This window comes from Sulfuricurvum sp., from assembly GCF_041651515.1.
Taxonomy (GTDB): domain Bacteria; phylum Campylobacterota; class Campylobacteria; order Campylobacterales; family Sulfurimonadaceae; genus Sulfuricurvum.
The window spans coordinates 1-57,671 of record NZ_JBAZJF010000006.1 but is presented as its reverse complement, the minus strand read 5'-3'; the positions used below and the strand labels follow the sequence as shown (position 1 = coordinate 57,671).

Genomic DNA, 57,671 nt, shown 5'->3' with positions numbered 1-57,671 from the left:
CTTGCGAGAGGGTTCTAACGTGTTTGGTGTATTGCTCCGGTCCCGTACCGCAGTTGAATCCAAGGCTGATAATATCGAACGGCTCCAAAATCGTCGCGATGGTTGCCGCATCGGTACCGATGAGCATGCTTCCCGCCAGTTCGATCGTAACAGAGACCATAATAGGCAGAGTCGCTCCACGCTCTTTGTTTGCCGCTTCGCAGGCGTGGAGTGCCGCTTTGATTTGAAGGGGGTCTTGGCAGGTCTCTAGGAGGAAAATATCGCATCCGCCATCAATCAATCCAAGCGCACACTCTAAATATCCTGTGAACATTTCGTCATAGTGGATATGTCCCAGAGAGGGGAGTTTGGTTCCCGGTCCGATAGAACCGAGGACATAACGGGGATGCTCAGGGGTGGAAAACTTTTCGCACTCTGCCTTACAAACTGCCGCTCCTGCGCGGGAGAGCTCGTATGAGCGGTGTCCGATCCCGTATTCATCCAATACCCAGCTAAAAGAACCGAAAGTATTGGTGGTGATGAGGTCGGCTCCTGCAGTGAGGTAGGCATGAAAAATATCGCTCATAACTTCAGGGCAGGTTACATTGAGAAGCTCATTACACCCCTCCAACCCTTCCCATGCACTCATCGGTATTTTGTCATTACGCTCTTGAAGTTGTGTTCCCATTGCACCATCGATAATGAGGGGGCGTTTTTGGAGTGTTTCAAGAAGAGCATTTTTGACCGACATAGCAGAGACCTTGGGGTATAAATAATGCGCGATTTTACCCAATACTACCCTAAAGGGCTATAAGTATGAAAATATAATTGTTTGGATACACTTTAAAGATGAAAAAGATAGTTATTTTACTGATGCTTCTTAGCACTTTTGTATGGTCCAAAGAGTCTGTAACCCTCCAATTGCCATGGCTCCATCAATTCCAATTTGCAGGGTATTATGTCGCCAAAGAAAAAGGGTATTACTCGGACGCCGGGTTAGAGGTGACGATTAATGATGTTCAAAATAAACGTGTCCCCCTTAATGCAGTTTTAGATGGTCAAGCACAGTACGGTGTTGGGCGTTCCTCCTTGGTTATGGACTATATGAAAGGGCTTCCGATTGTCTTGATGGCAGCTATTTATCAGTCCTCGCCTATGATGCTTTTGACCCGTAAAGATTCCAATATCCATACCGCCAAAGATCTTAAAAACAAACGGGTGATGCTCACCGATGATACGGCTGATGGCGCAGAGATACAGGCAATGTTTCATACCGTAGGTTTGAGTGTTTCCGATTTTCGATTGCAACCCCATACGTATGATCCCGCCTCTCTTGCGCGACATGAAACGGATGCAATGGTTGCGTATCTCTCGAATGAACCTTTTATTCTTCAAAAAATGGGGGTTGAAACTCGTGCCATTCATCCAAAAGACTACGGCTTTGATTTTTACAGCGATCTTTTGTTCACGACCCAAGATGAGATAACGCAGCATCCGCAACGTGCCGATGCTTTTTACGATGCCTCAATGCGCGGATGGCAATGGGCATTTGATCATATTGAAGAGACGGCAGATCTGATCTACCATCGCTATAATCCCCAACACAAATCTCTTGAAGCCTTGGTGTATGAAGGGCGTGCCCTTAAAGAGCTTGCCTTTCGTCCTAATATTGCATTCGGATCCATCGACCCTAGCCGGTTAGAGATGATTGCTCAGGGGTATAGATTGATGGGGGGGATAGATTCGACCGTATCGTTTGATTCCATGATTTACAAACATGGAGTACTCCATCTCACCCGCACCGAAAAAGCATGGTTAAAGGAGCATCCGGTCATTCGGGTAGGGATTGATCACAATCGTCCTCCCATTGAATTCTTGGATGAAAACGGGAAAGAGTTTGGGGTCAGCGCATCGTATCTTAGATTACTCGAAAAACGGTTGGGTATCCGCATTGAGATCGATTACAGTCGGAGATTATGGAGTGATTCGATGCAGGCGGTGCGTAATAAAGAGCTGGATATGCTCTCATGTGCAGCAATTACCGAGAATCGGAAAGATACCCTTGTTTTTAGTCGAGCTTATATGAAACAATCCATGGTGATTGTAGCTAATTCAGATGTCGGATATGTGAATGACTTAGGTGATTTGAACGGTAAAAAGGTGGCGGTCGTCCGATCGTATGCAAGTGAAGAGTTTGTGCGTACCCGTTATCCGCAAATTATTCCTATAACCTTTGATACCTCTTTAGAAGCTCTGCAAGCGGTTGTATCGGGTGATGCCTATGCGTGCGTAGAGGGACTTAACGTCGTCAGTTACTTGATTGAAAAGAATAATCTCAAACATCTCAAAGTGGTGGGAGAAACCCCTTTTCACTATGAACTTGCATTTGCTTTCCGAAATGACTGGGGGATGATGGCCTCTATCAGTGATAAGGTGCTTGCCTCTCTAACCCCTGCTGAATACCAAGAGATTCATGGTAAATGGCTGGTGATGGCACCGGCAGAAAAGATCGATTATCGCTTAATTTGGGGAATACTGACGGTAATTGCTGTAATCTTTTTACTGGTCGTCTATAAAAATCGACGTCTCGATGTCTTAGTCCGTCGGCGAACCGATGAACTGGAGATGTTTAATCAACGGCTTAAAGATGAGATCGAAAAAGCAGTTGAGAAAAATCGTACCCAAGAAAAATTGCTGATGCAGCAAGCCAAAATGGCTGAAATCGGTTCCATGCTTGAATCGATAGCGCATCAATGGCGCCAGCCGCTTAATATTTTGGGTCTCTCGATGACGCGATTGAATTTGAGTTGTACGTTTGGAAAAAATGAGGACACCTCAAAGGTGATTGAGATTGCGGAAGCACAGATCGGATATATGTCTCAAACCATTGACGACTTTCGGAATTTCTTTAAACAAGATCGGGTGCGTGTTGCGGTCAATATCGGAGTATTGGTAGGGGAAGTTGAATCTTTGCTTGGTCCTTTACTGGTCCGAAAGAAAATTATTGTTGAACGGCATATTCCTCCGGAAATTGAAGTTTTGGTTTATCCCAATGAGCTGAAACAGGTTTTGATTAATATTGTCAATAATGCGCGTGAAGCGATTGAACATCATAAAGGGGATGAACGTCTCATTATTATTTCATGCGAAAGTGATAACGCTCATTGTACGATCTCCATCGAAGATACCGGAGGGGGAATTCCCCCCTCCATCATCGATAAAATATTTGACCCTTATTTTACGACTAAATTTGAGTCCCAGGGGACAGGAATAGGGCTTTATATGGTTAAGACAATTATTGAAAAACACTTTTTGGGTAAACTCAGTGTGTATAACACATCCAAGGGTGCTTGTTTTGAAATTCGTCTTAACCGTTTTGAAAATGAACAGAAAAGTGATGCTCACCCGAATGAAACTGATGGGTTAGACGCAGAGAATGGGCGTCCAAAATTGACTTGATAATATAGAGACCCAATCCGAAGCCCTGTTGCGAGGTTTGGTTTTGTGAAAAAGGTGCGGTTAAAAATTCTAATGTGCGTTCAGCGGGCCACGGGTCACCGCGATTAATGAAAGTAATAACCCCTTTTTCGTGGAGAATTCGGACTTTATGGTCAGGACTGTATTTAAGTCCGTTATCAATGAAGTTTTTAAAAACGGTGACGAAAACATCACAATCCACTTCAATTATCCCGCCATCACTGCTAATATCCAATGTATCGATTTCGATAAAGAGCAACCCTGCCGCTTTATGGATCAAGGCGATTGGATCACACTCTTTGGGGGAAGGGGAGATCATTCCTGATGTGATCTGCTCGACACGAACCAATTCTTGAATCAGGTGTTCCATCCGAAAAAAAGCCCGCTCTAAAATCGATTTTTCTTCCCCTTTCTTCAAAAAGGGTAAGGAGAGTTTTCCAACCGTAATAGGGGTTTTGAGCTCATGCATGATATTGCGTAAAAAGAGGCGTCGTGCTTCCAACAGAGATTGATTTTTGTGCATTGCGCCGTCTAGGGCATTGGCAACCAGCGATAGTTCATCTTTTTTTGCCGTATGAATCGGAGTATATACCCCCTTTTCGCCATAATAGTTGATCGTACGAATAAGCTTTTTTAGGGGGAAAATCGTCCCTATAATCAGCACATAAAAGAGTAAAAGGGCAAACATAAGGATAAAGAGGATCAGCTCTGGCCAGAGCGGTTTTTGTGCAACGCTCTCTTTGATGACCAGTAGCGGAGGGGTTGCTTTTGTCAAATAGATATACAGATTGCGTTGATCCTTTAATATCTGTATACGCCCCTCTTTCATGGAGTCTTGTATCTCAATGGGGTAGTTCTTTGGGATAGTAGCAAAAGCATTTTTGAGCGTTTTTATTAGATTGGGAACGGGCTTGGAAATTGTGTAACCGTGTTCGACTAAAAACGTTTCGCGCATAGGTGCGGGGAGTGGGACACTTTGGCGAAGCAGCAGTAGCAGATTATCGGCTTCACTTTGTAGCTTTTCTTCATGATCACGAGAGAGTTCATTATGAATGGCATTAAATCCAAAGCCCATGGCAATAAAGGTGACGAGAAAAAAAAGGGTTATTTTAAGAAAAATACTGTGCCACATACTCTATCCTGAAAACCGATAGCCACTTCCGCGTATGGAGTGAATAAAGCGGGGATTTTTCGGATCATTTTCGATTTTCTGCCGAAGCCGGCTGATGATAACGTCAATAGTACGAACGGAACTTTCCTCGGAGATGGCCTTTGAATGGTTAGCGAGGAAGTCTCTGCTCAGTGTTTGGCTTGGATTGAGTAGAAACAGTGCAAGGATATCATATTCAGCGCGTGTTAGGGAGAGGGGTTTATCATTATACAAGATAACTTGTTCGGCTTGATTTAGGATAAAGGGTTTCTTCTTTGTGGCTACTGAAGGGCGGTAGCGGCGTAAGACACTTTTGATCCGTGCAATAAGTTCCCGTGGTTCATAGGGTTTTGGAAGATAATCATCTGCACCGTATTCGAGCCCGATGACTTTATCGTTGATATCGCTGCGCGCACTGGAAATGATAATTGGAATATCCGTTTTGGCACGAATGTGCTTGCACAGCTCTAGTCCATCCATCTGTGGGAGGGTCAAATCCAAGATAATCAGATTAAACTCATTGCTATCCAGCAGTGCCAGCCCCGCGGCAGGGGTAGATACGGCGCTAAGAATAATGTCATATTTTTTAAGATAATTGACGAGGAGGGTTGTAATATCCGGATCATCCTCGACCATCAGTGTATAGAGCATGAAAACCCTTTATTCTTTTTATCACAGTATGCCGCAGGGATGTTAATGAAGGGCAAAGCTACAGTCCGGGAAGTCTTGGAATACGACCCAATTTAGAAAATTTATAATAGTGCCCCCAGAGTTGTTTCAGCCAGTGCCCAATAAATGGCATGGGGATAAGAAATGCTTTGGTTTCATCCCGATAGACGAATCCGGCCCCATTGCCCATGTTCATAACACATAAGATAGTGAGGTGTTCATGATAGGTTTGTTTATCCTCTTCTTTACCGAGAAAATCAACAGCGAGGTTATGTGCCGTAATTCGTCCCATTATTTCGGCAATATGCCCTTGCTTGGCTTTCCAATCCGGTCCCTCTAATGCCGCTGAGTCTCCGATGGCATACCATGAGGATGTCCCCTGAATACAGCACGTTGAATCAATGCGGATAAATCCGGCTTCATTTTTCGGCAGATCGGAATCGATAATAAAAGGGTGCCCTGCGCCTGCGGGGATAAACATAATCAAATCACCCTCTAAGAGTGAATCATCTTCAAAAATCACTGTATTCGCTTCAAATCCTTTGATTTTTTTACCGAAACGGGTGTGAAAATCGTTTAGATTAAAGAGGGAACTGAGCATTTTAAGAGCCTTTTCTCCCATCCGTGCACCGGGTTGAGGCATTGGGGCAAAAAAAGTCATCTTAAAGTTCTTGCGCAGACCCAATGTTTTAAGACGATGGTGGAGATTAAAAAAGAGCTCAAATCCGGGCCCGCCGCGTACGGCACTCATATCTTTAGGATTGCCGCCGAATCCAAAGGCAATGCTTCCAGATCCTTTTGCAATCAAACGATCAATAGCTTTTTTAAGTTCCAACGATTGCTCAGGCTCTCCGCAAATACTAAGGGTATGCTCCAATCCCGCATGTTTCATCTTGCTCGCACCAAGGGCAATAATCAGAATCTCTTCCTGACGAACTCCGCCATGAAGCAAGGTGATTTGTTTTTCAGCTGCATTAAGGGCGCACACACGATCGATTGTTAAAGAAAAGCCGTGTTTGGTTGCCAAAGAAGAGAGGGGAAGGGTTGCTTTATCAAAGGAGAGAGTCGAGACGGGAATCCAAATACTGATAGGGTAGATAAAGAGATAATCACGTTCACTGATAAGTTCTACGTCAAAACCTGCTTTACGGCAAAAAATAGCCGCTTCAACACCGGCGATACCGCCTCCTAGAATAACCACTTTTTTCATACGGGAACCTTCTATATAAGGAGAAGTTTTAAATGCAATTAATAGGGATTATAGTCAAAATAGGTTTAGAAAGTCAAATAAACAAAGGAAACGGGGGTTGAATTGAGGATTGCTCAGGTGAGCAAAGCAGAGTTAGTCTACCATCCAGCTGGCACGTTTGGAAAGGCGTAATTTTTTGATCAGCATTTTTTCCAATGGAGTAATTTTTTCCATCTGTATCTCCTTTTCTAGTATTTCAGCAGTATTCTATCGGGTAAAGGTAACCGTATGATAACAGTGGAGGGTAGATTAGATTTAAACTTTGGATTAGATGAGAGGCCTCAAGGATTCAACAGCTCAATAAGTCAATAATCAGCCCCAAAAAGAGGTCATTATGAGAACAATGCAAAAAGCTCTTGTCGGCGGTGGATGTTTTTGGTGTGTTGAGGGGGTATTTAACCGTGTTATAGGGGTTGAATCTGCCATAAGCGGCTACGCAGGAGGGGCACGCAAGAATCCGAGTTATGAGCAGGTTTGTACGGGAGTCAGCGGACATGCAGAAGTTGTTGAGATAACGTTTGATCCGAAGATACTGAGTTATGAAGAAATTTTAGAGATATTTTTCGAGATTCATAATCCGACTACCCTTAATGCACAAGGGGCTGATCGTGGGACACAGTACCGATCGGTGATTTACTATTATGATGACGATCAAAAAGAGAAAGCTCTTCTCTCGATGGCCAAGGCTCAAGAAGTGTGGAACGAGCCGATTGTGACCGAGCTTGCTATGGCTCCTGAATTTTTTCCTGCGGAGGAGTATCATCAAAATTATTACAGCGAACATCCGACCCAAGGGTATTGTTATGCGGTTATTGCGCCGAAGATTGATAAATTTATGAAGAGATTTGGAAGTAAAGTTAAAAAGTAGAGAAAGCTTTCCCGCAAGTGCGGGAGAAGATAGAAGGAAGGCTTAGCTTATTTGCAAAGATCCACGTCAATACGACGGTTTTCAGCACGGCCTGCTTTTGTTTTATTGGAAGCTATCGGCATTTTCTCCCCCTCGCCTTTTGCGCTGAGACGATCTGCCGCAACCCCTTGTTCGATAAGCATAGATTTTACTTTTTCTGCCCGTTTTTCGGAAAGTTTTTGATTATACGCATCCGATGCAGTACTATCGGTATGACCTACGATCGTTGCTTTATAAGCGCTGCTCTCTTTCAAAAATGCAGCAAAAGCGTTGACTTTGACCGCTCCTTCAGCATCAACTTTATTCGAGTCGGTTGAAAAGTTCAAATGAAGTGTCGCTTTCAGCGGACATCCATCGGCATCGACTTTGAATCCTGCCGGAGTGCCTGGGCATTTATCAGCCGAATCCAATACACCGTCTTTATCGCTGTCTTGAGGTGCTGCAACTACCGGAGCCGGTTTAGCCACTACCGGAGCAGGTTTGGGAGTAACGACCTCGGCAACTACGGGAGCAGCAACTGGAGCCGGAGCAGCAGGTTGTACTTTTTCTCCGAATGCGATGTTTAAGCCCGCAAGCGCCGCGATGTTGTGAACTTCACCATTACTGCCGTCTCTGCCAGCATTACTGTTCATTTTGTACATGTACAACCCTTCAAGCTTAAGGGCAATATTTTTTGTCAAGCCAATTTTGGTTCCAAGACCCGCATCGACCAAAAGACCGTCATAATCATTGGTGTGGTTGTTGGTGTACATTTCATATCCAACCCCTGCTTTTGCAAACGGAGTAAAGACGCTGCTGTTTTCAAACTCATAAACACCGTTAAGCATAGCGCTCCAAACACCTGTAGCATCGGTAGCACCGTTCACACGATTGCGACCGTGCAGGATAGACAGCTCAGGTTTGATGAGATCAGAAATTGCATTGGATTGAAGTTCAACACCGTACACGGAATGATCTTGGACTCCACCCGTGGCTCCGCCATTTTGTGAATTGACTTGATTAGAAGTACTGTTCCAAAGATAACCCATTACCGGGGTAACTTCGTAGTTAAAATCACTTGCACCGAGTAAGGTTGCAGCAAGCAGTGCCGAAAAAGCGAATTTTTTCATAATATAAATCTCCTTGTGACATGTGTAATACGAATAGTATCGCTTAATTGTGATTAAATTATTGTCAAAAATACGAATTAGTTTACGGAGCAGTTCTTTTGATGGTTTCGAATTCATTTTGCATAGTTTTAAGCAGAGCGTTAATTTCATCATTGAGTTGAGCTTGCGCCGCATCAATTTTTTCTAAATGGGAGTTTTTGAGCCCTTCGAGCCGCTGGAGAGTAGTTTGAAATAAGTGCTTATCCGCCGTGAGCAAAATAATTTCTTCTTTGGGGGCCCATTTACGTTTAACGACACCGTCGTGCTGAAATTCAAATATAATGTTTACAGAATTTTCAGAACTGATATATCTGGGCACTGTGTAGGCAAGATAATGTTTTTTTGGGTCACCTTGATGACGCTGGATAACATAGTACATAAAAAGAATAATAACATAAATCAAATTTTATCGCTCTTATGCTAGAGTGTTTTACTTTATCGTTGGAGAGCGTGAATGAATAATGATTACGAATTGGCCATTATAGGGGCCGGCCCTGCAGGGATAGCGACAGCTATTGAGAGCTATGTGTTGGGGATGCGTAATATTGTTGTATTAGAAAAAGATGAAAATCACAATGCAACCATTCGTAAATTTTACAAAGATAACAAACGGGTAGATAAAGATTGGAAAGGGCAAAAAGTCGAGTTGGACGGAACCCTCTATTTTATGGATGGAACCAAAGAGAGTACGCTCGATTTTTTTGATCAACTTCTTGATCATAAATCGCTGGAATTACGTACCCACAGCGAAGTGCAGAAGATTGTGAAAAACGAAGAGGGGTTTGAAGTTTTTATTGCCGGCGGGAGTATCCGTGCAAAGTATGTAGTGGTAACGATCGGGCGGATGGGTAAACCCAATAAACCGGATTATAAATTTCCGCCATCGATTAAGAATCAAATTCACTTTACCCTCGATGGGTGCAGTTCCAATGAGAAAATTATGGTGGTCGGTGGAGGAGATTCGGCGATTGAATATGCGGTGGATTTGTGCAGTAAAAACGAAGTGAGTATTTGTTACCGACGCGGTACTTTTCGTCGTGCGAATCCCACTAATCAGATCGATATTGAAAAAGCGGTGACGAGCGGATGTGTCAGAGCATTACTCAACACCGAAATTGTTGAATTGGAAAGTGAAGCCGGAAAAGTGAAGGTAATATTTTCTGACGGCTCTTCAGAGCTGTTTGATCGACTTGTCTATGCGATCGGGGGGACAACACCGAGCGGCTTTTTATCAAGTAGCGGTATTCGTGAAGAGGAGGGCAAGCCGGTACATGATGAGAATTATCAGTCCAATATTCCAGGCCTTTTTGTCGCGGGCGATATTACACAAGAATCGGGCGGCTCAATCGCCTTGGGGCTTAATCACGGGTTTGCCATTGCCAACTACATTAGGTCTTTATGAAACACGCTTGCGTGTTTGGGCTTCCCGCCGAGGGAAACTTAGCGTTAGCGTAGCAAATCGGAACTTTGTTCCGATGGCGTTTTCAAGGAATAATAGGGCCGTCTTTATGGCTAAGCGGTCCCTCTGCGCTGTAAATAATCAATTCGACGGATGTGCTTAGGTATTCGGATGTGGTAAGCGGGGTAAATGCCCTATCCTGAAATGCCGCCATTTTGGCATTGTAGATAATATCGTCTAAAAGAGGACGGACGGCCGATTCGCTTTTTGATCTGCCTCGTACTTTATCCCCTATGTAAAGGGTGATCTGGCTCCCCATGGGTTCTTGTAAAATAGGGTATTGTTCAAAAAGGGCATTACGATCAATGGAGTTTTCGGCTTGCAAAACCTCTTCTATTGATTTACGGGCAACGCGTAGCAATACGGATTGAGACATCGTAACGTTCCCTCTCTTTTTAGCTTTCCTGTTATTATAGCTTACTTATCTTCGGGTGATGCCGCGATTTCAAATCCGAGTTCTTTGAGCATCATTAAATCAGTATGAGCATCACGCCCGGCAGTGGTGAGGTAATTTCCGATGACAATGCTGTTGGCTCCGGCTTCGAAAATTTCATGTTGACGATCTTTGAAGGTAATTTCCCGACCTCCGGCAATCATAATACGGTCAGCTTTATCCAAGATCTTCCGTGCAAGGGTGATGAGGTTGAGCGATTCATCAATAGTGAGCGGATTGGGATTCAATGGGAGTGCCGGGTTATGGTGATAAAAATTGAGCGGTACGGAAACAGGATTCAGTGCTTTGAGGGAGTGGAGCATGCTCGTCCGATCTTCCATTGTTTCCCCCATTCCAAAAATTCCTCCGCTGATCAGCTTGAGACCTACGGTGTTGACATTTTCACAGGTACTGTAGCGTTCATCCCACGGATGCGTTGTACACACCTGAGGATAAAATTCACGGCTTGTCTCTAGATTATGATTATAGGCGCTCACTCCGGCACGTTTCAGCTCTTGAAGCTGCTCCACGGTTGCGGTTCCGTTACAGGCGATGAGACGGAGACGGGGGACTTCACGCTTAAGGGTTGAAGCGACGCTACAGACAAAGTCGAGCGTTTTATCATCCAGCCCTTTTTGGGCGGTTACGAGGCAAAACCCCAATGCTCCAAGGGCTTCAAGACGTCGGGCTTCTTCTAAAATTTGCTCGATCGGTTTTTGTTTGTAGCGCTCAATATCGGCTTTAAATTTGACACTTTGAGAGCAGAACTTGCAATCTTCATTGCACGTACCGCTGTTAATGTTACAGATAGAACAGAGAAAAATTTTTTGGGACATATTAGGATCTTTCAAAAGAGTAATGACGCTCATCGAATATATCGGTTCCCACCGCGCGTAAATAGTGGGTTACCGTGAAAGTATTATCGGTGATATCGAGCATAGCACAGCTCGAAAAAGGTTTGTCCCGCGCACAGGCTTCCCCAGGATTGAGAAATAGGGTATTGTTTTTAAAATCACACTCAAAAACATGGGTGTGGCCAAAGAGGATCACTTCCGCATCGGCATTTAAATAAAAGGGTAGATGCATCAGTTTGAAATTGACACCGCCCAGTTTAAAATAGTGGGGTTCTTGTACAAGATTGTATTTTTCGTGGTATTCATGCAGCGCGGCATCGTTATTGCCATAGACGGCAATATAACGCAAGCCACTTGCTTTGAGCTGTTGCAGCATTTCGGGTTTAACAATATCTCCGGCATGAATCAAAAATTCAGCACCTTCTGCTGCTAAATGATCGATTATTTTTTGTGAACGCCCCTTCTTAGAGTGAGTGTCGGACAAAAGACCGATTTTCATTCACTCGCTTCCTCTCTCGGCGTACGGTCTTTACATTTGACACATTCATACACTTCTTTGTTACGGTAGGTTCGCGGAGCGAGTGCCCCGCCGCACCCTTCGACTTCGCATTTTTTATCGCTAGGCTCAAATTTGGAGATGAATTTACATTTAGGATAGTGTTCACATCCCCAAAATGCACCACGACGGGATTGACGCCATAGCAGTTTTCCGCCGCATTCAGGACAGGGGATTTCTGACGTTTTTTGCTCGGCTAATGTTTTAGTGTTTTTGCATTTTGGATAGCCGCTGCACGCGAGAAATTTCCCGTTTCGACCATTTTTTACCACCATCGGGCTGCCGCATTTTTCGCACATCTCTTCGCTTACTTCATCGGGCGTTGCGGGATTCTCTTTTTGGTTCTCTTCGGTTTGCTCGGTGTATTTGCATTTCGGGAAACCGCTGCAGGCGATAAATTCCCCGAACCGTCCTGAACGCAATAGCAATTCACTGCCGCACTGCGGACAGTTTCGTCCGAGAGGTTTAGCCATTTTAAGGCTTTCGATAGAGGTTTTACCCTCATCTACCTTTGCGATGAAGGGGTAATAGAAATCGAGCAAAATTTTATGCCATGAAGCACCGCTCTCAGATATCTCGTCAAGAGTCTCTTCCATTGTAGCGGTGAAAGAAGCATCGACGATTTCTTCAAAATGTTTTTCAAGCATTTCGGTTACGGTAAAGGCGATTTCCGTCGGAACAATAGCCCGTTTGTCGATTTCAATGTAATTGCGTGCTTGCAGCGTCGAGATGGTCGGAGCATAGGTCGATGGTCGTCCTATCCCCTCTCCTTCGAGTTTTTTGATAAGGCTGGCTTCGGAGTAACGTGAAGGTGGCTCCGTAAAGTGCTGTTCGGTACTGATACTTTGAAGATCAATAGAATCTCCCGTTGTAAGTGACGGTAAAAGTTTGTCTTTGTCATCACTACCCATTACGCGGTAAAAACCGTCAAAAAGAAGTTTGCGTCCGGTGGCGCGGAACTGTGCTTTAGGCGATTCAAACGTGATGCTTTGTTGTTCAAATCGTGCATCGTTCATTTGACAGGCTAAAAAGCGATTGTAAATCAAACGGTAGAGTTTGATTTCATCGGGTTTGAGATAGGTAGCCGCTACTTCGGGAGTAAAGGCGAGCATGGTCGGGCGGATCGCTTCGTGTGCCTCTTGTGCCCCTTTGGATTTTTTCAAATAGACTTTAGGCTTTTCAGGAAGATACGCTTTGCCATAACGGCTTTCGATGAGTTCGCGTGCCCCTTCTACCGCTTCGGCGGCAAGGTTTAATGAGTCGGTACGCATATAGGTTATAACCCCGGATGTCCCCTCCGGTGTTTTTACCCCTTCATAGAGTGCTTGGGCAACCATCATCGTCTTTTTCGGCGAAAAGCCCAATTGTGACGAGGCACTTTGCTGTAACGTAGAGGTCATAAAAGGGGGAGGAGTAGAAGATTTACGCTCTTTAGTTTCGATTTCACCGACTTTATAGGCTTCGTTTTTGAGGGTTTCTACGATGTTTTTGGCATCATCTCCGGTTTTGATGGTGAGTTTGTCGATTTTTTCACCCATATACATTGATAAAGAGGCTTCTATATCGGGCTTGAAGAGGGTATCGATAGTCCAGTACTCTTCTGGGATGAAGGCACGGATTTCCCGCTCACGATCGATGACGATTTTCAGTGTGGAGGATTGAACCCGTCCGGCAGAAAGCCCTTTCTGGATCTTACTTGCCAAAAGCGGTGAGAGTTTATACCCTACGATACGATCCAATAAACGGCGTGCTTGCTGTGCATTGACCCGATCCATGTCAATAACACGTGGAGTTTCAAGCGCATGGATAATCGCATTTTTGGTGATCTCATGGAACACGATACGCGGCAGCGATTCCGGGTCTTTGCCGATGGCGTGAGCGATATGCCAGCCGATCGCCTCTCCCTCGCGGTCTTCGTCGGTCGCGATATAGATGGTATCGCTTTTTTTAGCGAGATCCTGTATCTGTTTGACGGTTGCGGCACTGTCTTCACTGACACGGTATTCAGGAACAATCGTTTCATTTTCGATTTTTATCCCGAAGCGGTTTTTCGGTAGATCACGAATATGCCCTTTGGAGGCAATGACTTCATAATCTTTAGAGAGGAAGTTTTTAATGGTCTTGGCTTTGGCCGGAGACTCAACAATAATTAATTTCAAAGGGGCGTATCCTATATATATGGATGAATTTCGAAAGTGTAACAAAAAAATTGTCAAAACCGCTAAAGTTTCTTTTTTATTCACCGATATAGGTTGTAACAGCAAGGATGCTGAAATAAACTGAGAGTGAAAGCTCTCGCGATAAAAGGATTTATCATGAGTTTTACAATTAACACAAACATCGCGGCGATGAATGCGCATAACAATGCGTTAATGAACAATCGTAATGTGGATAGTGCACTATCTAAACTCTCTTCAGGTCTTCGTATCAACAGTGCGGCGGATGATGCTTCAGGGATGGCAATTGCCGATTCTCTTCGTTCACAAGCTTCGTCATTGGGACAAGCGATTTCCAATGCGAATGACGGTGTCAGTATCATTCAAACGGCTGACAAAGCGATGGATGAGCAGATCAAAATTCTTGATACGATCAAAACCAAAGCGACCCAAGCGGCTCAAGACGGTCAAACGGCCGATTCACGTCAAGCACTGCAAAAAGACATTGCAAAATTGATGGAAAACTTGAACAATATTGCGTCTCAAACCTCGTTTAATGGTCAAAATCTCCTTAACGGCGGATTTATGAATAAAGCGTTTCAGGTAGGTGCGTTTTCTAATGAGACGGTTAAAGTCAATATCGGTACAACAAACTCAAATCAAATCGGACAGATCCGTACAGAGACCGGGGCTGCGGTAACCAAGGGCGGTTCTGTCAGTATGAAAATTGACGGAGTTAGCTTTCAAAGTGTTGTTGTCAGTACGGGTGCAGGTACCGGATTGGGTGCATTGGCGAGTATGATCAATGCAAATCAAGACACGTTGGGTGTTCGTGCTGTAGCAAATGTTTCCAAACAAATCGGTGCTGGTGCAATTGCTGCTGGTAACGTTGTTAGTTTGACTATTAACGGTGTTAAAATCGGTACTATTAGTGGAATATTAGCCAATGACAGTGATGGCCGTTTGGTCAATGCGATCAATGCTCAAAAAGTATTGACCGGTGTTACTGCGACGACGGACAAAGACGGTCACTTGATTCTGACATCAGATGGGCGCGGTGTAAAAATCTCTAAAGGGACCGGTATTATTACGACTACTGAGTTCTATGGCCGATTAACCTTAACCAAACTTAATGCCGGAGATATTATCGTTTCGAGTGCGGTTGCCGGAAGCGGTTTCTCTACTGCTGCGACGGTAGCTGCTAAAAATCTACGTTTGACCGATGTTATCGGTAAATTTGATGCGGATACTGCCAGTGCGGCAGGGGCAAACATCAAAGGTGCTACGGTATTAACCGGTTTAGGAACAGGGGTAAGTACTCTCAAAGGTGCTATGCTTGTTATGAGCATTGCTGATGCAGCTCAAAAAAATCTGGATAGTATCCGTTCAGACCTTGGTTCGACACAAAATCAATTGATCTCAACGATCAACAATATTTCGGTCACGCAAGTTAACGTAAAAGCGGCAGAGTCACAAATTCGTGATGTTGACTTCGCATCAGAATCGGCAAACTTCTCTAAATTCAATATCCTTGCTCAGTCTGGCTCTTATGCTATGTCTCAAGCAAATGCGGTACAACAAAATGTACTAAGACTTCTACAGTAGTTTTTCTTCGATGCCCGTTTTCGCGGGCATCTTTTCTCCTCTCCTTGTTTCTTTCATTGGTAGCATTATTTTTTGGAACTCTTTTTGCTTTAGTTTGGTCTGACAAGCGCATGGACGCAAAACTACGAGTAAGGAATTATCATGAGTTTTACAATTAACACAAACATCGCGGCGATGAATGCGCATAACAATGCGTTAATGAACAATCGTAATGTGGATAGTGCACTATCTAAACTCTCTTCAGGTCTTCGTATCAACAGTGCGGCGGATGATGCTTCAGGGATGGCAATTGCCGATTCTCTTCGTTCACAAGCTTCGTCATTGGGACAAGCGATTTCCAATGCGAATGACGGTGTCAGTATCATTCAAACGGCTGACAAAGCGATGGATGAGCAGATCAAAATTCTTGATACGATCAAAACCAAAGCGACCCAAGCGGCTCAAGACGGTCAAACGGCCGATTCACGTCAAGCACTGCAAAAAGACATTGCAAAATTGATGGAAAACTTGAACAATATTGCGTCTCAAACCTCGTTTAATGGTCAAAATCTCCTTAACGGCGGATTTATGAATAAAGCGTTTCAGGTAGGTGCGTTTTCTAATGAGACGGTTAAAGTCAATATCGGTACAACAAACTCAAATCAAATCGGACAGATCCGTACAGAGACCGGGGCTGCGGTAACCAAGGGCGGTTCTGTCAGTATGAAAATTGACGGAGTTAGCTTTCAAAGTGTTGTTGTCAGTACGGGTGCAGGTACCGGATTGGGTGCATTGGCGAGTATGATCAATGCAAATCAAGACACGTTGGGTGTTCGTGCTGTAGCAAATGTTTCCAAACAAATCGGTGCTGGTGCAATTGCTGCTGGTAACGTTGTTAGTTTGACTATTAACGGTGTTAAAATCGGTACTATTAGTGGAATATTAGCCAATGACAGTGATGGCCGTTTGGTCAATGCGATCAATGCTCAAAAAGTATTGACCGGTGTTACTGCGACGACGGACAAAGACGGTCACTTGATTCTGACATCAGATGGGCGCGGTGTAAAAATCTCTAAAGGGACCGGTATTATTACGACTACTGAGTTCTATGGCCGATTAACCTTAACCAAACTTAATGCCGGAGATATTGTTGTGTCGAGTGCAGTTGTAGGAAGCGGTTTCTCTACGGGTGCGACGGTAGCTTCTAAAAATCTACGTTTGACGGATGTTGTTGGTAAATTTGATGCGGATACTGCCAGTGCGGCAGGGGCAAACATCAAAGGTGCTACGGTATTAACCGGTTTAGGAACAGGGGTAAGTACTCTCAAAGGTGCTATGCTTGTTATGAGTATTGCACAAGCGGCTCAAAAAAGCCTGGATAGTATCCGTGCAGACCTTGGTTCGTCACAAAATCAGTTGATCTCAACGATCAACAATATTTCGGTCACGCAAGTTAACGTAAAAGCGGCAGAATCACAAATTCGTGACGTTGACTTCGCGGCAGAGTCTGCGAACTTCTCTAAATACAACATTCTTGCTCAGTCTGGCTCTTATGCTATGTCTCAAGCGAATGCGGTACAACAGAACGTTCTAAAACTTCTACAGTAGTCTCTTCGTTACCTATTATTCAGAGATAGCTCCTTAGCGAGTTATCTCTTTTTTTAACTATTCTTACCCCCCCTCCCGTTCCATATTATTGGAATAGTATATGCTTTAATTAAGGTATTATTACCACTGAAAGAAGAGAATGGAAACGCTGCACAACAATCTTAATGCACTCAGAACCATAAATCCGGATTTGGCGGAACGCCTTAGTAAAATTGAATCAAATACAATCTATGCAGTATATACCGACAGTGACCCGGTAAATATTAATCTGATAGATACGAGGGATAATACACCGCTTTACCGTTCGACTCCAAGTGCTGAAACATTGAAAAAAATAGATGAGCTTACGGTATATCAACAATACCCTTATCTTTATTTTTTCGGATTGGGCAATGGTGTCGTTTATAAACTTTTGCTCCAAAATGAGACGCACTTGCGAATTGTGGTGATAGAACCTGAAATTGAAATGATTTATATTGTTTTGAATTTGGTTGATTTTTCACAGGATTTGGCTAGTGGAAGATTGGTGCTGCTCGATGTTGATAGCATCACCTATAATACAATATTCTCTTTGATGGATAATGACTCAAAAGTATATGTGAAGGTCTACGATCTCTTTATATTGACACCGTATTATGAAAAATATTATACAAAATTGGTAGAAGTTAACAGTATAGTGACTCGTGTGATAGAGCAATTGATTTATATATTCGGAAATGATGTAGAAGATTCATTGATCGGAATTGAACAATTTGTAGCCAATCTTCCAAAACTTATTCGTACTCCAAAGGTGAAAGAATTTCTTAAAAAAGTGAAGAATTCGGATACTGCAATTATTGTTTCGACAGGCCCTTCATTGATGAAACAGTTGCCGATATTAAAAGAAATGCAGAATTATGTAACGATTATATCGATTGATGCGAGTTTTCCGATTTTATACAAATACGGGATCAAGCCGGATGTGGTAGTATCAATGGAGCGGGTGGCGCTGACTTCTACGTTTTATAAGAATACACCGGATGACTTTCATAAGGATATTGTATTCGCCATCTCAAGTATTGCCCATAAGGAGTTGTTGGAGAGTATCCATGGGGGAGAGTTGGTGCTAATCTCTCGTCCGTTTGGATATAAATTCTTTTTGGAATTGGAAGATTGGGGCTATATGGGACGAGGAATGAGTGCTGCAAATTTGGCTTATGAAATTGCAGCGCTTGCTTTATTTAAAAATATTGTCTTTATCGGTCAGGATTTATCGTATGGCAAAAATGGGAACAGTCATGCGGCTGATCATGTCTTGGGCAAAGATGAAGTAAAAAATGATAAATCTATCGGTAGTATTGAGGCATACGGCGGGGACGGTATGGTAGAAACAACGACCATATGGAAATTATTTTTGAATTTTTTTGAACTTGATGTAGGAGAAGTAATTCAGGCCGGAGTTTCGCGATCGATTAATGCAACAGAAGGAGGAGCAAGAATCCATGGGATGGAAGAGATCCCATTTCAACAGGTAGCGGATACGTTAGTAAATCGAAATCAAATAAAAGAAAAAATTATTTTAGATCTTCCGGATAAGGAAGAGATACAAAATAATGAAAAGAAAATAAAAGAGAAAATAAAACAAGCGTTACGTGTTGGAAAAGATGTCAAAAAAAGCACTGAAAAAGTCTTTTTAGAAGTGACTAAATTTTTAGAAAAGGTTGAAGCACTTAATAAAGAGTCAAAATTGGATTTAATCGATTATAAAAAAGCGGAAGAATTGGTGTATAAAATCGATAAAATAAAAGAAAAAGTCGATAATGACACTTTTAGTAAAGTGTTTTTTGATGTAATGCAATCCTATATCATTCATCAAGAGCTTGAACTTGCCAAGGTTCAGGTACGATATGCGCCGGATGATGAAGGTAAAAAAACCAAATTGATAGAATGGCTTTATGCACACAAAGGGTGGCTATTTAGTGTCGCTGGAATGATTAATGCCGTACTGGTAGCGATTGAAAGAGGAAAAGATACACACGCTGTTAGTAAATAGAGAAAATTAAGAGGGAAACGGTCCGCATAGAAGAAAAATGAATACTACCGATTTTGAGAAATTATTATTTTACATTGATAGCGCTTCGACAGAAAACGAATTTTCGTTAAGCATTGATACTGCCCTCAATTTAGCTGAAAACTTAAATCAAGAGAGATGCGAGGAACTATTTTTAGCCATTAGAGGGCAGCTTATTATTTTCATTATAGAGAAAGGAATATTGCCCCCGTTTACCCTCTTTCAACTTTTTCCGATATTCAGTAAATATATCACATCTGTCGCCGGCGATACTAGGATAGAGAATCATTTAACACTGCTTAAAAAGCATTTATCAGGTATTGAAAGAAGCTCGTATGAATATTTTTTATTTGTCGCCTTGATTTTTATTTTGGAGATATTCAATACTGAATTTGAAAAGGGATTTAATAATTACCTTAATTATATAATTAAAAGTAATATATTTGAAGCCTATAAATATCCCGAAGCGTATGAACAATTCAAAAGTATCTTGGGGCATTGCGGAGTTTCGGCAGAAGATATGACTGAGTATGTAAGGCAAATTTTAATGCCGGATTCTTTTTTTCAGAATGATTCAGAAGCGCAATCCTCAATACTCCTTTGGATTATGACCGTTATTTATACTGAGCCGCGATATGTGGCCTCTCCTGCTTTTTTTAAACTTGAAAAACCATTGGCAAATATTATGCTTCAGACATTAGAATCGGATATGCTGGCTATGGCAATGCAAATATATAATGTGGCGCATCATATTTTGGGTAACTTATTTCAAACACAAAAAGAGATGGCTCTCTTCAATGAACAATTTACAAAACCGATAAGCCTCTATTATATACAGTTCAGCGGATCATTACCGAAGTCAATATCGGAGCAGAAAAATAAAAAAAAGATTGCGATTATTCGAGACAGATTGGTCAATAACTCACCCCATATGGTCGAGTACAGTTTAGTAAAAATGTTGATGGAAGAGAGCGAATTTACGGATAGGTATGATTTGTATATTTATTCAGTGGGTTATATTGAAAAAGAGCTTGATAATGAAAAAATTATCAGTGCTTATCAGCAATTGGGTGTTACGGTGAAAGTCATTCCCAATGAATGGTATGCGAAGGGATATTATTACAATCACCTTGAAAAAGCAATGCTTATTCGCAACGATATAATCCAAGAGGGTATCGATATTATGATCGGTACAGTCTCCAATAATAATATTATAGACTTTTTGTTTGCTACTCGAAGTGCAGTACATCAAATTTATTGGAGTCATGGAAATTTTGAATATGATCTCCCCAATATTGATTATAAAATCACCCATTATGTCGTACCAAAAGAGAAAAGTTTGGAATACCACTCTTTTCTCATTTCTCAAGCAAAAGAATTTTACAATCCTGTCATAGACCCGGATAGTGTTAAAAAGGAACGTGCTCTTTATCCAGCTGATGCTCTAGTTCTAGGTACGATTGGGCGATTGGTTAAAATGAACAGTGATGATTATCTGGAAACCATAGCGGACATAATGCATAAAAACGTGCATACTATTTATTTGGCGTGTGGTTCTGGAGATAGTGATACACTGAAACAAAAAGTGAAAATACTAGGGCTTGAAGATCGTTTTTATTTTCCCGGCTTTGTTGATCCACATCTCTATGGGCATATCATAGATCTGTATCTCGATACCTTTCCACTACCCTCAGGCGAGTCGCTTGCAGAGTATGCCGGGAAAGGCAAGCCGTATGTGTTGATGATGAATTATGATGCGTTAACTGAGAATTTACAAATATTACATGATGAATTTATCGAATTACATGGAAAAGCTAGACCCTTCGCATTTTCGAAAAAAGATTATATCGATGTAGTAAATCATTTACTTAGCAACAGTGAGGCTCTTAAGAAAGTAACAAACTATATTATAGCAGAGCATGTTATTAAAAAACCGGGAAGTGCAGCTTATTATAGAGAAGGAATGGAAAATTACGGAGCCAAAGGATTTTTCAATATCCTTGAGTTGTTATCAAATGAAAAATAGCACAATAACGTATCACAAATGCTGAAAAAACAAGAAGAGGATGTAAAAACGTTGTTCGAAGAGAATGCAAAAAAATATCGTGCGAAATTTGAAGAAATTGTATCTGGGTCCAGGGATAAAAATGAGATAGAGATAAATCATATACTTTTTGAATTGTCTACAGGTTTGCTGGAAAAGCGGATGTATTATAATTATTTTTTAGCGGAACATTATTTTGGATCCAATAATGCAGAGCAAGCTAAGGTATTTGTGGAGCGAGCGTGGTTTTTTTCACATTTTAATACTGATATCTTGCCGCTTTATCTTCAGATACACGAGAGCATTCAAGATTTTGAAGCGATACGCGAAGCATACAAAAGAGCTGGTATGGAGGAATCAAAAAAGAGTAATATTGTCAAAGCCATAACCTATTTTAACAAGTGGCATTATACGGATGCTACCTATAAAAAAGTAGATATGTACCAATACGATTTTGATATTATGGATGCTATAGAAAGAATGGCTAAACCATATAAATATACTTATGACGTTGAGGTTAAAGAGGCAGTAGGTAAAACAAAAATAGCATTTTTGATTTTTGGTATTACCCATTCAAATTCCGCATTGATTAAAATGAACAAAAACTGGCTAAAGTATAGTAATCTAAAATATAAAACGATTGAAATATTTGTAGTTGACAGTAAAAGAAAGGTGGAAAATAGTCAAGAGGCAATGGGACATATAGATGACTTCAAACTACTTGGGTGCGAAGTTAGGCTTTTTGATGATATGGAAAATAAACTTGAAAGATTATTGAATATTTCAAAATCGATACATGGTATTGATGCTGATGTGTTAATTACTGGTGCAGCAATGGCTGAGTTTGAGCATATTTTTATTTTGGCTACGCATCCAGCTAAGAAGACAGCCGGTTTTTTGTATGGCCCTCCTGAACAATTTTGTTATCCGTTTATGGATGAAGTTGTTGGCGGAACATTTCATTCGTTACTTGATGCGCCTTCACAAAATAATATATATAAACAATTGATATTCGATAAACAAAATATGGTTCTGAGTACATGTTCTAAACAAGATATAGGTCTTCCGGAAAATTCTATTGTTTTGATGAGCTTTGGCAGATATACCAAATTTCAAGATCATCAATTTTGGAAGACTATAGTCATACTCTTAAAAGAGTATTCAGATGTATATTTTTTAGTTGCAGGGCCAATACAAGAACAAATTCCTGACATGTTAGAAAGTGACATTGCAGATAGAATTAAATTCTTTGGGTGGATCAACAATATACAAGATTATTTGCATTATGCAGATGTAGTCTTAGATACGTACCCCTCTGGCGGAGGATTAACGATTAAGGAAACAATGGAAGTGGGTATTCCTATCGTTGTCTTTGAAAATGATTTTAAGAAAAAATATAACCAAAATAATTGGTCTTTAGCTTATGAATTAGTCGGAGTTCATGAGCTTGTGGTTGAAAGAGGCGATTTTAAAGCATGGAAAGAGCTTGTTTCAAAATTGATCGTAGATTTTGATTTTAGAAATGCGATGGGTAAAAAATGTAGAGAATATTTTGATACTTTTTTGAAAAGAAAAAATGTTTTAGGACGAATAGCATGTTTAGGGCAGAGTGTATTTAATTTAGTTTATAAAAATAATGCCAGTATCTTTTTAACAAACCAGCAAAAAGTTCGTTGTGATATCTTTATGGAATTTATTTCCGATAATCGCAAATTACCAAAGACGGATGTCATAAAGGATTTTATTATACACAAGGATATAATTCCTCTTATTCGACAGCAAGAAGAATTTTTGTGGATGGACTATATAAATAAAAAATATGATTTTGAATATCTTATTATTGATTCTTTTGCTGAATTAGCCGAGCAAAAATTTACTCACAAAAAAGAAGGCTGGATATTTAGCTGTTATTATAATCAATTAGAACATAGTGAAGAGTTTGAAAAAATATTTGAGTGTAATGGGCTTCTTCCTATTGAAAACATAAAAACTGTTTATGCCGTTTTTTTTGATTGGTATAATAAAATATTTCCGAATAAAAAAATTATTTTTATTCATTTTTCATCAAAATTTGATAGTGCGGAGAAATTTAAAAATCGAGCAGCAGAAATTTTAAAAGGAATGGAAGAGATTGCCGTGGTGCGCCCATATGTGATTAATATTGCGATAGACGATTCTCATATATTTCAGCATGAGGATGGGGCTCCTTATCATTATAGAGATGAAACTAATGAGTATTTTGCAAATCTATTGAAAAAGTTAATACCATGAATTTGAACGCGTCTGATTTTGGAACAATTCATATAGAAGTTTGCTCAAAGTGTAATTTGGCATGTGTCCATTGTTATAGAACTATAAATGAGTATGAATCAAAAAATAAATATATAGAAATTGATTTATTTAAAAAAATTATTGATGAAATAGATTGTATAAAAAGCAAAAAAGTATTGCAAATGCACGGGATAGGCGAGCCTACAATGCACCCATCTTTTTTTGAGTTGCTTGATTATGCAAACAAATCAAAAAAATTTTCTTGTATTTTTATTACAACGAATCTTCTTGCCGCTGCACCTGAAAGATATGAATTGTTTTTTGAAAACGGTTTGACTTTTATCAATGTTTCAGTTGATTCATTAAGCTTGAACACAATAAATAAAACAAGAAAAGGGACTGATCCTGAGAAAATGCTTGTGAATATTGAAAGAATTACACAAAATTTTCATAATCGTATACAGATAACTAGTGTTGTCGGTTTTGATAATTTTAAAGAACTTGATAATTTAGCAAAATTATTTATAGATTTAAAAATTAAAACATGGGTTATACAACCCCTTATTGATTGGGAAAGCTTTGATGGCTCAAAAATAAGGAATAACTTAAATGTTTTAAATTCAATCAAAAAGCTTAAAGAAAAGTATAAAGATAATATTAATATATTGACGGAATTGGCTGGCAAAGATGAACAGCAACACAATAAATGCAAAATGCCATTTGATATATTGCATATAAATGTGCAAGGGTTTGTTATGCCTTGCTGTATGTATTGGGATCACAATCAAATAAATTTTGGAAATGTTGCGGATAAGAGTATTTATGCCGCTTGGAATAGTGAAGATTTTAGTAAATTTAGAAGTCGTTTTTATGAAGAGCAACCAAATATATGTTTAAATTGTGAAGCATACTAGATTATGAAAAAAATAGCGATACTTCAATCTAATTATATTCCATGGAAAGGTTATTTCGATCTTATTAACATGGTCGATGAATTTGTTTTTTATGATACAGCCCAATATACAAAAAATGATTGGCGTAATAGGAATAAAATAAAAACTCAAAACGGTATTTCATGGCTAACGATACCCGTAAAGCAAGAAAGCTTGGCTCAAACAATAAAAAGTACAAAAATAATATCTAATAATTGGGCGCAGAAGCACTGGAAAAGTATAGTTCAAAATTATTCGAAAGCAAAATATTTCAAGCAATATAAAGATATTTTTGAAGAGATTTATATAGGATGCCAAGAAGAGTATTTAAGTGAGATAAACTATAAATTTATTCGGACAGTAAACGATATTTTGATGATTAAAACAAAGATAAGATTTTCAAATGAGTTCAATTTGCTAGAGGGCCAATCGGAAAGATTAATCGGTATTTGTAAAGACTGCAAAGGTGATATTTATCTCAGTGGACCGGCCGCAAAAAATTATTTAGATGAGTCGTTATTTGAAAGAGAAAATATAAAAGTTGAGTGGATGGATTATAGTGGGTATCCTGAGTATAATCAATTATTTCCTCCTTTTGAGCATGGGGTGAGCATATTAGATCTCATATTTAATGAGGGTGAGAATGCCACAAAATTTATGAAGAGTTATACTGAATGAATAATGTAATATACGGGTTTCAAGAGCATTTGCAAGCCGAGTTTCCTTCGCAGATAATAGTTGATGTTACCCAATACTGCAATCTTGCTTGCATTCATTGTCCTCACGGAGAGTTTGCCAAATCAGAGGTTTTTAGCGGTGCGCACTTGGACGTGGAGTTGCATAAAAAATTAATAGATGAGATTGCTACGGACGGTCTTGGGTATTGTCAATATATTAGATATACAGCAAACGGAGAAACGTTAATCCATCCAAAAATAGATGAAATTTTGGAATATGCATGTAAAAATTCAAAAACAAAGATTAATGTTACAACAAACGGTATGCTTTTGAGTGAGACAAAGGCAAAAAAATTACTGGATATTGGGATAGATGTTTTTGATATAAGTATAGATGCATTTTCTAATGAAGTATATTCAAAGATTAGGGTTAAGGGTGATTTGAATCAAACAAAAGCCAATGTGCTAAAACTTATAGACTTAATACAAAAATATAGTTATAAAACAAAAGTCGTCGTTAGTTTTGTTGAACAACCGTTTAATAGTCATGAAGTCAAAGCTTTTGAGAGTTTTTGGAAAAAAGCCGGAGCAGATTTCGTTGTAGTAAGAAAGCTTCATTCTGCTGGTGGGGCTAAAAAAGGTATAAAATCTAAAATGGAAGAGCATATGGGGCAAATTGAACGTAAACCTTGTGTTTATCCTTGGGAACGGCTTGTTTTGACACCTCTTGGTACTATTGGATTTTGTCCTGCAGATTGGAAGCATCAATCAGAGATTGCTGATTTTAGGCAATATTCTATTAAGGAAATATGGGGTGGGGAGTTCATGCAAAAATTAAGAGAAGCACATTTGAAAAATAGTTTTTGCGGATTAGATTTTTGTCAACAATGCCCAGATTGGCTCCATACTAAATGGCCAGGAGAAGGAAGAGGCTATATCGATGTAATGAAAGACCTTGTTCCCTTGGATCTCTTGGGATAATATCTTAATAAGTTTATAAAGTGAGACAAATGAAAATCATTCAGACTAAGCCAATTTGGCAACAAATCGAAGAAACCGTTCAAAATATACCGGGGTGGTCTCCGATCGATGAACTATATACCCTTTTTTTATTAGCGTACATATCTGAAAATATGGATGGCGATATATTGGAAATCGGTAGTTGGTGTGGTAGAAGTTCTGTTGTATTGGGTATGGCGGCAAAACTGAGCCATAACATTACAAAGGTCTATTCGGTAGATTTGTTTCCTGAAAAAGATGATTGGATACAAAATGAAGATGGAAGTTGGTCTTTCGAGGTAAAAGCTAATAATGGTAAAACATTGGATGCTTATAAGGTGCAAACTGTTTGGAGTGAACCGTTTGAGAATGCTATTCGACCGGTATATGAAAGATGGAACGGTATCTTAGATGCTTGGAATGAATCAATAAAGCACAATGGATTGGAGAACATAAACATTCCGTTTCGAGGAAATTTAGATATGTTTTTTGAAAATACACCGGCTAACTTAAAATTGAGGTTAGTTTTCTTGGATGGCGATCATGGATATGAAGCAGTAAAACAAGATATTCTGAATGTTGAAAAATATATTGTTCAAGGTGGATATATATGTTTCGATGATGCTTTTAGTGGCTATTATCCGGATGTAGATTTAGCTATCAAAGAACTAATTATTGACAGTGGAAAATATGATATTGTTCAGCAAATGACAAGAAAATTCTTTGCTGCAAGAAAAAAGTAATTAAGTAATCTCAAAAGGAGATCAGTATCAATGGCAACTTTTTTAATTACGGGCGGGGCCGGATTTATCGGTTCCAACTTTGTTCACTATATTTTTAATACCTATAAAGATGCCAAAATAATAGTGTTAGATTTATTGACTTATGCGGGAAGTGTGGATAATTTTCCTGTTAAACCAAGTCAGGTGAATGATAGGTTTGAATTTTGGTATGGAGATGTGCGTAATGCTCCCTTGGTTGAAAACCTTGTGGCAAGATCTGACTATGTCGTTCATTTTGCGGCAGAAACCCATGTTACAAGATCTATTTTTGATAATAGAGCTTTTTTTGAGACAGATGTTATGGGTACTCAGGCGGTTGCAAATGCCGTATTAGAATATAAACATAAGATAAAAAAGTTTATTCATATATCCACATCTGAAGTATACGGCAGCGATACAAATGGTTGTATTCCGATGAGTGAAACACATCCTCTGAATCCAGCATCACCTTATGCTGCAGCTAAAGCTGGTGCAGATAGACTCGTATATTCGTATGTATACACTTATGATATTCCTGCTGTGATTGTGCGGCCATTTAATAATTATGGCCCCAGACAGCATTTGGAAAAAGCTATTCCCCGATTTATTACCAGTATGGTTTTAGGTGAACAATTGACAGTGCACGGAGAAGGGGAAGCAAGTCGAGATTGGATACATGTCAACGACACATGTGAAGCGATAGATGCTATACTCAATGCCCCAAATGAAAAAGTGGTCGGAGAAGTTTTTAATGTGGGAACCGGACGTACCATATCGATAAAAGAGATAGCACAAAGTGTTGTTTCTGCGATGAGTGGAAATGAAAGTATAATCGGATATTCTGAAGATAGACCGGGGCAAGTGGATTGTCATATTGCGGATATTTCTAAAATAGAGCGAGTTTTGGGGTGGAAACCGAAGATTTTTTTTGAAGAAGGTCTTTTAAAAACAATACAATGGTATGGTGAAAACCGAAATTTATGGGAAAAGCAGATTTGGATGCGTCAGGTTCCTATTACACTCAAAGATGGTACGAAGGTTATACATTAAATGGAAAAAATTGAATTTTTTAGGCATAACATTGATGAAGAAGATATAGGTCGTGTTTCGGATGTTTTGCATTCCATTTTTTTGACGAATGCCGGTGTATCAAAATCGTTCGAAGAAAAATTCGGGAAATATTTGGGTGCGAAGCATGCCATTGCGGTGAACTCATGTACAGCGGCTTTGCATCTTGCGTTGTTGGCGTTGGATATCGGCGAAGGGGATGAGGTAATCACTACGCCGATGAGTTTTGTGGCTACGGCAAACTCGATTCTACATGCCGGAGCAACTCCTGTATTTGTTGATATAGAAGCCGACACGGGCAATATCGACGTTTCACTTATCGAGGCTGCTATCACAACGAAAACCAAAGCGATTATTCCGGTCCATCTGTACGGTTCGATGTGTGATATGAAAAAAATCAAAGAAATTGCAGATAAATACGGGCTTAAAATTATAGAGGATTGTGCTCACTGTATAGAGGGAGAAAGAGATGGTGTACGCCCCGGTCAGTTATCGGATGCGGCATGCTTTTCTTTTTACGCAACAAAAAATATCACCAGCGGCGAGGGGGGTGCTGTATCCTGTAATGACACCGTACTAGCCGAAAGACTCTACAAATTAAGGTTGCATGGGATCAATAAAGATGCCGCCAGTCGATATACCGGAGCATATAAACACTGGGATATGGAGCTTTTGGGATGGAAATACAACATTTCCGATATTCAGTCGGCTTTGCTGATCGGACAACTACAAAAAATAGAGGAGCGTTTGGCGGCGAGGGAAAAAATAGCAAAGCTGTATGAAGATGAATTGGATAGATCCGGGATAAGATATGTCAAAGTACCCGGAAATACAAAGTCAGCACGTCATCTGTTTGTGATAAAAGTAGATAAAAGAGATGATACTTTAGTGTATCTTCAGAAAAATGGAATCGGTGTAGCTGTAAATTATTTACCCATCCATTTAAATGGTTTTTACAGACAAGAGCTGGGGTATAAAGAGGGTATGTATCCTATTGCAGAAAAATTTGGAAGCGAGTGTGTCTCATTACCGCTTTATCCGAAGCTGGAGATCGAGTCAGTGCGCTATATCTGTGCAACTATGGGTAAGTTTGTGAAGGAACATTATTGTGACTAAGCAATCTGTAGAGTTGCAAACCAGATTTACAAATTTTTTTGAAACAAATTGCTTTGGTAGCGAAGAGTCGGTTTCCGGTCAAGGGTCTACTCTTGCACAGACAGAGATGCTTCGCATTAAATTGGCGGAGCTATTAAAAAAGTTGGAAGTAAAAACTTTTTTGGATGCCCCTTGCGGCGATTTTAACTGGATGAAGCTTCTCGGATACGACTTGGAAAGTTATATCGGAATAGATATAGTGGAACAAATAATCATTGATAATAGTATCAAATATTCGAATGAAACATACTCTTTTGCCTGCTTGGATATTTGCCGATCACCACTGCCTAGGGCAGATCTTATATTTTGCAGAGATGTGCTGGTGCATCTTGATTTTGAAAATAGTTTAGCGGCGCTAAGAAATTTTAAAAGTAGCGGGGCTAAGTATCTTTTGACTACGACCTTCACGGACAGAGAGGGCAATGTGGATCTGAAAGACGAAATGATATGGAGGACTTTAAACTTGGAAAAAGGGCCGTTTCATTTTTCCCACCCTATATATCTACTCAATGAAGAGTGTACAGAAGGGGATGGCAATTATGCGGATAAAAGCCTCGGATTGTGGCTTTTAGAAGATTTGTGGATAGGATGAGATGAAAATATTGATTGTGGCGATGAGTGATAGCATCCATACTGCAAGATGGATCAAACAGCTCGAAGGTACGGGGTGGGAGATACATCTTTTTCCGAGCATAGACTATGGTGAAGTTCATTCCGAATTAGAAAATGTGACGGTTCATCATATGTTTTATTCGAATCACACCCCTTCTCAAAAAGTAATTCAAAAAGGGTTCAATCTAAAATCAAAACTAGCTGTTTCTGTTCTAAGATATATTTTTCAAAAAAAGTTTCCACTTTATCGGCAGAAACAATTGGAAAATCTGATTAAAAAACTTAATCCGTCTGTCGTACATTCACTGGAGATACAGCATGCCGGTTATCTAGTGCATGAGGTTAAAAAAAAGCTGGATAGTTTTCCGCCCTGGATACTCACCAATTGGGGTAGTGATATTTATCTGTTTGGAAGACTTCAGGAACATCGACAAAAAATAGCAGAGATATTGAGCGCATGTGATTATTACTCGTGTGAATGCACAAGAGATATAGCATTAGCCCAGGAATTGGGATTTAAGGGGATCGTGTTACCTGTCGTCCCCAATAGCGGCGGTATGGAAGAGTATGTATTTGAGATTTACAAAAATACTCAAAAGCCTTCTTTGAGAAAAAAGATTATGCTCAAAGGTTATCAGGGATGGAGCGGTAGAGCGTTAACCGCAATTCGTGCGATGTCCAGATGTGCTGATATCCTAATCGGATATGAGATTATTGCTTACAGTGTAGCCGAAGAGGTCAAAATAGCTTTGGAATTATTTTCTTCTGAATCGGGTATTCCCATCAGGATACTCTCTTCTAAAACGGCTCGAAAAGAGTTACTAGCCGCTCACTCGGAAGCGAGAATTTCTGTAGGGCTTGGTATTAGTGACGGTATCAGTACTTCTATGTTAGAAGCAATGAGTGTGGGTACCTTCGTTATCCAAGCAAGAACCGCGTGTGCTAACGAGTGGATTATTGACTATACGAATGGTCTGCTTGTCCATCCGGAAGAACCTCAAGAGGTAGAAGCAGCTCTAAGAATGGCACTTTTAGATGATTCTTTGGTTGATCAAGCAGCGAAGATAAACAGTGAAATCATTGAAAAAAGGGTAGATTTCAAAACAATAGCTACAACGGCTAAATCGTTTTATGAGTTAGCAGCAAGAAAAGACTAAAATTTTTCCAAAACAAACTTTTTTAACGCCTCATTGCTCTCAATTTCATCTTTGACATAAGTTGCAGCCCATTTGTAAAATTCGCGTATTTCTCCGATTTGTATCTCTTTTAGTGTTATGCTTCCCTGTTCAGAATGATGTCTGCTTAAAATCAACGGTTCATTTACGTAGATGAATGCATAATCTGATTTGGCTATTCTGAGCCATTGATGGTTGTCTTGAACGGTTTTGAACGTTTCATCAAAGTATCCGACGGTATCAAACGCTGCTTTGGGTATCAATAGACTGCAGCCATGTATCATTGTGTAGAGTACCATTTCAAACTTAGTGTATTTTTGCCAGTTTTTTATGAGATGGGAACTCATGAAAGCAGAGTTTTTGTCTATGATATTAAAGCCACTGAATATAATGCTTTTTTTAGGTTGTCTTAGCAGAATTTCTAATTGCTTTTCTATCTTATTTGGCATATAAAGGTCATCATGACTGAGCCATGAAAAGTACTCTCCTCGCATTTTTGAAATACCAAGGTTGAGGGCTGATGCGACACCGCCGTTTATCTTTTTTAAATACTGTATTTTTTCACCAAAAGAGAGAGCAATACGCTCTGTCCCATCTATTGAACCGTCATTAATAACGATGATTTCTATATTTGGATACGTTTGTGCCAGAGCACTTTCAATCGCTTCTCTAAGATAGTTTACCCCATTATAAACAGGTATAATAATAGAGATTAGAGGATGGGTTACGTTAGTGAGCATTAGAATCCTTGAGCACACAAAAAGTACAAGTTTCAGTAAAAAAAAGTAATAATAGCATAAATAATAGTTGTCATAAGGAAGAACTAATTGAAGCCCAAAAGAATTCTGATTTTAGGCATTTCAGGGATGCTCGGACACAAGCTTTTTTTGGAATTGACAAAAGATTCAAAGCTTGATGTGTATGGAACAAAACGAACATTCGATATTGAGCCTTTCGGAGGAAAATTTACGGCTAAAATCCGTGGAGGAGTGGATGGGGATAATTTTGATACCATTATCAGAGCTTTAGCCTCTATCCAGCCCGATATTGTTATCAATTGTATCGGGCTTATAAAACAAACAGCTCTTGCTAATGATCCTTTATCTGCGATTACGGTCAATGCGCAATTACCGCACCGTTTATCGCTTGTGTGTAAAACTGCTGGTGCACGTTTGATACATTTTAGTACTGATTGTGTATTTGATGGAACAAAAGGGGGATATACCGAGAAAGATATCCCTGCTGCATATGATTTATACGGTCAAACCAAGCTTCTCGGCGAATTGTCCTATCCCCATTGCCTAACGATACGAACATCAATTATCGGACATGAACTAAAAGGATATCTAAGCCTTGTAGAGTGGTTCTTAAGACAAAAAAAGACGAAAGGGTATGCAAATGCCATTTTTTCGGGTCTTCCTACAATAGAGATAGCGAGAGTCGTAAAAGAGTATGTTTTAAGCAATGATACCCTGTGCGGTGTTTATCATCTCTCCGCTACTGCTATTTCGAAATATGATCTTTTAAAGCTAATAAACGAATACTACAGCAGCGAAATACAGCTTGAGCGGTTTGATGATTTTTTTATAGATAGATCTTTAGACTCAACTGCATTTTTTGAAAAAACAGGATATGAAGCACCATCTTGGGGTGAGTTGGTACGCAGTATGAGTCATGATTACAAAGAGTGTGAATACTACCACTCATAGAGGGAAATAGATGCTAAAAGTAATGACAATAGTCGGAACACGGCCGGAGATCATAAAGCTCAGCCGCGTGATAGCACAATTGGATAAACATACGGAGCATATTCTTGTGCACACCGGACAAAACTACGACTATGAGTTAAATCAGATTTTTTTTGACGAGATGGAGATACGCCGTCCCGATTTTTTTCTGGAAGCTGCCGGTGAAAATGCGGCAAAGTCGATTGCGAATGTCATATCAAAATCGGACGATCTTTTTGAAAAAGTACGTCCCGATGCCCTTCTTATCTATGGAGATACAAATAGCTGTCTTTGTGTAATACCGGCAAAGCGGCGGAAAATTCCGATTTTTCACATGGAAGCCGGAAACCGATGTTTTGATGCACGTGTTCCGGAAGAGGCAAACCGAAAAATAGTCGATCATCTGAGCGACATCAATATGCCCTTAACCGAACATGCCAGAAGGTATTTGATAGCTGAGGGGCTGAAGCCCGAAACGGTTATCAAGACGGGTTCGTGTATGAAAGAGGTGCTTGAGTATTACGGTGCCAAGATTGATCGATCCAATATCATCAGCCAGATCGGGCTAAAGAGCCGTAATTATTTTGTGGTGAGTATTCACCGGGAAGAAAATCTTGATCTGGAGGAAAATTTTGGAAAACTTCCCTCGATGCTCAATGCGTTGGCGGACAAATATGCCATCCCCATTATTTTTTCTACTCATCCGCGTACAATGAAGAAATTGGAAGAGTTGAGTTATGGGGCTTTGTCTCCTCTTGTCAGAATACATAAACCATTTGGATTTTTTGATTACATAATGCTGCAAAAAGAGGCGTTTTGCGTACTGTCTGACAGCGGAACAATCACAGAAGAAGCTTCTTTACTCGGTATTAGTGCGGTAACGCTCCGTTTGGCCCATGAACGCCCTGAAGGGATGGATGCGGGGACCCTTATCATGTCTGTCATAGACAAAGAGTTTGTTTTGGATGCCGTTGATTTGGCGGTATCGGACTCTGCAATTACGGCGATGAGGATACCGGATGACTATAATGTCGCAAACGTATCCAACAAAGTGGTAAAAATCATCTACAGCTATACGGATTATGTAAATAGAACGATCTGGAAAAAATGACTTTCTTTACAAGGTGCAGCGATTGAGTTATAACGCAAAAAACTACTGGGACGCACTTTTAGAGAAGTCGTTCGACGAAGCTGGAGTCTGCTGGCCCAAATGGCCCCTTAGCTATAACCGGCATCTTCACAGACAGCAAAAAGAAGGGTTCGAAACACTTCTTCACAAACAGAATATTTCACTGCATGGAAAAAAAGTATTCGAGATTGGCCCCGGTAACGGTTTTTGGAGCGGCTTGCTTTCTAGCGGGGGGGTGTCCGAGTACCGTGGCTTTGACATTACAAAAAATTCTGTGGAAAAACTCTCGCTTAGATATCCGGCTTTTAGTTTTATAGAGTGCGATTTTTCTGAATATTTACCGCAACAATCTGAAATCGAAAATTTTGATCTTGCCATGAGTGTTCTCGTTTTTTTGCACATAACCGATAATGCTAAATTTGAGGCATGTTTTGAAAATGCAGGGGAAATGTTAAAAAAAGGGGGCTATTTTATCGTGTTGGATGCGGTATCCCAAAATACGTTGCGAGGCAAACAACAAAAAATGGCCGATGGAGCCTCTTTTGATATAACATACCATAACAAAGTTCGATATATGGATTACTATACTTCCGTTGCCGCACAGTGTAACATGGAATTTATCGGATATTATCCGGCTTTTAATATCACCCAAAATGCTTTTGATTTTAAAAGTGGAATAGGATTCTCAATAGGCTCGTGGTATTTCAATAAGATATTGAACCCTATATTGATAAAGAGTGGAGAAAAAAAAGGTGAAGTGTTGGGAAAAATTCTTGTTGCGCTGGATAAATTTTTATTTGCGAGCATGAGTTCCTCCAGTAAATGGCTAGTTTTTAGAAAACGTATATGAATATTTTTGTAATCCCATCATGGTATCCGACACAAGAAAGCCCGGTAACGGGACGCTTTTTTAAAGAGCAGGCGATACTTTACGCAAATGGATACAAACAAGATAATCTGGCAATCAGCAGGTGGGGGCAGGGGGAGTTTATTATTGACCTGATGGCACCGTTGACAGCTATCAAAAAACTTTTTCGATTCATCAGTGCAAAAAAATTTGAAAATTCACTTGCTGAAAACGTTGCAGAATTTTATACTCCGGCAGTAGAGATAAGGCCTCGGAAATATGCAGGCGATTTATCCTCTATTCTAAATGCAAATATCAGTAATTTTCAAAAAGCGCAGCACAAATACGGAAATATTGATATTGTGCATGCACATGTCTCTTTCCCTGCCGGATTTATAGCGGCAAAAATAGCGCAAACTTTTAATATTCCGTATGTCCTGACAGAGCATATGGGCCCTTTCCCTTTCCCTTTTTACTTAGAGAATGGTAGATTATTAAAACGACTTCAAATAGCTTTTTTAGAAGCTGATCGCGTTATTGCGGTAAGTAATTTTTTAAAGAATGAGATGTCCAGATACGATGTCATAACCGATGAGGTCATACCGGATTTTATAGACGATGATTTTTTTTCATCTGAAAAGCGTGCATCAGTTACAGGATTTGTCTTTTTTGCATTAGGGAGAATAGCAAAAGAAAAAGGGATAGACGTTCTATTGAAAGCTTTTGCCATAGCACATACTCAAAACCCTGATATGGTCTTAAAAATCGGAGGTATTGGTGCCGATATGCTGGAGATGATGGATGTTTCAAAAAGGTTAGGAATAGATGACAACATCGAATGGTTAGGCGAGTTAGATGTATTGAGCGTGAAAACAAATTTACAAGAATGTGACGTATTTATCACTGCAAGTACATATGAGACGTTCGGTGTGGTTGTTTCTGAAGCATTATGCTGCGGCAAGCCGATCATATCTACAATGTGCGGCGGTCCTGAAGATATGTTGGAGCAGACTAATAGTGTGTTAGTCCCTATTGGAGATGCATCGGCTATGGCCGCCGCAATGTGTAAAATCGAGGAGGAGATTCAAAACTTTGATTCCACGGCAATACGTTCAAAGCATATCTCAGAATTTGGTAAAAATACAGTAACCGCCAAGCTGAGAGAAGTTTATTTAAGCATTTTGAGGGATGACTAATGTGTTCGATATGCGGCGGTAATGTTTCTTCGGTATTGATACAAAAAGCGTCCAAGACAATGACACATAGAGGGCCTGATGGCAATGGTCTGTTTAATGATGGAACTGTCTCTTTGGCACATAATCGTCTCCGCATTATAGATTTAAGTGACGAAGCAGCACAGCCTATGCAGGACGGTGATCTTGTACTTGTCTATAACGGCGAGATTTATAACTATCTGGAAATCAAGAGTGAACTGCAAAAAAAGGGGATAGTATTTCATACCTCCAGCGACAGCGAGGTGCTGTTAAAGGCGTACCGCTATTGGGGGGCTGAATCTCTTAAACGTTTTAACGGTGATTTTGCATTTTGTATTTATGATACTAAAAATAAAACAATGTTTTTGGCACGTGACAGACTTGGGAACAAACCTTTTTACTATACGCTCAAAGGGGGCAAACTTTTTTTTGCCTCTGAGATCAAAGCGTTTAAAGCCGTCTCGACTCTCGAATTTGATGAGCAGACGTTATGCGATTCTATCCTATTCAATATCAACGACTATTCACAACGCACTGTCTACAAAGATATAAACCATCTTCCGCCAGCTCATCATGGGATATTTGATACAAAAAACGGCAAACTTTCTCTCAAAAAATATTGGACTCTTTCTGAGCCCGAAGATGCCGATAGAAAATTTGACACGATTGAATGTGAAAAGAATTGTGCAAAATTTGAAGAGCTGTTTGAAACTGCATTGCTCTTGCGGCTCCGTTCCGATGTTGATGTCAGCATCTTGCTTTCAGGCGGAATCGACAGTTCTCTCATCGCCGCTATATTGAAAAAAAACAATAGAGATATGCATTATTTTGGAGCTATTTTCCCCTCCTATCCTGCCTCTGATGAGAGTGGTTTTATGGACAAAGTTGCTAAAAGTTTCGGATTAAATCTAATCAAATTATCCCCCAAAATTGATGAGTTGAAACTTCTTATGGACGATTTTTTAGCGACGCAAATGGATATGACGAGAAGTTTTTCCACCTTTGTGCAATATGCTGTTTTTAAAGAGCTCTCCCAATATTCTAAAGTCGCTGTGACCGGACAGGGGGCAGATGAGCTTTTTGGCGGATATTATCACCACATTGCCAGATTCTTGACATATGACGAACAAAATCTACGTGAGCGGATAGCCATTTACGGTAAAGAAGCATTGGCGGAACATGCACTTGGAAGCAAATTTTCACTTCCGGAGAGTTTAAAAAAAATGCAGATTATTGAGGACAACAGGAAGCCTCTCGAAAAAATCAAATCTCTATTTGAAAATTATGAACCGAACTATGATTTGCTGCTGGAAAAATTTGTATCCAGCCCGAATCATGCTTTGCATAAAGACACCGTAAAATTTAATTTGCCGATGCTACTTCGTTTTGAGGATAGAAATGCGATGCGATTTGGTGTCGAAAATCGAACGCCGTTTACCGACTATAGAGTTGTTGAATTTGCCCATTCATTGCCGAATGCGTATAAATTTCATAATGGTTACAGCAAGTTTTTATTGCGTAAAATACTATCCAATTATCTAAGTGACGATATAGTTTACCGAAAAGATAAAAAAGGGTTTGAAGCTCCGGATATGGCATGGATGCGTGAATTGGGGAAAACTGCCAATGATACGGTAGATATTAGGATATTTTTTTACGAGAGGCTAAAGCAGCTAATATGATTTGGATTGATATAGGTACACCTAAATACGCTATGTTCTTTAGCAAAATGATCCCCGAATTGCAAAGTCGTGGGCACAATGTATTTGTGACAACAAGGTATGCCCCGCACTATACGGAAGCAAAAGAGATTTTAGAGCTTAATGGAATTGAGCATACCGTACTCGGTGAATACGGCGGAAGCACACTTCTTGAAAAATTGGAAGCCAGAATTTTCAGACAAAAAGAGTTCCTCGATATATTCAAGCAAACCGGTGTACCGAAGGTGCTTATATGCGGCGCGGTAGTAGACAGCGTCCATGTCGCATTCGGTCTGGGAATACCTGTTGTCAACATTTATGATACACCGGCCGTAACCTATCCGGGTGATCTGGAAAGTCCGAAAAATATTACACCGGTAACCCGCCTTACTTTGCCTTACTCGAACCTCTTTTTTTACCCGTATATTATGCCGCGGTCTATGTTCGCCAATCTTGCTTTAAATGATGAGCAGATAATCCCTTATGACTTTGTAGATGTCTGCCTCTGGATGAAGGATATAAAAGCGGAGGATAAAAACGATTTCAGGAAAAGATACGGTCTGGATAACGGTAAAATGACCATTATAATCAGGGAAGAAGAGTATAAAGCCCATTATGTGACCGAAAAACTTCCGCTTCTCTATTCGATCATCCCGAGGCTTGCAAAAGAGATCGATGCGAATATCGTGATCATGCCGAGATATGAGCGTGAATATCTTGAAAGAGATTTTGGCAGTATAGCAACGGTGCTGAAAGAGAAGCTGCGGCCGGAGGAATTTTATCCGTTTATCGACCTTTTTATCGGTGGCGGCGGTACTATGAATTTAGAATCGTCGTACTATGGAGTACCGACTATCTCTACCAGATCTATCTGGTTATATCACGATCAGTATTTGATTCAAAATGGGATTATGCATTGGACAAACAATGAGGATGAAGCTTTGGAATTATCTAAGCGATTGATCGGCAAAAAACAGGATAATAGACACTATTTTTGCAAGGGCGAATGCGATTTTTCAATGATTATCGATAAAATAGAAGAGATATTAAATTAGGTGCTAAGAAAATGGTGAATGTTGCATTATTGGGTTGCGGTAGGATAGCACTAAGACACGCGGAGCTTCTTGGGCTTGGGCATATTAAGGGGGCTAGACTTTGTTCGGTATGTGATATTGATGAGGGAAAAGCAAAGCAATTCGGTGAAAAATACGGCGTTAACCATTACACCAAAATAGAGGAGATGATGGCTGCCGAAAAAAAGATAGATGTGATCAGCATATTGACGCCTAGCGGTTTGCATGCTTCCCACACTTTTACTCTTGCCCCCTATAAGAAACATATTATCGTTGAAAAACCGATGGCATTGACACTCGAAGATGCCGATGAGATGATCCGTGTATGTGACGAAAACGGTATCAAACTCTTTGTCATTAAGCAGAATCGTTACAATCTGCCTGTCCAAAAACTCAAAAATACCCTTGAATCCGGACGCTTCGGCAAACTGGTCATGGGCACCGTTCGGGTACGATGGTGCCGTACGCAGGAATACTATGACCAAGATGAGTGGCGCGGAACATGGGCGATGGATGGAGGGGTCTTTACCAATCAGGCGAGCCATCATGTCGATCTTTTGGAATGGATGATGGGAGATGTCGAAAGCGTATTTGCGAAAAGTGCCACACAGCTTGTCGACGTAGAGGTTGAAGATACCGGAGTGGCGGTACTGAAATTTAAAAACGGTGCGCTTGGAATCATAGAAGCCACAACCGCTACACGACCAAAAGATTTGGAGGGTTCCCTATCCATTTTAGGAGAAAACGGAAGCGTTGAGATAGGTGGATTTGCGGTCAATGCCATACGCTCCTGGCAGTTTAAAGATGCAAATGCCGAAGATGAAATCATCAAGAAAGATTTTTCTACCAATCCGCCTGACGTTTACGGATATGGGCATAAGGCGTATTACGAACATGTCGTAGACTGCATAGAAAATAATGGAAAAGCTTTGGTTGATGGACTTGAAGGCAGACGCAGTTTGGAACTGATCATGGCAATCTACGAATCTATCGAGACGGGCGAAGAGGTATTTTTGCGCTTTACTCCGAAAAAATGCAGATTGGGGCACTGATGCTACATGCTCATAAACAGGAAACTTTGGCCTTGGCCGCGTTGTTACAAAAATCTTGGCAAGATTGGAATATATCACATTGATTAAGTTTTTAGATCTCTATTCTCAGTATCAGACCATCAAATCGCAGATAGATGCTGCCATCGAAGATGTTATCGTTCATTCGGCATATATTGGTGGAGAGCGGGTAAAAAAATTTGAAAAAGAGTTTGCGGCCTATATCGGTGCGAAACATTGTATCGGCGTAGCTAACGGGACCGATGCAATAGAGATCGTCTTGAAAGCGGCAGATTTTCCGAAAGGGAGCAAAATCATCGTTCCCGCAAACAGCTTCATCGCCACAAGCGAAGCGGTAAGTAATGTCGGATTTGAAATTCTTTTTGCGGATGTTAAAGACGACTATACCATAGACGTAAAAAGCATAGAACATCTGATAGACGAAACAGTAAAAGCGGTTATCTGTGTCCATTTGTACGGACTTCCTTGCAATATGGATGAAATTTTAAAATTTTGCCATAACCATTCGCTTGCCCTTTTTGAAGACAGTTCACAAGCCCATGGCGCAGAATATAACGGTCAAAAAATCGGTACCTTTGGGAGTGCTGCGACATTTAGCTTTTATCCCGGTAAGAATTTGGGTGCATTCGGTGATGGAGGTGCGATAACCACCGATGATGACGATCTTGCCAAAAAAATGAGAATGCATGCGAACCATGGCCGTATTGATAAATACGATCATGAGTTCGAAGGGAGAAATTCGAGGTTGGATGCTCTCCAAGCAGCCGTACTCAGTGTAAAACTTCCATATCTCGACGGATGGCTGGCAAAACGCGATATCATAGCCCACTTCTATCTCAATGAACTCTCAGCTACTCCATTAGTCCTGCCAAAAATACATGGAAATAGAAAACAGGCATGGCATCTTTTTGTTGTACGTACCGAGAAAAGAGAGACTCTAAAAGAATTTTTGACCGAACAGGGGATCGAGACCGGAATACACTACCCCATTGCTCTTCCAAAATTAAAAGCTTATACTCATATTACGCAAAAGACCAAGAACTTTTTTGCTTGCAATGTTGATCGAGAGATCTTGTCATTGCCTATAGGCGAGCATCTAAGTATTGCTGATGTCATTTTTATATGTGAGAAGATAAAACAGTTTTTCGGAGTTCAATAAATGTCCTATTTCATTCATGAATCTTCCTATATTGATCCTAACGTAGAAATAGGGGATGATACGAAAATATGGCATTTCTGCCACGTAATGGGGGGAAGTAAAATAGGTAAAAATTGTTCGTTCGGCCAAAACTGTGTAATAGGTCCGAATGCTGTGATAGGCAATAATGTCAAAGTACAGAACAACATCAGTTTATACGATGGTGTCATTATCGAAGACGATGTATTCATAGGGCCATCCGTCGTTTTTACAAATGTTACAAATCCACGAAGTTTTATCGCACGGAAAGATGAATATAAAAAAACCGTCATAAAAAAAGGGGCGAGTCTCGGTGCCAATTGTACTGTTATATGTGGAATAACGATTGGCGAATACGCCTTTGTAGGGGCAGGAAGTACGGTAACAAAAGATATTCCTTCCTTTGCCTTGGTCTATGGAAATCCAGCTCGGGTTAAAGGGTGGTACAGTATAGCCGGATTTGAACTCTCTTTTGATAACAGCGGTATAGCCGTCGATCAATATGACGGCACAAAATACAAAAAAGAAAAAGGTGTCGTTTCACTCCTGAAAGAATCGATCACACCTATTCGAGAATTTTTATAACATAACTCCAATTTGCTGATATTCAAATCCGAGTGCTTTGAGCTTTTCACTATTATATTGATTCCGCCCATCAAAGATAAGTCTATTTTTTAGCCTTTTTGCCATTTCATCAAAATCAGGACTTCGAAACTCTTTCCATTCGGTGATAAGAATGAGGGCCTCTGCTCCATTAAGGGCATCGTACTTACTGTCGGCATAGCTAATATGTTTGTTACTCTTAAGATAATCGTTTTTAGCCTCATTCATTGCTTTTGGATCATAGGCTTGAATCTTTGCACCGCGTGACGTAAGCTCGGTTATAATGGCTATAGAACTGGCTTCACGCATGTCATCGGTTTCAGGTTTAAAGGCGAGACCCCATACTGCGAATATTTTATCCTTTAGATTTTCGCCAAATCGTTTAATCACTTTCGTGCTCAGTGCTTTTTTTTGGTCGATGTTCACGGATTCGACAGCGTTGAGGATTCGTGTTTGATAGCCGTGATCTTTGGCTGTTTTCACAAGAGCTTGGATATCTTTGGGAAAACAGCTCCCTCCGTATCCGCATCCGGGATAGATAAAACTATACCCAATGCGGCTGTCACTACCGATTCCGTTGCGTACTTGGTTGATATCAGCACCGACATGTTCGCAGATATTAGCAATTTCATTCATAAAGCTGATTTTAGTGGCCAACATTGCGTTGGCCGCATATTTGGTCATTTCTGCACTGCGGATATCCATACCGATAAAACGGTCTCTTGTTTTCATAAAAGGGGTATAAAGCTCATGCATGGTTTTAAGAGAAGTGGGATTATTTGTTCCAACAATGATCCGATCGGGATGCATGAAATCATTGATAGCGGTACCCTCTTTAAGAAATTCCGGATTAGATACGATGTCAAACGTTACGTCGCTACCGCGTACATCGAGTTCAGTTTGAATGGTTATTCGTATTTTATCTGCTGTTCCCACAGGAACGGTACTTTTATCGACTACGATCATGGGGTGCGTTATGTATTGACCGATACTTTGAGCTACCGATAAAACATAGTGCAAATTTGCACTGCCATCTTCCTCCATGGGAGTTCCTACGGCGATAAAACAGATGTCTGAATGGACAAGAGCCATTTTTATATCTGTCGTAAAGTTTAGGGTTCCAAGCGTATGATTGCGCAATACCATCTCCTCTAAACCGGGTTCATAGATGGGAATTATGGCCTGTTTGAGCTGATCAATTTTGATGGGATTTATATCCATACAAATGACATCATTCCCCATCTCTGCAAAACAGACGCCACTTACGAGTCCGACATATCCGGTGCCGATGATAGATAGTTTCATCAAAATTCCTACTATAACTTATTTAATATGATCCCAAGAGAATGGTGTCCCTTTGGTGCTGTCTCTCCGAAAGGGTTTCCCGAGAATTTCATGTAGATATTTGGGTGCCAGTCCAAATCCGGGACGGACGGAACGGACATTTTCGGTAGTGATTATCTCTCCGGCTTTAACGTCTTTTGTGATAAAGAGACTACGGGCAAATTCACGTGATTTTAGACTTTTAGGCGAGAGATCATAGGTGATTTTTCCCATTAGCTTTTCGGTATCGCGTACGGCATCCACCATGAGCCGAAATTCGGTAGGTTCAAGGCTAAAAGCACTGTCGGCTCCCCCCATTGCTCGATCCAAAATAAAATGCTTTTCGATGACGCGAGCACCTAGTGCAACGGCGGCTACGGGGGCACTCAGACTCATGGTGTGATCGGAAAGACCGACAGTAATACCGAAACGCTGTACCATGTCGGAGATGGTCAAAAGATTCATCTCATTGAGCGATGCAGGATAGGCGGAGGTGCATTTAAGAAGGGTGATTTGATCATTTCTCATCCGTCTGCAAGCATCCAACGCCTCTTCGATATCGCTTAGTGTGGCAACTCCGGTAGAGATGATGATAGGCTTTCCTTTGGCAGCAGTGTATTCGATCAGCGGGATATCGGTGATCTCAAAACTGGCGATTTTATACGCCGGAACATTGAGATCATAGAGGAAATCAACGGCGGTTGGATCAAAAGGGGAAGAAAATGCCTCCATCCCCAAACTTCTGGCATGATCGAAAAGTTGTTTATGCCATTCCCACGGGGTCATTGCTTCCGCATAAAGATCATGAAATTTCCGCTTGTCCCACAGCGTCCCTTGCGAAATGGTGAACATTTCGCTGTCACAATCGAGGGTGATCGTATCGGGAGTATAAGTTTGGAGTTTGATTGCATCGGCACCCGATTCTTTCATTGCAGTGATTGTTTTGAGAGCCGTATCGAGTGAACCGTTATGGTTGGCGGAGAGTTCAGCGATGATAAAAACTTTTTCGTTTAAATTGTGATTTCCGATAGTCATAGAATTCGCTCCATAGTGATCATTTCTCTGCCGTTATAGACCGTTCGTGCAGTTTCTACTAAATCGAAAATTTGGTATAAATGTTTAGCCCTCTCATTGTCGGCAAAAACATTGGCAGTAATCTTGGTTAGTTTCAAGGTTTCAAATGCGTACTCGATTAAAGCAGATAACAACAACTTGCCGACACCGTGCAGATCAGGATTGGAATAAAGTCCTAGCTCTGCACCGTTCGCGGTAATATCGGTTAAATCAACTACTCCGAGGTATTTTTTGGCATCTCGAACTAAAAAATATTGTTTGTCGGATCGGTTGGAGAGTGATTCGATAAAGCGTAGATGCTCCTCCATAGAAATTACCTCAGAATGTATCATCCACTTCCGTATATAAGGATGATTCCGCCATGAAAGGATCATCATAGTTTCGCTATCATCTAATTCATTGAAGGGAATCAGATGGATCATAGTAATTGTTCCAAAAGTACTTTAAATGCTTCTTTTTCAAAATGCTCCATCACCAGAAAGCTTTCGCGCTGCATATAGGAGACAAACTCGCTTTGATTATCGGCACTTTGTATGGCGATAAAAGGGAGGCCCATGTACATCACTTCGTGAGCGATAGAGCTGGGGGTGATAATGGCCAATGCACTTTCATGCATAAGCTCCGCGATATTAGAACTGTTCACATGCAATCGGATATTGGGGTGTTCGTTACTATAGAGCGTGAGTATTTCTAAATGAGGATTAGAGGAAGTGGTAACGAGGTTAACTTGTGCATCCGGAGGCAGTGCATGTAAAATCTGCATCGAGAGATTCATCGGGTCACTCCCCCCCATAGAAATAAAAATGGCATCGGTTGAGGGTTTTGGATGCAGTTTGGCCTGCTTGAACTCTTCACGAATGAGAGGAGGAGCGCATTGGATAGTACAATGGTGTGGAACAAGATCTGTATAGCGTTCTCTTTGGGCATATACATTGGGATTAAAGAGGATATCGCAGAAATGAGGCTGATAGGTATCGTCGAGACTTAGTATCGTGACACCGGTTTGCTCTTTAATCTGTTTTTCATACGATGCGTCGATACCGTAATGATCGAATACGACAAGAGTAATGTTATGGAATAGGATGTATTGTATCAGTTCTTCGGGTGCATTAGATGTGAGGATATGGACGGGATAAGGAATCTGATCGATAATATTTCCGCTTAACTCTTGGCAAGCAAAAGTGATAGTGGCATGGGGGTAGTGTTGTACGAGGACGAGATCTCGCATAATATGTCCAAGCCCGATTTGACTGGAAGAGTCGGCACGAATTAGGAGGTTCATGAGGTAAAAAGTGCCTTGTACATTAATTCGGCACGTATCCAATCCTCAGGAGTATCGATATCTTGGACAAGATGGCGCGATAAGACAATTGTTGTTGCGGCATTTGAGAAAATAGGTGTTCCGCTTAGCCATGCATCGGGAGTCCCCCAATAAAATTGTCCCACATCATGATAGGCCTCGGGCAAGTCCTGAGAACGTGTAACGAAGTGCTCCGGCCAAAACATCTCGATATTCCCCTCCGCAGAGCGTTTCACTCCTCTAAAAATAGGGAAAGGAAACGTTGTCACTGGGAATGCGTACCCTTTATGTTGAATCATAAGGCTATTGTAGGCTGCTCGAATATCCTTGGCTCGGACAAACGGTGCCGTTGCATAAATACAGCACGCCGCATCGATTGTATCGCCTTGCTCTTGTAGGGTTTGGATCGCATGGGCGATGACGGGGATGGTAGCGGTGTGATCATCACTCAGTTCTTTGGGCCGGATAAAGGGGATTTCTGCTCCAAGTGTTCGGGCAATATCGGCAATCTCTTCATCGTCGGTACTGACCACGATACGTTCGAAAAGTCCTGACTTTTGTGCCGCTTCGATGCTGTAAGCGATGATCGGTTTACCGCAAAAAGGTTTGACATTTTTACGCGGGATCCGTTTGCTACCGCCTCGTGCGGGTATTATTGCAACTCGCATCAAAAGGTGCATCCACGATATTTATAGTTGTTTATCACTTCGAGTACAATGGATGCAATTTGCTCTGCATCGCTTAAATGCATTTTTTGATGGCAGGGAATAGAGAGTTCGCTTCGGTAAAACTCTTCTGCATTTGATAGCCGCATAGTTCCGAAACGTTCTTGGTAAAAGCTGTTTTTATAAATCGGTTTGTAGTGGACTTGGACCCCTATCCCTCGTTTTTGTAATTCGATAAAAATTTCCTCTTTCACACAATGTAACTCAGGATTTAGTAAAAGAGGATAAAGATGGCGTGCGCTTTGATCGGTAAGATTAATATCTATTGTGCTGAACAGAGGATGATTTTCAAAACATTCATCGTAGTATCGGGCAATATTTTCGCGTACGTTGATAAATCGGTCTACTTTATGAAGCTGTGAAAGTCCCAAGGCAGCAGCAAACTCGGTAAGACGAAAGTTATAGCCCAAGGCTACCATATCCGAGTTCCATAACTGTTTTTTTACGATGCCGTGAGAACGGAAAAGACGAAGGTATTTTGCGAACTCTTCATTATCGGTAACAACGGCTCCCCCTTCTCCCGTAGTGATCGGTTTAATCGCATGGAAGCTGAATATGGTCATATCAGAAAATGAGCCGATTCTTTCTCCGTTGATATCACTTCCAAGCGCATGGGATGCGTCTTCAATGACGAAAAGATTGTGTTTGCGTGCAATCGTATTGATAGCATGAATAGCCGCCGGTTTTCCGGCAAAATCTACGGGGACAATTGCTTTGGTCTGAGGGGTAATGAGTGCTTCGATGAGATGCTCGTCGATATTTCCATCGCTTTTGATATCGCAAAATACGGGTTTGGCTCCTAGAGCGATTGCCATATTAGATGTTGCTACAAAACTGATCGGGGTGGTGATGATTTCATCTCCTTCCCCAATCCCGCAAGCAGCATATGCGGCATGAAGCGCTGAGGTAGCCGAATTAAATGTAATGCAGTAGCGTGCTCCGACATAATGGGCGATAGCCTCTTCGAACTCTTCTACTTTTGCCCCTTGGGTGAGATGAGAGCCTTTGAGGATTTCCACGACAGCGGCAATATCATCCTCTTCAATGAGTTGAGTTGAATACGGAAGCACGATTACTTCTCCTCATCGTGTGTTAGGGCAATTTTTTCCAGTAACGCTTCGGGACTCAACCAGTCGGTATTGGTTTCGGAACTGTATTTAAATCCATACTCCACAAGTTTTCCGATCTCGCCGGAATTATTTCTTGAAAAATCGGCATTGTCGGTAAATTGGATAGAGGGTTTAATGACGTAGTGATCATGAAACTCAAGGGTGAGATGCGAATCATCTCGTGGGCACATCACCTCGTGCATTTTTTCTCCCGGACGGATACCGACGATTCGATACGGCATTTCAGGTGCAATGGCACGAGCAACATCGATTACTTTCATGGAGGGGATTTTTGGGATAAAAATTTCTCCCCCGTGCATACGTTCAAAATTCTTTAATACGAAATCGACCCCTTCTTGGAGGGTAATCCAAAAGCGTGTCATCCGCTCATCCGTAATAGGAAGCTCAGTTACACCCTCAGCGATAAGTTTCTGGAAAAAGGGGACAACGGAACCACGAGAGCCCAGAACATTTCCATAGCGGACAACGGCAAATGAGATTGGCTTGCCTCCGGTTATGTTATTAGCGGCGACGAAGAGTTTATCGGATGCGAGTTTCGTTGCTCCGTATAGATTGATCGGACTTGCAGCTTTATCGGTGGAGAGAGCGATGACTTTATGCACTCCGCAATGTAACGAAGCATCGATAACATTTTGAGCACCGTTAATATTGGTTTTAATCGCTTCCATGGGATTGTATTCGGCGATGGGGACATGTTTGAGTGCAGCAGCATGGACAACATAATCGACTCCGTTCATGGCGCTTTGCAGCCGATGAAGATCCCGAACGTCACCGATAAAATAACGCATGCAAGAGTCATTAAAACGCTGTGCCATTTCGTATTGCTTGAGTTCGTCACGGGAATAAATAATAATTTTGTTGGGTTTGTAGTACTTTAACATTGTTTTAACAAACTGTTTACCGAAACTACCAGTTCCGCCTGTAATCAGTATATTTTTACCATTAAGCATTGCGTGTCCTGTCTACCTAGATGACAGAACTAAGCAAAATTAATACCATATTTAACCTGTTGTGGTACCAGTCGAATTAATCTGTTGTTTTAATGAAGCAAATTGATTGGTAAGATTAGTCATGATGGTATCGTATTGAACAAACTGCGCAGTCATGGCCGTATATCGTGCATCTAACAATGCTTGTGCACTTTTTTGATTATCCTGAAGGGATTGCAGTTGCGTAGCGGATCCGTCTGTCAATGTACTCATAATACCATTGGTACCGGTATAGCTTGTTAGCATCGTGTTCATAGAGGTAAACAAACCGTCAGTGCTGTTGCTAAAAAAAGCTTCTGAAGCAGAGGGATTAGCATTGTATGCTGAAAGAAATGTACTGGAATTAAAACTCATTGTTCCTGTTTGGCTCAGATCTATCCCAAATTGAGGTAAGGAGAGACCGTTATTACTCATGGAGGTGACAATTTGATTGATATCACGTGTAATTGCATTGATAGAATTGTCACCATTAAAAATCCCGACCGTCCCGGTTGTTGAATCGGATGTAGTCATACTGGTCAGTTGGGATGTTAATGCATTGTAACTCGTAACAAACGAGTTCATAGCATCACTAATCTTGGTAGTGTCCTGAGTAATGGAGATATTGGCACTCCCGTTATCTTGGAGCAGATTAACTGTCATCCCTGGAGCAATATCGGTAATGGTGTTTGTACTTCTCGTCATCGCAATCCCGTTATAATTAAACGAAGCATCACGTGCAGCCTGTATACTCTGCATACCTGTTGGATTGGTTGTTGCATTGTACGCGAGTAATTTAGTATCGAGTGAACCGCCTGTTGAATCGCTTAAGGTTATTGACTGAGCCGCACCGGTTTGTGTAGAAGTTAAAACGAGACGATAATCATTTGTTCCGACTTGCAATGTGGAAGCTTTAACACTGCTTCCGGCTACATTGTTAATAGAATCGGCAAGAGAAGATAACGTCTCTCCTGCACTGTAATTTATGTTATAAGCTAAACCGCCGACACTGAGTGACATCGTCCCTGCTCCACTAGCAACAGTACTGCTTGCAGAACTAAAACTTCCAGACTCTTTGACATCGTTTAAAGCCATTAATGTATTGGTAATAGAAAAAGATTGTACCGCGACCCCTGCATTTGCCGTAACACTCACCGATGCAGTATTCCCTGATACCGTACGGTTTTGATAAAGAGTACTATCGCCTAAACTGCTTGCACTCGCTTGAAACGTTGTAAGCAAACTGCTGATGAGACTTAACCCGTTAGCCTTTTGCTGTTCTGCAGTAATTTTATTTGTAATCGGCGTGATAATTGCTGCCGTATCAGCAGCCTTCAGTTGATCAATAATCGTGGAGGTCAATACTCCTGATCCAGCCCCGAGTGAACTAATTGCCATGGTAAATCCTTTTACCTCTAAATATATAAACAATATCGACCGAAGTGATTAAAGGTTTAGTAATTATCCAGTAAGCAAAAAAGATACCATCACCGTTTTTTGCTAATTCCGAATCGCTGAGGTCGAATGGTCAGTTCGGTGATGCTTATCCCCTCACGAAACGATAGAAGATTGGCTACCGCTTCGGCAATATCGGTTCCCATCAATCGAGTATCGCTCTCTTCTGCTACCCCAAAACGAAGCTCCTCAAAGAACGGAGTGTCTGTCATATCGGGGTTGATGGTAACAACCCCTACGCCGCTGGCTCTAACTTCTTCAAAAAGACTTTGTCCGAAAGCTCTTAACCCTGCTTTGGTAGCACTGTAGAGGGCAGAAAATTTCGAAGTTCGGGTGGCTTCGATAGAGGTGATATTGATAATAGTTCCGCGACTTTTTTTGAGGGAGCGCAAAAGGAGGTTGGTAAGATGGATCGGAGCGGTAAGATTAAGGGCAATCATATCGGAGATAACTTTTGTGCTTAGCTCTTCATGCGGTTCAAATCGACCGAATCCGGCGGCATTGACCAATAAAGTGAGCTCACTCACCTTTAGCAGCGTGGTAAGTATCCTTTCAATCTCGGAAATTTTGCGTAAATCACAGGAGATGGGGTAAAACGCAGGGTGATTGATTTGACCTTGACGACGGCTGATTCCAATCACAGTAAACCCTTTTTCAAGCAGCATACGTGCTATTGCTTCTCCTATGCCGCTGCTGCTTCCCGTTACGATTGCCGTTGCCATGTCCGTATCCTTGTCTGAGATAGATAACGTGTTGCATTTTTGAGTAAAACCTCTAGAATATGGGACTCTAGCTTTTCAGGATAGGTCGCCATGTCGTCTCTTACATCGTAGGGATAAAAAGCAATATCACTGCGGCGGAGTTTTTTAAGGGAGCGCAGATGGCTTTGGCTGAGGCGAAAACTTCCCAATGTCAGCTGATGAAGTAGCTCAGGAGGGATAGTCTTAAACAGGGTATCAATAAGCTCACCGTAGAGCAGTTCAAACTCATCGGTATAGATAACAGGATCAATGCATATACGGACCTTCCATCCGAGCTCACACGCCTCTTTAGCGGCTTTGAGACGTTTTTCGAGCGATAGGGTTGCATGCTCGTATTGATCAATGATACGTTGCGGGGAGAGAGTCCATGCCAGGGTCACTTTGTCGTTAGGAGTAACACTCTTAAACGGTTTGACATTGGCGCTTTTGGTACGTATTTCGAGATGAAGATTTGGGTGCTCTGCGGCAAACTCCAGCCAGAGTCGTGTTTGTCCTGTGAGTGATTCGATGGCGAGGCTATCGGTATCGTACGAGGTTGCTACGAGCGTCTTATCCCCAAGATAAGGGAGTACTTCGGCAAAAGCATCTTCAAGATTGACAAATAACACGGTGTTAGCCGATGGATATAACCCTTGCAGGTAACAGTAATCACAGTCGTACAAACACCCCATAACACTGGAGGCGTAAAAAAACTGTTCTATATCGAATCCGTCGCTGTATTGCGACCCTTCGTGGAGAAACTTCCCCTCTTTATGGGCGAGGATCAATTTTTTGCTATCGCTTTGAGCCGAGAAACTTTGATTTGATCGGTTAAAAACCTCTTTGTAGTGATGGATCAGAATAATTTGAGAACGCTCGAATTTTTCCATAATTTTAAGGGTATGCGGATGATTCGCCACCTTTTGTTCAACATACAAATGGGAAAAAAGTTTAGACAGTGAGGGTGGCAATGAAGGATTCAAGCAGCACACTCCTTTCACGTTTGGATACAGGAATATCAGTTTTTGGAAAAGGCAAAGGGCGCGCTGAGTCTTTTAGCCGAAAATAGTAAAAAGCATCCTCCAATTGTATCCCCTGAGCAACCGTAAAATAAGATTTCCATAGGGTAATCTCTTCGAGCTCTTGTTCACTAAACAGCGGTTGTTCCTGCGCGACGTTTTGAAGGGAGGATAGGAGAGAATCAAGGGTTCCAAGGTGTGGTTTCATTAAAGCAACAACCCCCTCTTTGGTCACTGTGTTCGGTTGACAATGATCGGAAACAATTTTTACAAATGCCATCCGATGCAGTTTGAAAAATTTAGAAGCTGCTTGAAACACTCCCGTACTCTCCATATCAACAGGAAAGGAGAGAGGAGATTCGATGGGAGAATTTACACAGATCAAGCTGGTCTCACGGAGGGTATGCGTGTAAAGAATGTCGGGGTAATAACGGCGGTTTTCATCGATGAGCTGATGGATTAGAAGGGCTTCTCCTAGGTCATACTCACTCGGTGCTCCGCAGATTCCGATATTGATTAGAGTGTCGTTTCGACCCGGAAGCCGATACCCCAGCACTGCGCTGAGTGCCATCATGGCATTGGTTTTGCCCATCCCAGTGACAAGCAAAAGGGTATCTTCCCCTTTATATACCGTGTAAGGGAGAGTAGTATCACGTTTGAGACGGTAGTATTCAATCAACACTCTGGCTTCGGCATCGAGGGCGGTAATAATGTAGTTCATCCAACCTCCAAGCGAGAAACCACCTGCTTTAACGGGTGGAGGAGCGCGCATAAATTTTTGTTTTTAAGATTATACTATCTTTCACTAATAAATAAGATATAATTTTTGAATGAAACAAAATACTACCATTACCGCTAGAATCAAGCTGTATGCCACGAAGGAACAAAAGACTCTTATCCAAGAGACCATTAGTGCCTATACTGTTGCGTGCAACTATATTAGTGGAGTAGTTTTTGAATCTAAACAGCTCATACAGCCAAAGCTTCACACGGTATCTTATCCAACTTTACGTGCTGATTATAAAATGAAATCCCAAATGGCTCTGTCTGTAATGAGAACAGTCATTGCCCGATATCGCTCTGCAAAGTCAAACAAGCATCAGTGGGATTTGATTAATTTCAATAGAGGAGAATTGGATTTAGTTTGGAATAGGGATTATTCTCTCACCAAAGACGGTTCTTTCTCTTTAATTACTCATACAAGCGGTCGAATAAAGATTCCCTATGAGACAAAAGGTGTTGAAAAATATTTTACAGACGAATGGAGTTTTGGAACGTGTAAAGTTTTGATAAAAAATGGTGATCTGTACCTTCACATCCCAATCACAAAAGAGATAGACAAATATGATATTACCACCTGCAACGATGTTGTTGGTGTTGATTTTGGTATCAACTTTACTGCTGTTTCTTACAGCAGTATCGGTAAGACAACTTTTTTTAAAGGTCGTCACATCAAAGATAAGCGATCACAGTTTATTAAGACGCGTAAAGAACTTCAGATGAGAGGCACAGCCTCCTCAAGACGGAGACTTAAAAAAATTGGTCAGCGAGAAACCCGTTGGATGAACGATGTTAATCATTGCACATCAAAGGCACTCGTAGCCAATTGTAAAGACAAAGCACTGCTTGTGTTAGAAGATTTACATGGAGTAAGAACTGCAACCGAAAAGGTTTGTAAGCGGAATAGATATCTTTCTGTTTCGTGGGCTTTTTTTGATCTTCGGCAGAAGATCGAATATAAAGCCGAATTAGCAGGCAAGAAAGCGATAGCGGTCGATCCGAAATACACCTCTCAATCGTGTCCAAAATGTGGTAACACAGACCGATACAATCGAGATAAACGTAACCATACGTTTAAATGCAAAGGGTGTGAGTATAAATCCAACGATGATCGTATCGGCGCAATGAACTTATGGAACAAAGGAATTGTTTTTGTATCCAAAGAGACTATCGGAATAAATTTTGATAGTACGGGGCAAGTCAACATCCCCACGATGTAACAGCACTCTAAGGCGGGAGACTTAAGTCGTTTTTACCGCTGGTTAGTTACAAATCACCTCATTTATGAAGTGGTGGTTGATAATCTAATTGTACCATAAGCTAAGGAAGTGTATAATTTCGCCTCTCTCCTCTAGACCTGTGCAAGGGTGCGCTCAGACATCGTGTCAGGGTAGGAATACAGCAGCACACCTGTGCGTGCTTTGTGCCGCAGGTATCTGGGGGGGAGTCTTTTTTACCTCTTTTATCAAAACCTTATACAAATCTGATGCTTTAAAGAAAAATTTTAACCTTTAATATTCTATAATCTCTATACTATGAATTTAAAAACCATTTGGAGAAATGAATGAGATCCGAATTAATGGAACAAATCGAGCATGTTCCGATGCTCCCCGAAACTGTCCAAAAAGTAGAAGCAGTCTATAGCAACCCTAACAGCGGTGTCGCGGAAATGGCCGATGCGATCAAAAATGATCCTATCATTACCGCCTATATTTTGAAAACAGCTAATTCCCCGATGTACGGCCTCAGCCGTACGGTTACCGATGTAGCGCAAGCTATTTCACTGTTGGGAAAAGACACGGTACGAACTTTTACCATTGCCTCGGCGGCGAATACCTGCATGGATATTGATCTTTCGCCGTATGGAATGACGCAAAACAATTATTTGGCACGTGCACAATTGCAAAATGCCTTGGTAAGCCGATGGGTTTCAAAAGTGGATCGTTCATTATTGGGACATCTCTCTCTAGCCTCTTTTTTACTCGAATTGGGTAAAATTGTTATCAGCCGCTATTTGATCGAATCGAATCAATCGGCATTGCTCCATGACGCATTAGCAAAAGGGGATAGCACTAAAAAAGCAGAAATTGCCGCGTGCGGAAGTAAATCAGAAGATGTTACGGCAACCCTGTTTTTCCGATGGAATTTTGACCCCGATTTGGTTCATTTGATCCGTTTTGCAAATGAACCCGAAGATGCATCCGATCCTGCAACGCAAGAGATGGCAAAATTCCTAAAAGTTGCCAAAGAAGCTATCACATTAGAGGGGACAATCACAGATATTACCCTTAAAAATGCGCGTGAATTGATCGAAGAGTATGGTATGAATCAAAACTTTTTTGACGAAACCGTCGAAAAAATTCTCTCTGCCGCTTAAATCTCAATCTTCTCGATAGCTGCCCGCTTTGCACCCGTTTGGGCTGCTAGGTGGATTCTCTTTTAAATAACATACATCTTCATACGCTTGTTTTACCACTTTACTTTCCCGCAATAACGGCAGCATCTTTTCATCTTTTTCACTGAGGGAGAGGGTTTGATCGTACAACAACCCTTTTACTTCTGCATCTATGGCTGCAAGTGCCGCTTCCAAATGGGTGAGAGAAACCATAATAGCCCTTTTTTTCATGGATTATAGCAACGCTCTTTTAAAGGGTGGTTATAATTTCACTATGATGACGAGAAATTTTTTAACCTTTGATATAGAAGAGTGGTTTCATGCCAATTATGATGGCGTCGATTTTTCCAAATACGAGGGACAATCGAGCAATTTAGAAGCCAATGTCGATCGTTTAATTGATATATGCGCTGCGCATGATGTGAAATCCACCTGTTTTATTCTCGGTGATGTAGCCAAAAGCAAACCGCAGGTTATAAAAAAATTGTTTGACGCGGGACACGAAATAGCTTCGCATGGGATGGCTCATCGTCTTATTTATCCTATGCATCCCGATGAGTTTCGTGCGGATATCCACATCTCATCGGATGTATTAGAACAGATTACAGGTCAAAAAGTGGTCGGGTTTCGTGCCCCCTCATGGTCGGTCAAATCCGAAACGCTTCCGTGGTTTTATGAGATTCTGGCAGATGAGGGGTTTCTTTACTCCTCGTCGGTCTATCCGGCAAAACATTCTCTTTTCGGAATTCCTGATTTTCCGCGTATGCCCCATTATCCCCTATCGCAGAGTGTGTTAGAAATACCCCAATCGGTGATGAATCTTTTTGGAACTTCCATCGGATATGCCGGAGGGGGATTTTTGCGATTTTTTCCTGCATGGCTGATAAAGAAGGAAATTGAAAAGGAAAATAAGAGAGGACGACCGGTATTTATCTATCTCCATCCTCGTGAGATCGATATTCATCAGCCTCGGTTGGAGTTGAAGGGATTCGATGAATTTTTCCATTATCAGGGAATTTCGGGGTGTGAGGAAAAATTGACGGGTCTGATTCATGCGTTTGAAGGTAGCTTCCTCCGGATGGATGAATATGCTAAAAAAGTACAGGCTGAAGTGCCTTTAATTTAAAACTTTTACGGTGGATATCACAGTATCCGTATTGGCGTATCGCTTCAACGTGCGAGGCTGTCCCATACCCTTTATGAGCCTCAAATCCGTATTGCGGATAAAGGCTGCTAAGTTCTACCATCTCGCGATCACGGCTCACTTTGGCTAAAATCGATGCGGCACTGACTTCACGCACCGTAGCATCGGCTTTTACGAGGGTTTTCAGTCCGGTTACTCCGAACGTCGAATTGCCATCATAGAGGTAGTCTGCATCACCGAGGGTATGTATGATATCGCGCAGCCCTTGCGCCAAACATGCCGACATCCCTAGCGCATCGATTTGTTCGGCATCAAAACGGGCGATATGATAGGTACTATTTTCGAGAATCTGTTCAAACAGAAGCTCCCGTTTTTTTTCCGTAAGTTTTTTCGAGTCTGCTAACCCTTCAATCGGGCGGTGAAGAATAACCCCTGCAATATAAAGGGCTCCGGCCAATGGCCCACGCCCCGCTTCATCAATTCCGCAAAATAATTTCTTTGTCATTGGTTATTCCTCTCCCAGCGCCCACATTGAAAAGGGGGTCATATTGATACGTGCAATAGGGTGCGAGAGGGAGCTTTCTGTATTCATGGTAATAACAATCACTTCGCGCACTCTATTGGTAATAATAAATCCCTCCAGAGCTTCTACTTTTTTAAACAGTGCATGCTCATTGGCAAAAGGTAATGCTAACATGATTTGTCTCCTTTGAGGGAGATAAAAATCGATCCCCTCATCGTAGTAACACTCGATATTGTGTTTTACGAGTTCTAAAAATATAAGATTTTCATACACACGACCGAAGTGTTTTTGCAAATTGAGAGCCTGTTTGATGGCTATATCGCATAAATAGAGTTTCTGAACGGCACTGGGATGATTAAATTTTTCCAGACCGTACAGGTAGCGCTTATCTAACATCGATTGCAGATGGAGGTAGAGTTTGTCTTTGGATATTTTGCGCTCACTCTTAAGGCGTTCATACAGATTGAACGCGGAAACTTTCTGCGTAACCATCTTGGTAGCTTGGGTGAGGATAGAGAGCTCGATATCGTTTAACGATCGGGAGAGAATTTTTTGCAGATACAGAGTGCGTTCTTCGGAAGCGACACGGTGCATCGCCGGAAATCCGCCGAGTTGAAAAAAGTGGTTGAGTGCCGTCGAATCAAATTTCGGCTCAAAGGCTAAAAACTCCTCAAAATCGAGTAGATTGAGTTCGAGCATCTCAAACTCTGTTTCTATCGGGTGTTCGCATGAGAGGATGCAGTGCTCTATACTAAAGAGGTTAATCCCCTCCCGATAATTGTCCAGTGCGAGGATATCAATTTTATTATCGCGGCAAAAGGGCTCCAGTGTTGTATTGAGTTCATCAATATTGATCCGCATATCTCGACAGTCAAGATAGAGATAGGTTGATTTTTTTTGTGAGAGGAGATAGTGCTTGATTAAAGAGGTTTTTCCTGATTGAGCGATCCCGACGATGACTACGCTGCTTTCATCTAATGAGACCTTCCGCTCAATATAGCCGGCATTGTGTAAATCGTATCGATAATACTCATCCAGTAACGTATTCATAAGAGAAATAATAACCTAAAATTTATAGCTTCCTTATTAAAAGGAAATAAAATACATGCAAAGTACATTTTTAACCCTAAAATCCTTGACCCTAGTGGGGTATGTCGATATAATTCCGCTGCCTTATCATAGTCAGGGGTGCCTGACGAGTTCTTTATTTAAGGAAAACATTATGGAAAAGATTCGTTTAAAACTTAGAGCGTACGATCATCGTGTACTTGATCGTTCAGTTGCCTCTATCGTTGAAGCTGTAAAGCGAACGGGTGCGGAAATTCGCGGCCCAATCCCTTTGCCAACCAAGATTCGTAAATATACGGTTCTTAAATCTCCGCACGTCAATAAAGACTCACGCGAGCAATTTGAGATTCGTATGCACGCACGTTTGATCGACATCGTGTCGGCTACGCCAGATACAGTTGATTCGTTGATGAAGCTTGACTTGGCTCCGGAAGTGGACGTAGAAGTTCGCTCTATGGACAAGTAAGGAGTAGGGTGTGGAATACATTGTAGAAAAAATCGGCATGAGCCGAAC

54 protein-coding genes and 1 other RNA gene (1 of these 55 running past the window's edge) are annotated in these 57,671 nt (G+C 41.1%); 30 read left to right on the top strand and 25 right to left on the bottom strand.

All coding sequences use genetic code 11. The features are described 5' to 3' along the window. Window positions 1-730 carry the start of a methionine synthase gene (gene metH, locus WC407_RS11255; protein ID WP_373022854.1) on the bottom strand. Its footprint begins 2,768 nt before the window's first position, so 730 of the gene's 3,498 nt are visible here — the first part of the coding sequence; the start codon lies at window positions 728-730; the stop codon falls past the left edge of the window. Window positions 731-828: 98 nt separating this feature from the next. Here metH and WC407_RS11250 point away from each other — a divergent pair, with 98 nt between their 5' ends. Further along, a complete protein-coding gene (locus WC407_RS11250) occupies window positions 829-3,438 on the top strand; it encodes an ABC transporter substrate-binding protein (protein ID WP_373022761.1) in 2,610 nt (869 codons plus the stop codon). Here WC407_RS11250 and WC407_RS11245 read toward each other — a convergent pair. From WC407_RS11245 to WC407_RS11235, 3 genes are read right to left on the bottom strand one after another with little or no spacing between them, the layout of a single operon-like run. Further along, window positions 3,347-4,588 (bottom strand): ArsS family sensor histidine kinase, encoded by a 1,242-nt coding sequence (locus WC407_RS11245; RefSeq protein ID WP_373022760.1) that lies wholly within the window; start codon window positions 4,586-4,588, stop codon window positions 3,347-3,349. The genes WC407_RS11250 and WC407_RS11245 overlap by 92 nt on opposite strands. Window positions 4,589-4,591: 3 nt before the next feature. Then, window positions 4,592-5,257 (bottom strand): response regulator transcription factor, encoded by a 666-nt coding sequence (locus WC407_RS11240; RefSeq protein WP_373022759.1) that lies wholly within the window; start codon window positions 5,255-5,257, stop codon window positions 4,592-4,594. A 58-nt stretch (window positions 5,258-5,315) separates the two neighbouring features. Then, window positions 5,316-6,485: an NAD(P)/FAD-dependent oxidoreductase gene (locus tag WC407_RS11235; protein ID WP_373022758.1), complete on the bottom strand. Its 1,170-nt coding sequence runs from the start codon at window positions 6,483-6,485 to the stop codon at window positions 5,316-5,318. Window positions 6,486-6,858: 373 nt separating this feature from the next. On the opposite strand from WC407_RS11235, the gene msrA reads away from it, so the two are divergent. Then, window positions 6,859-7,392: a peptide-methionine (S)-S-oxide reductase MsrA gene (msrA, locus tag WC407_RS11230; protein ID WP_373022757.1), complete on the top strand. Its 534-nt coding sequence runs from the start codon at window positions 6,859-6,861 to the stop codon at window positions 7,390-7,392. Window positions 7,393-7,439: 47 nt separating this feature from the next. On the opposite strand, the gene WC407_RS11225 is transcribed toward msrA, so the two are convergent. Further along, on the bottom strand, window positions 7,440-8,540 hold the full coding sequence (locus WC407_RS11225; RefSeq protein WP_373022756.1) for an OmpA family protein: 1,101 nt from the start codon (window positions 8,538-8,540) through the stop codon (window positions 7,440-7,442). Between the two features lie 82 nt (window positions 8,541-8,622). Next, complete coding sequence (locus WC407_RS11220; RefSeq protein ID WP_373022755.1) at window positions 8,623-8,958, bottom strand: hypothetical protein; 336 nt, start codon at window positions 8,956-8,958, stop codon at window positions 8,623-8,625. A 75-nt stretch (window positions 8,959-9,033) separates the two neighbouring features. On the opposite strand from WC407_RS11220, the gene WC407_RS11215 reads away from it, so the two are divergent. Beyond that, complete coding sequence (locus WC407_RS11215; protein ID WP_373022754.1) at window positions 9,034-9,981, top strand: NAD(P)-binding domain-containing protein; 948 nt, start codon at window positions 9,034-9,036, stop codon at window positions 9,979-9,981. An 82-nt stretch (window positions 9,982-10,063) separates the two neighbouring features. Here WC407_RS11215 and WC407_RS11210 read toward each other — a convergent pair whose 3' ends face one another. The 4 genes from WC407_RS11210 to topA are packed head-to-tail and all read right to left on the bottom strand — an operon-like array spanning window position 10,064 to window position 14,040. After that, window positions 10,064-10,414: an AMMECR1 domain-containing protein gene (locus WC407_RS11210; RefSeq protein WP_373022753.1), complete on the bottom strand. Its 351-nt coding sequence runs from the start codon at window positions 10,412-10,414 to the stop codon at window positions 10,064-10,066. A 41-nt stretch (window positions 10,415-10,455) separates the two neighbouring features. Beyond that, window positions 10,456-11,307, bottom strand: coding sequence for a biotin synthase (locus WC407_RS11205; RefSeq protein WP_373022752.1), 852 nt, complete (start codon window positions 11,305-11,307; stop codon window positions 10,456-10,458). Window position 11,308: 1 nt separating this feature from the next. Continuing rightward, entirely contained in the window at window positions 11,309-11,824 is a 516-nt protein-coding gene (locus WC407_RS11200; protein WP_373022751.1) for a metallophosphoesterase, read from the bottom strand. Beyond that, window positions 11,821-14,040, bottom strand: a complete 2,220-nt coding sequence (gene topA, locus WC407_RS11195; RefSeq protein ID WP_373022750.1) for a type I DNA topoisomerase — start codon at window positions 14,038-14,040, stop codon at window positions 11,821-11,823. Before topA ends, WC407_RS11200 begins: the two co-directional genes overlap by 4 nt. 156 nt (window positions 14,041-14,196) lie before the next feature. Between topA and WC407_RS11190 the strand changes: the two genes are divergently transcribed. The 13 genes from WC407_RS11190 to WC407_RS11130 all read left to right on the top strand — a co-directional run bounded on the left by WC407_RS11190 (window position 14,197) and on the right by WC407_RS11130 (window position 30,955). Next, the gene (locus tag WC407_RS11190) at window positions 14,197-15,642 is read left to right on the top strand and encodes a flagellin B (RefSeq protein ID WP_373022749.1); all 1,446 of its coding nucleotides are present in this window, start codon (window positions 14,197-14,199) and stop codon (window positions 15,640-15,642) included. 141 nt (window positions 15,643-15,783) lie between these two features. Continuing rightward, window positions 15,784-17,229, top strand: coding sequence for a flagellin B (locus WC407_RS11185; RefSeq protein WP_373022748.1), 1,446 nt, complete (start codon window positions 15,784-15,786; stop codon window positions 17,227-17,229). Window positions 17,230-17,368: 139 nt separating this feature from the next. Continuing rightward, window positions 17,369-19,261 (top strand): 6-hydroxymethylpterin diphosphokinase MptE-like protein, encoded by a 1,893-nt coding sequence (locus WC407_RS11180; protein WP_373022747.1) that lies wholly within the window; start codon window positions 17,369-17,371, stop codon window positions 19,259-19,261. 37 nt (window positions 19,262-19,298) lie between these two features. After that, entirely contained in the window at window positions 19,299-21,305 is a 2,007-nt protein-coding gene (locus tag WC407_RS11175) for a hypothetical protein (RefSeq protein ID WP_373022746.1), read from the top strand. A gap of 18 nt (window positions 21,306-21,323) precedes the next feature. Next, complete coding sequence (locus WC407_RS11170) at window positions 21,324-23,594, top strand: glycosyltransferase family 4 protein (RefSeq protein WP_373022745.1); 2,271 nt, start codon at window positions 21,324-21,326, stop codon at window positions 23,592-23,594. After that, window positions 23,591-24,508: a radical SAM protein gene (locus WC407_RS11165; protein WP_373022744.1), complete on the top strand. Its 918-nt coding sequence runs from the start codon at window positions 23,591-23,593 to the stop codon at window positions 24,506-24,508. Before WC407_RS11170 ends, WC407_RS11165 begins: the two co-directional genes overlap by 4 nt. A 3-nt stretch (window positions 24,509-24,511) precedes the next feature. Further along, the gene (locus WC407_RS11160) at window positions 24,512-25,204 is read left to right on the top strand and encodes a WbqC family protein (protein ID WP_373022743.1); all 693 of its coding nucleotides are present in this window, start codon (window positions 24,512-24,514) and stop codon (window positions 25,202-25,204) included. Beyond that, window positions 25,201-26,184 (top strand): radical SAM/SPASM domain-containing protein, encoded by a 984-nt coding sequence (locus tag WC407_RS11155; RefSeq protein ID WP_373022742.1) that lies wholly within the window; start codon window positions 25,201-25,203, stop codon window positions 26,182-26,184. Before WC407_RS11160 ends, WC407_RS11155 begins: the two co-directional genes overlap by 4 nt. Before the next feature lie 29 nt (window positions 26,185-26,213). Next, entirely contained in the window at window positions 26,214-26,945 is a 732-nt protein-coding gene (locus tag WC407_RS11150) for a class I SAM-dependent methyltransferase (RefSeq protein WP_373022741.1), read from the top strand. 30 nt (window positions 26,946-26,975) lie between these two features. Then, a complete protein-coding gene (locus tag WC407_RS11145; RefSeq protein WP_373022740.1) occupies window positions 26,976-28,013 on the top strand; it encodes a dTDP-glucose 4,6-dehydratase in 1,038 nt (345 codons plus the stop codon). Further along, the gene (locus WC407_RS11140) at window positions 28,014-29,147 is read left to right on the top strand and encodes a DegT/DnrJ/EryC1/StrS family aminotransferase (protein ID WP_373022739.1); all 1,134 of its coding nucleotides are present in this window, start codon (window positions 28,014-28,016) and stop codon (window positions 29,145-29,147) included. After that, window positions 29,140-29,778 carry a class I SAM-dependent methyltransferase gene (locus tag WC407_RS11135; protein WP_373022738.1) on the top strand — a complete coding sequence of 213 codons (639 nt, stop codon included), beginning with the start codon at window positions 29,140-29,142 and terminating at the stop codon, window positions 29,776-29,778. Before WC407_RS11140 ends, WC407_RS11135 begins: the two co-directional genes overlap by 8 nt. Before the next feature lies 1 nt (window position 29,779). Continuing rightward, entirely contained in the window at window positions 29,780-30,955 is a 1,176-nt protein-coding gene (locus WC407_RS11130; RefSeq protein WP_373022737.1) for a glycosyltransferase, read from the top strand. Here the strand turns inward: WC407_RS11130 and WC407_RS11125 are convergent. Continuing rightward, a complete protein-coding gene (locus WC407_RS11125; RefSeq protein WP_373022736.1) occupies window positions 30,952-31,713 on the bottom strand; it encodes a glycosyltransferase in 762 nt (253 codons plus the stop codon). The genes WC407_RS11130 and WC407_RS11125 overlap by 4 nt on opposite strands. A gap of 87 nt (window positions 31,714-31,800) precedes the next feature. On the opposite strand from WC407_RS11125, the gene WC407_RS11120 reads away from it, so the two are divergent. From WC407_RS11120 to WC407_RS11080, 9 genes are all read left to right on the top strand, one after another. Then, window positions 31,801-32,682: a dTDP-4-dehydrorhamnose reductase family protein gene (locus WC407_RS11120; protein WP_373022735.1), complete on the top strand. Its 882-nt coding sequence runs from the start codon at window positions 31,801-31,803 to the stop codon at window positions 32,680-32,682. Window positions 32,683-32,692: 10 nt separating this feature from the next. Beyond that, window positions 32,693-33,811 (top strand): non-hydrolyzing UDP-N-acetylglucosamine 2-epimerase, encoded by a 1,119-nt coding sequence (wecB, locus tag WC407_RS11115; protein WP_373022734.1) that lies wholly within the window; start codon window positions 32,693-32,695, stop codon window positions 33,809-33,811. A 22-nt stretch (window positions 33,812-33,833) separates the two neighbouring features. Continuing rightward, window positions 33,834-34,679 carry a methyltransferase domain-containing protein gene (locus WC407_RS11110; RefSeq protein WP_373022733.1) on the top strand — a complete coding sequence of 282 codons (846 nt, stop codon included), beginning with the start codon at window positions 33,834-33,836 and terminating at the stop codon, window positions 34,677-34,679. Further along, complete coding sequence (locus WC407_RS11105; RefSeq protein ID WP_373022732.1) at window positions 34,676-35,872, top strand: glycosyltransferase; 1,197 nt, start codon at window positions 34,676-34,678, stop codon at window positions 35,870-35,872. The genes WC407_RS11110 and WC407_RS11105 overlap by 4 nt, the downstream gene beginning before the upstream one ends. Then, on the top strand, window positions 35,872-37,572 hold the full coding sequence (gene asnB / locus WC407_RS11100) for an asparagine synthase (glutamine-hydrolyzing) (RefSeq protein ID WP_373022731.1): 1,701 nt from the start codon (window positions 35,872-35,874) through the stop codon (window positions 37,570-37,572). The genes WC407_RS11105 and asnB overlap by 1 nt, the downstream gene beginning before the upstream one ends. Then, window positions 37,569-38,645 carry a DUF354 domain-containing protein gene (locus tag WC407_RS11095; protein ID WP_373022730.1) on the top strand — a complete coding sequence of 359 codons (1,077 nt, stop codon included), beginning with the start codon at window positions 37,569-37,571 and terminating at the stop codon, window positions 38,643-38,645. Before asnB ends, WC407_RS11095 begins: the two co-directional genes overlap by 4 nt. Before the next feature lie 11 nt (window positions 38,646-38,656). After that, the gene (locus WC407_RS11090) at window positions 38,657-39,715 is read left to right on the top strand and encodes a Gfo/Idh/MocA family protein (RefSeq protein ID WP_373022729.1); all 1,059 of its coding nucleotides are present in this window, start codon (window positions 38,657-38,659) and stop codon (window positions 39,713-39,715) included. 79 nt (window positions 39,716-39,794) lie between these two features. Beyond that, window positions 39,795-40,892, top strand: a complete 1,098-nt coding sequence (locus WC407_RS11085; RefSeq protein WP_373022728.1) for a DegT/DnrJ/EryC1/StrS family aminotransferase — start codon at window positions 39,795-39,797, stop codon at window positions 40,890-40,892. Then, window positions 40,893-41,495, top strand: coding sequence for an acyltransferase (locus tag WC407_RS11080; protein WP_373022727.1), 603 nt, complete (start codon window positions 40,893-40,895; stop codon window positions 41,493-41,495). Here WC407_RS11080 and WC407_RS11075 read toward each other — a convergent pair. From WC407_RS11075 to WC407_RS11025, 11 genes are all read right to left on the bottom strand, one after another. Next, on the bottom strand, window positions 41,490-42,818 hold the full coding sequence (locus WC407_RS11075) for a UDP-glucose/GDP-mannose dehydrogenase family protein (protein WP_373022726.1): 1,329 nt from the start codon (window positions 42,816-42,818) through the stop codon (window positions 41,490-41,492). The two genes, WC407_RS11080 and WC407_RS11075, sit on opposite strands and share 6 nt — an antisense overlap. An 18-nt stretch (window positions 42,819-42,836) precedes the next feature. Next, on the bottom strand, window positions 42,837-43,871 hold the full coding sequence (gene pseI, locus WC407_RS11070; protein WP_373022725.1) for a pseudaminic acid synthase: 1,035 nt from the start codon (window positions 43,869-43,871) through the stop codon (window positions 42,837-42,839). After that, a complete protein-coding gene (pseH, locus tag WC407_RS11065) occupies window positions 43,868-44,332 on the bottom strand; it encodes a UDP-4-amino-4,6-dideoxy-N-acetyl-beta-L-altrosamine N-acetyltransferase (protein ID WP_373022724.1) in 465 nt (154 codons plus the stop codon). Before pseH ends, pseI begins: the two co-directional genes overlap by 4 nt. After that, complete coding sequence (gene pseG, locus WC407_RS11060; protein WP_373022723.1) at window positions 44,329-45,192, bottom strand: UDP-2,4-diacetamido-2,4,6-trideoxy-beta-L-altropyranose hydrolase; 864 nt, start codon at window positions 45,190-45,192, stop codon at window positions 44,329-44,331. The genes pseH and pseG overlap by 4 nt, the downstream gene beginning before the upstream one ends. Next, window positions 45,189-45,878 (bottom strand): pseudaminic acid cytidylyltransferase, encoded by a 690-nt coding sequence (gene pseF, locus WC407_RS11055; RefSeq protein WP_373022722.1) that lies wholly within the window; start codon window positions 45,876-45,878, stop codon window positions 45,189-45,191. Before pseF ends, pseG begins: the two co-directional genes overlap by 4 nt. Beyond that, on the bottom strand, window positions 45,878-47,005 hold the full coding sequence (pseC, locus tag WC407_RS11050; protein WP_373022721.1) for a UDP-4-amino-4,6-dideoxy-N-acetyl-beta-L-altrosamine transaminase: 1,128 nt from the start codon (window positions 47,003-47,005) through the stop codon (window positions 45,878-45,880). Before pseC ends, pseF begins: the two co-directional genes overlap by 1 nt. Window positions 47,006-47,007: 2 nt before the next feature. Continuing rightward, window positions 47,008-48,015 (bottom strand): UDP-N-acetylglucosamine 4,6-dehydratase (inverting), encoded by a 1,008-nt coding sequence (pseB, locus tag WC407_RS11045; RefSeq protein WP_373022720.1) that lies wholly within the window; start codon window positions 48,013-48,015, stop codon window positions 47,008-47,010. A 51-nt stretch (window positions 48,016-48,066) separates the two neighbouring features. Continuing rightward, the gene (fliD, locus tag WC407_RS11040) at window positions 48,067-49,431 is read right to left on the bottom strand and encodes a flagellar filament capping protein FliD (protein WP_373022719.1); all 1,365 of its coding nucleotides are present in this window, start codon (window positions 49,429-49,431) and stop codon (window positions 48,067-48,069) included. A gap of 89 nt (window positions 49,432-49,520) precedes the next feature. Beyond that, entirely contained in the window at window positions 49,521-50,210 is a 690-nt protein-coding gene (locus WC407_RS11035) for an SDR family oxidoreductase (RefSeq protein ID WP_373022718.1), read from the bottom strand. Beyond that, on the bottom strand, window positions 50,192-51,211 hold the full coding sequence (locus tag WC407_RS11030) for a radical SAM protein (RefSeq protein WP_373022717.1): 1,020 nt from the start codon (window positions 51,209-51,211) through the stop codon (window positions 50,192-50,194). The genes WC407_RS11035 and WC407_RS11030 overlap by 19 nt, the downstream gene beginning before the upstream one ends. Then, window positions 51,180-51,968 (bottom strand): hypothetical protein, encoded by a 789-nt coding sequence (locus tag WC407_RS11025; RefSeq protein WP_373022716.1) that lies wholly within the window; start codon window positions 51,966-51,968, stop codon window positions 51,180-51,182. Before WC407_RS11025 ends, WC407_RS11030 begins: the two co-directional genes overlap by 32 nt. 109 nt (window positions 51,969-52,077) lie before the next feature. On the opposite strand from WC407_RS11025, the gene WC407_RS11020 reads away from it, so the two are divergent. The 3 genes from WC407_RS11020 (at window position 52,078) to WC407_RS11010 (ending at window position 54,404) form a co-directional block, all read left to right on the top strand. Further along, window positions 52,078-53,247, top strand: a complete 1,170-nt coding sequence (locus tag WC407_RS11020; protein ID WP_373022715.1) for an RNA-guided endonuclease InsQ/TnpB family protein — start codon at window positions 52,078-52,080, stop codon at window positions 53,245-53,247. Window positions 53,248-53,375: 128 nt separating this feature from the next. Further along, an RNA gene (gene ffs / locus WC407_RS11015) (signal recognition particle sRNA small type) lies at window positions 53,376-53,473 on the top strand. A 118-nt stretch (window positions 53,474-53,591) separates the two neighbouring features. Next, window positions 53,592-54,404, top strand: coding sequence for an HDOD domain-containing protein (locus tag WC407_RS11010; RefSeq protein ID WP_373022714.1), 813 nt, complete (start codon window positions 53,592-53,594; stop codon window positions 54,402-54,404). 3 nt (window positions 54,405-54,407) lie between these two features. Here WC407_RS11010 and WC407_RS11005 read toward each other — a convergent pair whose 3' ends face one another. After that, window positions 54,408-54,653, bottom strand: a complete 246-nt coding sequence (locus WC407_RS11005) for a hypothetical protein (protein ID WP_373022713.1) — start codon at window positions 54,651-54,653, stop codon at window positions 54,408-54,410. A gap of 43 nt (window positions 54,654-54,696) precedes the next feature. Between WC407_RS11005 and WC407_RS11000 the strand changes: the two genes are divergently transcribed. Continuing rightward, window positions 54,697-55,548, top strand: a complete 852-nt coding sequence (locus WC407_RS11000; protein WP_373022712.1) for a polysaccharide deacetylase family protein — start codon at window positions 54,697-54,699, stop codon at window positions 55,546-55,548. On the opposite strand, the gene WC407_RS10995 is transcribed toward WC407_RS11000, so the two are convergent. Together WC407_RS10995 and WC407_RS10990 are read right to left on the bottom strand one after the other, a co-directional pair. Beyond that, complete coding sequence (locus tag WC407_RS10995; RefSeq protein WP_373022711.1) at window positions 55,514-56,071, bottom strand: ribonuclease HII; 558 nt, start codon at window positions 56,069-56,071, stop codon at window positions 55,514-55,516. The two genes, WC407_RS11000 and WC407_RS10995, sit on opposite strands and share 35 nt — an antisense overlap. Window positions 56,072-56,074: 3 nt before the next feature. Then, window positions 56,075-57,139, bottom strand: a complete 1,065-nt coding sequence (locus WC407_RS10990) for an ATP-binding protein (protein WP_373022710.1) — start codon at window positions 57,137-57,139, stop codon at window positions 56,075-56,077. A 172-nt stretch (window positions 57,140-57,311) separates the two neighbouring features. On the opposite strand from WC407_RS10990, the gene rpsJ reads away from it, so the two are divergent. After that, on the top strand, window positions 57,312-57,623 hold the full coding sequence (gene rpsJ, locus WC407_RS10985; RefSeq protein ID WP_013459053.1) for a 30S ribosomal protein S10: 312 nt from the start codon (window positions 57,312-57,314) through the stop codon (window positions 57,621-57,623). Window positions 57,624-57,671: the final 48 nt, after the last annotated feature.

What these genes read in the sequence shown, in the direction of transcription:
- WC407_RS11250 (WP_373022761.1), top strand. Translation starts at nt 829, where the DNA reads ATGAAAAAGATAGTTATTTTACTGATGCTTCTTAGCACTTTTGTATGG.
- WC407_RS11245 (WP_373022760.1), bottom strand. Translation starts at nt 4,588, where the DNA reads ATGTGGCACAGTATTTTTCTTAAAATAACCCTTTTTTTTCTCGTCACC.
- WC407_RS11240 (WP_373022759.1), bottom strand. Translation starts at nt 5,257, where the DNA reads ATGCTCTATACACTGATGGTCGAGGATGATCCGGATATTACAACCCTC.
- WC407_RS11235 (WP_373022758.1), bottom strand. Translation starts at nt 6,485, where the DNA reads ATGAAAAAAGTGGTTATTCTAGGAGGCGGTATCGCCGGTGTTGAAGCG.
- msrA (WP_373022757.1), top strand. Translation starts at nt 6,859, where the DNA reads ATGAGAACAATGCAAAAAGCTCTTGTCGGCGGTGGATGTTTTTGGTGT.
- WC407_RS11225 (WP_373022756.1), bottom strand. Translation starts at nt 8,540, where the DNA reads ATGAAAAAATTCGCTTTTTCGGCACTGCTTGCTGCAACCTTACTCGGT.
- WC407_RS11220 (WP_373022755.1), bottom strand. Translation starts at nt 8,958, where the DNA reads ATGTACTATGTTATCCAGCGTCATCAAGGTGACCCAAAAAAACATTAT.
- WC407_RS11215 (WP_373022754.1), top strand. Translation starts at nt 9,034, where the DNA reads ATGAATAATGATTACGAATTGGCCATTATAGGGGCCGGCCCTGCAGGG.
- WC407_RS11210 (WP_373022753.1), bottom strand. Translation starts at nt 10,414, where the DNA reads ATGTCTCAATCCGTATTGCTACGCGTTGCCCGTAAATCAATAGAAGAG.
- WC407_RS11205 (WP_373022752.1), bottom strand. Translation starts at nt 11,307, where the DNA reads ATGTCCCAAAAAATTTTTCTCTGTTCTATCTGTAACATTAACAGCGGT.
- WC407_RS11200 (WP_373022751.1), bottom strand. Translation starts at nt 11,824, where the DNA reads ATGAAAATCGGTCTTTTGTCCGACACTCACTCTAAGAAGGGGCGTTCA.
- WC407_RS11190 (WP_373022749.1), top strand. Translation starts at nt 14,197, where the DNA reads ATGAGTTTTACAATTAACACAAACATCGCGGCGATGAATGCGCATAAC.
- WC407_RS11185 (WP_373022748.1), top strand. Translation starts at nt 15,784, where the DNA reads ATGAGTTTTACAATTAACACAAACATCGCGGCGATGAATGCGCATAAC.
- WC407_RS11180 (WP_373022747.1), top strand. Translation starts at nt 17,369, where the DNA reads ATGGAAACGCTGCACAACAATCTTAATGCACTCAGAACCATAAATCCG.
- WC407_RS11175 (WP_373022746.1), top strand. Translation starts at nt 19,299, where the DNA reads ATGAATACTACCGATTTTGAGAAATTATTATTTTACATTGATAGCGCT.
- WC407_RS11170 (WP_373022745.1), top strand. Translation starts at nt 21,324, where the DNA reads ATGCTGAAAAAACAAGAAGAGGATGTAAAAACGTTGTTCGAAGAGAAT.
- WC407_RS11165 (WP_373022744.1), top strand. Translation starts at nt 23,591, where the DNA reads ATGAATTTGAACGCGTCTGATTTTGGAACAATTCATATAGAAGTTTGC.
- WC407_RS11160 (WP_373022743.1), top strand. Translation starts at nt 24,512, where the DNA reads ATGAAAAAAATAGCGATACTTCAATCTAATTATATTCCATGGAAAGGT.
- WC407_RS11155 (WP_373022742.1), top strand. Translation starts at nt 25,201, where the DNA reads ATGAATAATGTAATATACGGGTTTCAAGAGCATTTGCAAGCCGAGTTT.
- WC407_RS11150 (WP_373022741.1), top strand. Translation starts at nt 26,214, where the DNA reads ATGAAAATCATTCAGACTAAGCCAATTTGGCAACAAATCGAAGAAACC.
- WC407_RS11145 (WP_373022740.1), top strand. Translation starts at nt 26,976, where the DNA reads ATGGCAACTTTTTTAATTACGGGCGGGGCCGGATTTATCGGTTCCAAC.
- WC407_RS11140 (WP_373022739.1), top strand. Translation starts at nt 28,014, where the DNA reads ATGGAAAAAATTGAATTTTTTAGGCATAACATTGATGAAGAAGATATA.
- WC407_RS11130 (WP_373022737.1), top strand. Translation starts at nt 29,780, where the DNA reads ATGAAAATATTGATTGTGGCGATGAGTGATAGCATCCATACTGCAAGA.
- WC407_RS11125 (WP_373022736.1), bottom strand. Translation starts at nt 31,713, where the DNA reads ATGCTCACTAACGTAACCCATCCTCTAATCTCTATTATTATACCTGTT.
- wecB (WP_373022734.1), top strand. Translation starts at nt 32,693, where the DNA reads ATGCTAAAAGTAATGACAATAGTCGGAACACGGCCGGAGATCATAAAG.
- WC407_RS11105 (WP_373022732.1), top strand. Translation starts at nt 34,676, where the DNA reads ATGAATATTTTTGTAATCCCATCATGGTATCCGACACAAGAAAGCCCG.
- asnB (WP_373022731.1), top strand. Translation starts at nt 35,872, where the DNA reads ATGTGTTCGATATGCGGCGGTAATGTTTCTTCGGTATTGATACAAAAA.
- WC407_RS11095 (WP_373022730.1), top strand. Translation starts at nt 37,569, where the DNA reads ATGATTTGGATTGATATAGGTACACCTAAATACGCTATGTTCTTTAGC.
- WC407_RS11090 (WP_373022729.1), top strand. Translation starts at nt 38,657, where the DNA reads ATGGTGAATGTTGCATTATTGGGTTGCGGTAGGATAGCACTAAGACAC.
- WC407_RS11080 (WP_373022727.1), top strand. Translation starts at nt 40,893, where the DNA reads ATGTCCTATTTCATTCATGAATCTTCCTATATTGATCCTAACGTAGAA.
- WC407_RS11075 (WP_373022726.1), bottom strand. Translation starts at nt 42,818, where the DNA reads ATGAAACTATCTATCATCGGCACCGGATATGTCGGACTCGTAAGTGGC.
- pseI (WP_373022725.1), bottom strand. Translation starts at nt 43,871, where the DNA reads ATGACTATCGGAAATCACAATTTAAACGAAAAAGTTTTTATCATCGCT.
- pseH (WP_373022724.1), bottom strand. Translation starts at nt 44,332, where the DNA reads ATGATCCATCTGATTCCCTTCAATGAATTAGATGATAGCGAAACTATG.
- pseG (WP_373022723.1), bottom strand. Translation starts at nt 45,192, where the DNA reads ATGAACCTCCTAATTCGTGCCGACTCTTCCAGTCAAATCGGGCTTGGA.
- pseF (WP_373022722.1), bottom strand. Translation starts at nt 45,878, where the DNA reads ATGCGAGTTGCAATAATACCCGCACGAGGCGGTAGCAAACGGATCCCG.
- pseB (WP_373022720.1), bottom strand. Translation starts at nt 48,015, where the DNA reads ATGCTTAATGGTAAAAATATACTGATTACAGGCGGAACTGGTAGTTTC.
- fliD (WP_373022719.1), bottom strand. Translation starts at nt 49,431, where the DNA reads ATGGCAATTAGTTCACTCGGGGCTGGATCAGGAGTATTGACCTCCACG.
- WC407_RS11035 (WP_373022718.1), bottom strand. Translation starts at nt 50,210, where the DNA reads ATGGCAACGGCAATCGTAACGGGAAGCAGCAGCGGCATAGGAGAAGCA.
- WC407_RS11025 (WP_373022716.1), bottom strand. Translation starts at nt 51,968, where the DNA reads ATGAACTACATTATTACCGCCCTCGATGCCGAAGCCAGAGTGTTGATT.
- WC407_RS11020 (WP_373022715.1), top strand. Translation starts at nt 52,078, where the DNA reads ATGAAACAAAATACTACCATTACCGCTAGAATCAAGCTGTATGCCACG.
- WC407_RS11010 (WP_373022714.1), top strand. Translation starts at nt 53,592, where the DNA reads ATGAGATCCGAATTAATGGAACAAATCGAGCATGTTCCGATGCTCCCC.
- WC407_RS11005 (WP_373022713.1), bottom strand. Translation starts at nt 54,653, where the DNA reads ATGAAAAAAAGGGCTATTATGGTTTCTCTCACCCATTTGGAAGCGGCA.
- WC407_RS11000 (WP_373022712.1), top strand. Translation starts at nt 54,697, where the DNA reads ATGATGACGAGAAATTTTTTAACCTTTGATATAGAAGAGTGGTTTCAT.
- WC407_RS10995 (WP_373022711.1), bottom strand. Translation starts at nt 56,071, where the DNA reads ATGACAAAGAAATTATTTTGCGGAATTGATGAAGCGGGGCGTGGGCCA.
- WC407_RS10990 (WP_373022710.1), bottom strand. Translation starts at nt 57,139, where the DNA reads ATGAATACGTTACTGGATGAGTATTATCGATACGATTTACACAATGCC.
- rpsJ (WP_013459053.1), top strand. Translation starts at nt 57,312, where the DNA reads ATGGAAAAGATTCGTTTAAAACTTAGAGCGTACGATCATCGTGTACTT.